This window comes from Photobacterium damselae (assembly GCF_003026815.1).
In the GTDB taxonomy this organism is placed as follows: Bacteria; Pseudomonadota; Gammaproteobacteria; order Enterobacterales; family Vibrionaceae; genus Photobacterium; species Photobacterium damselae.
In genome coordinates, this window is sequence record NZ_PYOG01000003.1 from 230,687 (window position 1) to 288,357 (window position 57,671).

Here is a 57,671-nt window from a genome sequence, read left to right on the forward strand (position 1 = left end):
TGATATGATTGCCGTCCCCCGTTATAACCGACTCCATTACCGCCAGATGCAATATGATCAATACGAAGTGGTGTGCCACTGATAGTGACGAATTCGGTAGCAGTTTTTGTTGTTGCTCCTGCTAATCCTGAAATATCACAACTGACAACAACATCACGAAATTCAATATCACCATAACCTGTTACATCATTGTCTGGATCCGGGAAATTATCGGTTTGCGTGTTATCGAAAATACCATTGGCATCTAAATAATCATCGGATGATTCTAAATTGCCATGCAAACCATTGACGCCAACAAGACCCAATAACGTTAATCCAGCTTCGGTAGTATCATTAGCCCCTTGGTTATCTGAATTTAAGTCTCTAAAATCTGGTTCATCCGTACCATCAGTATTTACAGGCGTTAAGCCACCAAGATAGGCACTGTTAATACCATTATTTGCAGTATAAGTTGCAATACTATCCGTATTAGAGGCCACATAACCTATCGTAGTTTGAGCTTCAATATTATCAGGGATACCATCGCCATCAGCGTCCAAATCGATATGATTATAAATGCCGTCATTATCAACATCATCAGATACACAAGTTGTACGTAATTTGATCGGAGAGCTGTTTGTTGGTGCGGTTGAATTTGAATAGGTTAATGTCACACTAGAAACAAAATCACTAGACGTAATAGACCATTGAGAATCAACCGCAGGAATGTGTCCGCCTGTAGCTAAAGGTTGGAAACTAACAGAGCTTGTATTATCACCAACAATGTTTTGTAATTCTGGTGAAGTCCCACCTAATCGGGCATGGGTAATAGCTGGATTATAAACCGACAAAATTGCACCAGTAACACTAACCGACCACTCATCTGAACTATCAAACCAAGAAAAGCTATCCGATTGAGATAAAATTAGCTTCACTGGATCAGCAAAAGTAATGGTATAAACCATCTGTTCACCAACCCCGCCAGCTACGGATAGTCTTATTTGGCCTGTATTTGTTCCTGCTGGTGAACCTGTACTTGTACCACTTAAGACACCATCAAACATTGTTGTTAACAGCGGCGTATTTGATTCATCTGGCGAGCCTGCTGTAATACCGGATAAATCAAGAGGTACATCAACCTCACACACTATTTCATCAGTATCTAATATACCGTCATTGTCATCATCAATATCAATTGCATCATCAACTCCATCACCATCGGTATCAGCAAGAATTCCGGAATAATCAACATATAGATCTAGCGGTATAAATTTTTCATCCGGCTCACCATAGACCAGTTCAAGATCCCAATCACCATTGAGTTCTAAGCTACCAGTCTTATCATCAGAGGCATATACCGTTATCCCGGCTAATTGTGCAAATATAGCCAGCAATTTTTTACCATCTTCCGTTTTACCTAAATCACAAGCTAGAAGATTCAATGTACTATCGACACCTAACACTTTGCCTAACTGCTGTATCTCAGTCTGGTAAGAATAGATATTATTTAACGTGATGGTGTCTCGACCAAAACGAATTTCACCAGAACGGCCATGGGAAAAATAATCAACTGAATCGAATTTTGAATGTGTATTTAGATAAATAATAAAATCAGAAATACTTGAGATAGAGTAATGGACATTTAATTCATTATGAAAAAATTCATCAGACATTAATTGCTGATCAACCACAATAACTCTTTCAGAGATGACTCTTTCTGTGAACAAGTCCGCGAATAAAATAAAACCCAAAATAATTAGTAGCGCACTTGTATGTATTCTCATATCACTTATCCATCTACCCATTCTAGGAGCATAAAAGTGATATAGCACAAATAGTGCCACTACTAATTTTCTTTAATAATCAAAAAGTAAAGGTATATTGTTACTATTTTAACTTATCTTAAGTAGCATTTTTTTGCAAAATACAATGTAAAATAACACCTACTTTATAACTACCAAATAAACAACGGTTCCCTGCTCTCCGGCTAATAAACTCCCCGTCATATCCCAACGCACTTCCCCCTCATAACCTACTGCATTGGTGCCATTTGCAGTCACAGGAATACAGGTCAGTGAAGCGGGTACAGAGCCTGAGGTGCAATCAATCGCTTGAGAAAGCTCGGTATAACTTGGCGTACTATCAAAAATACTCACTTCGGTTAAATCACCACTACCTACATTGGTAAAGGTAATCGTGTATTCCAACACATCACCCGGACGGCCTTGGTTACTCATCCCAACCGCAGTGCCCTGTGTAATATTACGCACCGTTTTCTCTAATTTTAGTTCACCAGCGCCACTAAACGTCGCTCGAACCGTATCTTTATCAAGTACTTGACGAGTCACTCCATGACCAGTGGCGGCACTGTCAGCAAACGTCATGTCTGCAGCAATATCATAGTGATATAAAGCATTAAGTGGCGCATCTGCTGGCACAAATACCTTACTAAGTAGACATACAGCGGTATTGCCACTTACTGCAACTGGATTGACAATTTGAGCATCCGTCCCATCTATTACCCCATTACAATCATTATCTTGGTAGAGCACCGCATTCCAACCATCATTAGCAGGTTCAACTTCTGTATTAATGATTGAGAAATTCACACTCCCTGCTGTCGCGGCGGTAAATTTATGAGGGAATAGTACCGATTTACCCGGCTCTGCTTCACTGAAATTATCTGGCTCCATACGGGGCTCTTGCACTTTACCAAAATCTAATCCAGAGATGTCATCCCCCGCATTAGCATTCACGCTCATTTGACTGTCGGTCACACTACTACTGGTAACTTGCGTAATGCCCGTCACATCGGCTTCACTGATATCGATCCAATCCGCCTGCTTGACTACGTCTAACAGCAGATCTTTACCTGAGAAATCCACCCCTATCACAAACTGGTAAGAGCCATCACCGGAGGTAAGGTCTGTGGCTATAACATCACCGGATGTAAAGCCTGTCACTCCAGTATCATTAAAGGTTACCGTTACCGTAAAGTTACCCAAACCTACTTCTGAGCCCTCTTGTAACCCATCATGCGCAGCTGTTGCCCCACCAACGCCATTATCTTCAAACACGACGCCACTGAGTACAATTCGGTTCAGCAGTTCAAACCAGTGATCTTCCACTTCACCATCATTTGCAGCGCCATCAAAGGTATTACAGCTGTTAGCACTAGAGCACAGACGCACTCGCATCACAGTATTACCATTAAACCCTTCGGCACTGGCGGCATCTAATATGACCGAGATACTGTTGTTGCCCGTTGTGACCGCTTGATCGTTAATTAACTGCTCATTGCTATCGGCAAAATCACCATCATTGTTTAAATCAACCCAGATATTGACAAAGCCATCACCGACAACTTGAATTGGTAGCGTGGTGCTGGTCTCAACAATAATTTGAGCTGGAATATTCAGGTCTTCATCATCTTGACCATGGGTGTCATCACCTGATGCATCAACACTGAGCCATTGAGTAAACTCAGGATCCCAACGAGAGCCTAGGGCCAGATCTGCGATACCATCTAACGCCGCATCCAAATAAGCGTGACTGGCTTGGCCATAACTGGCTGCAGCATCGCCATAATCTGTCGAATCATAACAACCTGCTCCATCGTTACCTTGTAAACTGCCCTGATCTGAAGCCGTCACATACTCAACCTCTTGTGTCATCACATTGATACGATAGACCACCGCTCGCTCATTAAGATCGATGGTTCCATCTTGGTTAGTATCATGATTACCACCATTAGTTAAAGCGTAGAGACTCACCGCGTTATCCATCACTAACGCACCGGCTTGCAATTTACCATTAGTGTCTAACGTCGGCTCTGCACCAAAGTACGTCAACGCTTGTGCTGTAACAGCCCCCGTCGATAGATTCACGGTATAAAGATTATCGCCATTGAGATCGACCAAATAACCCAATCCCGACTGACTACTGATGGCTAAATCTGCGCCCACTTCAATAGAGCCACCACCATAAGATCCCCCCATGGTTGCAATATCTAAGGGTACGGTCGTGAAAGTTTGAGTATTGAGATCAATTTTAACTAGAGAATCCCAAGAAGTACGCCATACAATTAAATGGTTACCATCAGCGGTAACATCCCCCGCAGTTGGGGAGCTTAAAACGGTTGACGTTGAGCTGTATCCGGTATGACGCAATGAATCTCCGGCTGCAAAATCAAAACTTTCCCCATCTTGCAGACGACGAATAGTGGTGGCAGATTCCGCTCGGATCTCCCCTAAATCGATGAAACTGGTCCCCGTTTTATCAGTCACAAACAGATGATGAATACGATCGGCTTGTGACATATCGGTAAAAGTACCATAAATCAACCCACTGATACGGTTAAAGCCTAATGCATTAATATTGGCGATATTACTTTGATTCGTAATGCTAATTGGGTTTACGATATCGGTGAAAGTAATCGGATCAACGGTTACATCTAATGAGTTATAGCTATAGTCTGTTGCCGCTATAGGTAAACGGGTTTGTACAATCAAATCACACTGATTATTACCGACAAGATCTGAGATAAGCACTCGATAATCTTCCACTTCTCCATCATTGGCCAAACCAATTGGGCTATCACACCCCACATCACTGCACAGACGAACCCGCAAGTAACTGTAACCTACGACGGCACCAGCTGGGATCGGGACACTGTAACTGTTGTTACCAATAGCGGCAGAAGTATCGGCTACCACCTGCTCGCCCGCATCATCCCAATCACCGTCGAGGTTAAAGTCTAACCACGCATAGAGACGTTGTCCGGTACTTGCTCTGCCACTGTCTTCAACCACGTTGACTGTAATATCAAAGTTTTCCCCTTTGGTCGCAGACTGTACAAGTGTCACACCATCTTCATCATCAAAATTGTTATTATCATCCGCAATGGCACCAATATCTTGTAAGTTGCCTAAATCGGCATCCCACAAATTACCCATTCGCAAATCGATAAAGCCATTATCATCAGTATCGGCCTGAACGTGTTGAGCTCCATCATTTTCATATGTGGTGGTGTAGTTATTAATACCAGTTCCAACAGTAGTATCAGGCGCATCACCGAGATCGGAACCTAAGACGTTCGGCGCTTTAGTAAAACACCCTTTTTGGAGGTTATAACCATCACCCGTACTACCTGTAAATCCGAATCGAACCATGTTATTACCAATATCATTACGAATATCACGAGTAAACTGACCAACCATGACTCCATCCATATAATAGGTAAACTGGTTAGTTGTAGGATCCCATTCAAATTGGGCGATATGATAACGCCCATCTTCTAACTCCCCTCCGGCAACAGAAGTGGCAGGAATCAAGGTATTGGCAACATCAGGCGTATACACATCACCGTTAAGATAAACTGCCGTATGATCTATATATTGCCCACCAACAGCATCATCAGTTGCACCAATATAAGTGTTATCAAAGGTATCGAATTCGAATACAACCGATGGTGCGACAGGTGTTGCGCCAAAAATATCACCAACACCAAGTCCTCCACCAAAGGCTCCAAAAGCATTGAGATCTCTTGGATCAGAAGACAGTACAAATGTCATTCCATCCGCACCACTTTCAATACCGTTTGGACATCCTGTATTACAGCTTCTATCTCCCAGATATACTGCAAGTTCGGCATACATAGGTCGATTGAGATCGATATAACCGTAACTCCATAAATAACCTTGTTGATTGGTTGTATTTGGCGTCACAATATATTCACCATTTGCTGCTAAGTACGCATCACCCCCTTCAAAAACAACAGGAGCATCACAAACATTGGGTTGAATAATATTGGATATCGCAGGAGTTACTGTGTCGGTATCATCTTCACCATTACCAAAACCATTGTTTGGCGTGGAATCAATATCATTGATACCCGTCTCTATAATTTCCGCATTAATAGCAGGAGCAGAGAGATCTTGTGGTGCTAAACGGATCACCGCATAATCATTAAAGCCAAATCCTATTACACCTAAATCAAGCTCTCCTGTAACAGGATCATAAGTGGTAATTTCAGTAACCCCGTCACCGGCATACGCCTTAACAAAGCTGTACCCAGTTGGAATAGGTAACGTCACTTTAGTATCGCTTGCGGTGGTTGCTCCTTTATTCTCAACACTGACCACCACATTAAACGGAATGCCTAACGTAACATTAACGCCAGGATCCATAGCAAGCATTAACTCTAAATCACCTACTGGTTTAAGAGAAATAAGGTGATCTTCTACCTCACCATCCCCCGCGCTACCTGTTGGTTGAGCACACACTTCACCGCTAGAACAGATACGTAAACGGACAAACGTATCAACAAGTTGAACATCGGCTGGAACTGTAAAATCTAGCTGTTCATTTCCAGAAGCAGTCACATTCACCGTTTGTCTTTCATCGGCATCAAAGGTACCGCTAGCATCAAAGTCAATCCAAGCATAAAGATTATCATTGCTTGAAGTTATTACAGGTACAGTGAGTGATAATGTATCTCCTGCGACTAAGATGCCACTGATCGTCGGTTGTGAAAATCCATCTTCATCATCAGGAGTAAGACCGTTAGTATCATCACCATCAGCAGTAGCGGTTGGTTGACCATCATTTTCATTATCTGGCGTATTGCCCCCTAAATATGGCAAGCCAACATCTGTTTGGTGACGAGGTCCATCTGCTGTTAATTCAGTCGCATAACCATCAACAGTTGGTGCATCGGCCCAATCTAAGGGTACTGGTGCATAACGACAACGGGCACCATCATTACCTGAAGCAGAAGCATTGGTTTGAGAGAACAGTGTCGCGGTATAGCTGCCAGCGGGTTTTGAGCCATCTAACACATCTATACGATAGATTCGGCCTGGGGATGGATTTTCAGAGATGTAAAAATAACCTTGGTCATCAAAATAAGCTGCACCAAATGGGCCAATAGGAAGTCCAACAAGAGCCCCTAAAGACGCCCTTGTACCCGTAGTTGGATCAAAACGGTATAGAGTATTATCAGCGGTAGATATTGCATATATTTGTCCATCGATTGGGTTAAAAGCAATATCAGCGTAATTCAAACTTGTTGTAGGTAATATTCCAATTTGAGTTAAATAGGTTTCACTGTTTGGATTTGTATCATAGAGATAAAAATTACCACTGTAGTGAGTATACAAAATACCATTGTCATCAATATCACCATTATTAGAACCACTCGGTAACGTTGAATTGGTTATCGGAAGAGAAAAAGTGGTATAACTACCATCTAAAAGGGTTAAGGTACTGGTTCCTTGCACCGCAGTTAAGGTATTGGTATGCATTGAATACCCTAAAGCAGCCCCCATCGTAATTGATGGGTCTAAAAGTGTCACATCTCCAGTCGCTAAGTTCACAGCATTTAAAGCAGTTGTACCAGGCCCATTCGATTGCGTTAAATAAGCAGGAGTAGCGCACACATCAAAAGAGTTAACAACAAAATCACCAAAATCGACCGTTGATGACGATCCTCCTGTAACAACAACTTCTACGATATTAGCTGAACTTGATGCATAAGTTGCAGGATCTCCGATAGTGGCGTTAAGATAAGTACCGGTCGCAGAATCTAATGTACCCGCAGTTGGTGGACAAGTTGGAGAGATCAAATCTGTTTCATTTGCGGCTTCATAGACTTTATAAGTACCAACTGAGGGTAAATCAATAAGATATGCGCCTGTTGTAGGATCTGATGTCGTCACATAACAAGCAGTCGTTGCCGTATTATATGCAATGATTGGAACCGCAACTCCTAACCCCGTTTCCGTCCCATCACGTATACCATTAGTAATAGTGCCGCCACCACTACCATCATCATTAAAGACAAAACCAGAGATAAATGGATTAATCGTAATTGGATGGTCTTCTACTTCACCATTAGATACCGAATCATAAGCGCGATCATCACTGCCTAAATTATCGGCATCAGTTAAGGTGTGATTAGTAATTCTCAAACGAATATAGCTATCACCTGCAGCCCGCTGTAATCCAGTCCAACTGAGTGATGCTGTACCATTTGCAGTCGCGGATGTATCATTACAAGTGCTTGAGGTATATTCAGAAACTTCAAAATCACCATTACTGTTAGCATCAACCCATGCATGAACCGTTGCGCCTAAATCACCACTACCACTACTAAAATCATTACAAGCAACATTAAAACTCAAATCACTACCCGATAAACTCAATGTTCCCGTTATGGCATCTTCATCATCAGGTACAGCCCCTTTGGTATCATCGCCAGAGCCATCAAAGCTGGTATCGGTCCCATCACCAAAGGCATCAGATTCACTATCAGGACCCGTACTTCCTAAATAAATTGTGCCATCAATAGCGTGAGATGGGCCATTTGATGCTGCTCGTGTTTTATAATCGCCTAACGTTGTACCCACATTGGCATCTGGTGCATCACCATAGTCACAAGCTAATCCATTAGTTGCAACAACAGTGATTTCACCAAAAATATGTCGCTGAGCAGCAGGATCATTATTGTGTCCGGTATGCGCAAAATAAATACCATTATTCGGATTAAAGGTTTGATCACCCGCAACTACAGGAGAGGTTTCAATAATCGAACCATCATCATTCATCGTAATGGCTTGCATGGTGACACTATTATCACTTTGAACAAACATCTTTAAGCGATAACGTTTATAAGATGTTGTCATATAGCCGGCGGCATTACCCATAATGGTCACAGGAGATTGACTGTAACTGGCAACCGTTGAATTTGTTCCATTCCAGAGAGCATCTACACCTAAATAAACCGCATTATCACCGATCAATATTCCGTTCATATTGGTGTGATCTGTAATCCAGAATAGTGCATCGCCATCACCGGCATTTAAATTTCTTAACCGCATTTCTATCTCAATACCAATGGGATAAGTAATTTGTTGATTAGGCGCTAAAATTTCTAATTCAAATCGTTTCGATGGTTGACCGCTACCGGCTTGCGAATACAGTTCATCGCCAACGATACTGGTTCCAGAAAACCCATCGGCTGGATTATCGTTATAACCATCTAGCTGAGTTATTTGCTCACCCGTTTCTGCATTACTTGATACCGCACAATAGACTTGTGGAAGTGTTGGTTCTATTTCGACCGTTAGGATCTGATCTTCTACTTCTCCTGAACCACCATTACCAAGTGAACGAGGATCCTCATCACTTCCTGTGGCACTGTCTGTTAAGATTTGATCACTAATTCGAACGCGTAAATAATATTCATCCATTGAGGATAATGCAGGTAAGGTACTCCACAACATCGAGGTTCCAACATTGGAACTTCCAGTCGAAATAACGATTGGATCACCTGTACTTACACCACCTTCAACAAACTCATCTTTATCAAACGTACCGCTATTGTCCCAATCCACCCATGCATATAAATAGGCATCAGAGCCTGATGAATTATTCACTAACTGGTTATAAGAAAAAGTTGTACTGGTTTCATAGAGTTGAGTGATACCTAAAGAATCTTCATCATCCGTACCATCTAGATCATCGCCATCGGCATTGGTTGATTGTGCTCCATCCAATTCACCATCAGGTGCTGTCGTACCGATAAAAATCGTGGCCGAAACTACGCTATGGAATGGACCGTTATCAGCAGCGATAGTCCGATAATCACCGCCCCCCACGCCAACACCAACATCCGGAGCATCGCCATAATCAGCTAATACTGAAGTATCCCGCCAATCTACATCCCCTCCAGAGCTCACATCCCCATCAAAATCAGGGAAATTGTCAGCTTGGGTATTATCAAAGCTACCATTTACATCAGCAAAATCATCGCCATTATCGTAATTATTATCGAGACCATTTGTCCCTACCGTACCCGATAAGGTTAACCCCGCTTCGGCAGTATCATTTCCACCTTGATTATCAGAGTCGAGGTCCAGATAGTCAGGATCATCTGTTGTATCTGTATTCTCTGGGGTCAAGCCATTTGTTGCAGTATAAGCTGAGTTTAAACCACTATTTGTTGTATAGGTTGCGGCAGAATCAGAGTTGGAAGGGATGTAACCCAGTGTTGTTTGTGCTTCAATATTATCAGGAATACCATCGCCATCAGAATCGAGATCCAAATGATTCGAAATGCCATCACCGTCAGGGTCAAGAGAACATCCAGTTAAACCTAAATTAACACCAATACCCAATAAATCATGTGATGAGTTGGTCGTTGGCATATAAAAGCGAACATAATAGGTTGTATTCGGTTGAAGAACATAGCTATCACCATAAGATAACGGTATTCTGCGCCAGCTGCTTTCATTAGATGGCCCACCTGTTGTGAGGTAACTATTAGCTGTTGTATAAGTCGTACCATCACTTAATATATCAGGACTACCAAATGCAGGATCATCATCAATATAAACTGCAAAAGAGCTGACACTGATGGCGTAATACAATGAACTGGTAACATATAGAGGATCGGAACCAACAGTAAACGAACCTTGCTGATAAGCGTCAGATGATACCGCGTCAGAGATATTACTCACGGTACTAGTTGCATTAAAATTCCATGCGCCTCCCGCAGGACTGATATTACCACCCGGTCCTGATGTAACAAATTGTTCTCCTTTAGTGATTTTTGAAAGGACTGAAGCTATCGTTCTCTCTGTCTCTATATCCCAATTAATAGATACTTCAGTCGGATCTTTACAGCTTTCAAGTTCAACAATGTCTAAAATACCATCATTATCATCATCGATATCAATATCGTCAGTAACACCATCATTGTCGGTATCAATAGCAGGTGGAGGAGGCGTTGCAATGACAGAAATAATATGATCTTCTACTTCGCCACTACCTCCTACACCAAACGAGCGAGGATCTTCTGTATTTCCACTAGCCCCACCAAGGGCTAATTCAGTATCAGAAATACGAATACGCATATAATGCTGATCACCAGAACTCAATCCACTAATGCTGCTCCAATCAATTGAAGCTGATATCGCACTATCTGCAATATCGATTTGTTCATCCGTACCCGTTCCATTTGAAACAAATTCATCAACGTCAAAAGTACCGCTATCATCCCAGTCAATCCATGCGTACAAATAGGCCGTTGAACCTGTCGTGTTTGTAACATCAATAGTCTCAGAAAATGTTGTTGCGGTATCTTCTATAGTTAAATTCGATACACTATCTTCATCATTTGTTGCATCATTATTATCGCCATCAGCAGTTGTCACTCCCGTTCCGAGAGCATCTGATTCTTCATCGGTGGCATTTGTACCGATTAACAATGAAGTTGAGCTAGTATGAGATGGGCCATTATCAGCTAATAGCGTACGGTAGTTTCCTGTTCCAATGCCAGCACCAGAATCAGGAGCATCACCATAATCTGCAACCGTAGATGTTACCGCTTGAGTTGCGGAAAACTCTGAAGTTTGCCCAGCATAAAAACTGCCAGATGAATTACTATCTGATAATGAAATCGCACCAATCTGAGCCCCAGCAGAAATCCCTGATACAGTTATCGTTCCACTAAACGTGCCATTAGTTTGATTGGTTAAACGACCAAGATAAGTGGTACCTTCGCCATAAGTTAACCCCGTAATCTCATTACCAATATTGGTCATAAAACTCCAACCACCAACTGGCTCTGCTGTTGTTGATGCAGTACTAGTGTCTCCAGCGCCCGAGGTAATGACATAAAACTGTAATTCATAACTGGTCTCTTGAATTGCGGCCCCATTACACATTGTTCCTTCAACAGTTAATGTATTACCATCAATAGTTGCTGTTGTAATAATAGGAATGCTTGGCCCAGTTACCGTTGGAGATCCATGATAGGTCGCTAAATAACATCCTGTGCCGTCGCCCTGATGAGAGTTTGTTTCAATACCGTTATTTTCACCGATATCAATAGCAATACCACCATTGCCACCAAACTGGTTTTGACTGACTTTTATGGCTCGACTTGAACCAGCAGCATAATCAATACCATTAACACCAGCGGCACCATTAATAACTTTATTAAATTCAGCATTAGTGTGAGCAGTATAGCCTAATGAAATGCCAGCACTTGGAAACCATTCAGAGTTCGTTGAATTGTCATAGTTATTATCACTTTTAATATAAAAACCACGAGTGTTAGTCACCGTATTTTGTAAAATATCTAAGTATGAAGCTCCCGATGTATTATCAATACCAGCAAACCCTGCATTATCGATATAATTACCCTGAACAGTCAGCGCATTCATACCTCGCTCAAATACCATGCCTGAACCATCAACATTAATAATATAATTATCAGTGATAACAAACTTAGTTCGAGAATCTGTAGGACTGGTCAAATACCAAATAATAATTGCTGTATCCCAAGTGTTATTAAAATAGTTATTATCTATTTGACCCGATGCATCATAATCTTGCTCTGCCCCCCAATTAATGCCGTTATTGATTATTACACCACGATAAATTTGGTTATTAGCATCAGCTCCTGTAGGCAAAACACCAATTACGTTATTGGTAAAATCAAAATTTTGAATACTATCGGGAGCAAAAAAAGCAGGGCCTGCAACCGTACCATCGCTGTCATCAGCATAAATAGCTATATCACGGATCGTGACATTATGAACATTCGCAGCTAATTCAATACCAGAACATCCAGACCACGTTGAACTTTCAGCTTGAGTCTGACCATAATAACTTCGTAAACAATTATCCGCGATATGATTAATCGCAAAATCAGGTGCATCCACTTGACTAATTGAACGACTATTCCAATCAGCACCAACCGTAGTAGTTGTCCCAAGAAGAGTTGAATCTAAATCACGCAGTAATGTGGCATCAGAAAAATCATGTGCTGTACCATCTATGGTGATATTGCCTTCTGTAATAGTAGGGAAGACAAGCATGACGAAATCGAAGTCTTGGTTTTCAACTTCCCACCATGATGCCCGATTAGGAGGGACTACGGGTACAAAACGCATTGTATTTGCACCACTATAAGCATTAGCGTTCAACAAAAATTGCTGATAAGAACCAACACCATCAAATTCTGTGTTTACTACAATATTAAAGCTAAAACCAAAACTCAAGTTGCCAAGATCATAGTCAAGATACAGTCCCGTAATATGTTCACGAGTACCTGCATCTGTTGTAACATCTGCCCCTGTTGCTGTTTTACCTCCATAACAAACATCAAAATTATGAGTGGTATTCGTGGTTAAAACACTGCCACCAGCACCATCAGCACAATACGATTGAACAGCAAAAGGAGTGGGAATTGTGCTTAGAGCCTCCATACCAATGGTTTGTTCTGCAACCAAGCCACCACTACCATTACTTGCCGTTGTCGGAGCATCAGAAGCAACCCAATACACAGCATTCGCTAACCCGGTAAAAGAATATTCACCATTGGCATCAGTAACATCGGTTGCAACAACGGTATCTCCACTATCGGGTAAATTATCACCATCATCAAGATAGATAGTTACAGTAACACCAGGTAAACCTCGTTGATCTCCCAAATTATCATTAAAAGTAAAATCACCATCGATTAAACCATCACCAGTAATGTCCTCAAATACGGTACCTGATACCGAGGCTGCTAATGCACTATTACTAATAAAAACAAGTAATAAAACGATAATATTTATTATCTTATTTATATTAAACATTGGCACCTCAAAATAAAAATAGAAACATCACTATTAATATTTTAATGTTTACCTCAGATAAAATTATCCTATTTATGAGATTTAAAATAACATGAAAATAAAAACGACAATTTAAAGATTTTTATATTTCAGATAAAATTATGGCGAGTATTACCTCACCATAATTTATATATTTTTTTTATTTAATGATCACTTGATACACGACGGTTCCGCTTTCGCCAGGATTAAGTGCTCCTGTCATTTCCCAACGAACTTCGCCTTGATAACCAGCTCCATTGGTACCATGTGGTGTTTGCTCACTACAGGTTAAACTAGCTGGCAAACTACCTGACGTACAATCAATTGCTTGGTTCAACTCTGTGTATTCAGGTGTAGTATCAAATACCGTCACTTCAGTGATTGGCCCACTACCCACATTGGTAAATTCAACAGTATACTCAAGCACTTCACCTGGACGGCCTTGGTTGCTGGTCGTTACTCCCGTACCTTGAGTGATATTTTCAACTGTCTTATTGAGTTTCAACTCACCCGCACCAGCAAAGGTGGCACGAACAGTATCTGTATCTACTACCTGTCGAGTAATTCCGTGACCCGTAGCAGCACTATCATCAAACGTCATATCCGCTTGAATATCATAGTGATATAGAGCATTTAATGGCGCATCAGCTGGTACAAAGACTTTGCTGATAAGACAAATACTGCTGTCACCACTTACCGCAACTGGATTAACAATCTGGCTATCAGCACCATCTATAACACCATTACAATCATTGTCTTGGTAGAGTATGGCACTCCAACCATCATTAGCAGGCTCTGCGGAAATATTCATCACAGTAAAGTTAACGCTACCGGCAGTTTCAGAGGTGAATTTATGGCTAAAGAAAACCCCTTTACCAGGCTCAGTCTCAGTAAAGTTATCTGGCTCCATGCGAGGCTCTTTAACCTTACCAAAGTTCAAGCCAGTCAAATAATCACCAGCAGCGGCGTTAACCAACATTTGACTATCAACAACACTGCTGTTGGTTATTTGAGTAAGTGCCGAAACATCTGATTCACTAATATCAATCCAGTCTGCTTGTTTCACCACTTCCAAGATAAGATCTTCATCAGCAAGTGAAACTGGAACAACAAGCAAGTAACCACCATCACCAGATGTTATTGTTGTCGCAACTACATCACCAGTAGCATACCCACCAGCCCCCGTTCCATTATAGATAGCTCGAACCACCACATTACCAATACCTTCTTCACTGCCATCAAAGACGCCATCATGGGCTGCTGTTGCACCTCCCACTCCATTATCTTCAAAGACAAAGCCACTTAGTACAATTTGATTAATAAGTTCAAATTGATAATCTTCAACCTCACCATCCTGCGCTTCACCTGTTGGTGTATTACAGGTTGTTGCCGTACTACATAGGCGGAAGCGAGCAAAGGTATCACCGTTGTAACCTGCGGTCAGGCCTGCATCCAAATTAAAATCAAGGTTGGTTGAAGTGGCACTGATCACTTGGTCTTCAATAATCAATTCACCCACATCAGCAAAATCACCATCACCATTGAGATCAATAAATACATTCAAGAAGCCCGTTGCTTGTGGAACCGAAACGGTAACTGGTGTTGACGTTGCAACCGTAATGCTTGCTGGTAACGTCACGCCATCTTCATCATCAGAGGCTTGAATGTCATCACCTGTAGCATCGGCAGAGAACTGGCTAACAAACTCGCTATCCCAATTAGCACCTAATGTGAGGTCTTGGTCACCATCTAGGGCTGGATCTCCATCATTACCGGTATCAGAATAATTATGGAAAGCATCACCGTAAGAGACAGGAGCATCACCGTAGTCTCGTGCGTAGTAACAACCAGCGGCATCATTGCCTTGAATCGACACATCAATACCTTCGGTTACAAACATCAACTCGCCAGTAATCACATTAAGTTGATACACTGCAGTCTTATCAATCAGATCATGTGCATTATCACCATCAGTGTCGTGATCACCACCATTCGCAAAGGCATAAAGCATAATGCCATCATCCATAACGGTACCACCTGAGCCTGCTACACCAGTATTGGCAACAGGTAACAAACCATTAAAGTTAACAGGATTTGTTGTTACAGCGCCAGTTGTTGGGTTAATCTGGACAAAGTTACCTCCAGGCAAGTCAATGCCATATAACATGCCATCATTCGAGCTGAAGGAGAAGTCGCCACCAATAGTTGGAGTTGAAGATAATGTAATCGTGGTAAAGGTCTGGGTATTTAAATCAATACGAACAAGTGAGTCCCAATTACCATTCATCACATAGAGATATTGACCATCAGGAGATACATCACCTCTAACAGGAAACGCAATATTAGTGCCACTGCCTGTACGAGAGAATATTTGATTATTATTGAAGGTTGCTGATCCATTAGCAGAATGAGTCAACGTTTGTGAACCATCGGCTCTAATTGTGCCAAGAGAGACAAACTCAGTACCATCGCGATCTGTAACAAACAGCATAATATTGTCATCGGCACTACTACCATCAATAAACAATCCATAGAACAGACCATTGAGACGGTTAAAGCCAACAGCATTATAGTTTTCTGCATTTGGATAACCGTTTACCGTAATTGGACTCACAATATTATTGAGCTGAGCTGGATTTGTGGTTGGATCAAATTCGGCAAAATCATAACCACTGACATTATCGCCTTTGGTTTCGATAACAATATCACAGGTATTATCACCATTTAGGCTCGAAACAAGCACACGATAATCTTCGATTTCCCCATCAGGAGCAGGGCCAATTGGATCTGGAGCCCCATCCCCATCTGAATCAAGAGGCGTACTAGTTCCCGTATTAAACTCAGAACTTAGGCGCAGACGATAACCAACCACACTATTACTAATATTTGGTCCTGTTGTTCCTACATTATTCCAAGTTAATGTCGCTGATGTTGCACCATTTGGTACTATTACCCATGCACTTTCATCAGTATCAAATGAACCACTGTTATCAAAGTCGATCCAACCAGATAAGTATGCATCACTGCCTGTAGTGTTTACCACTGGCACAGTTTGCGTCACTGTTGAGCTTGATACATCGGCAGTAATAAGAGCACTTAATACATCTTCATCATCAGGGGCTGTACCCACATTATCATCACCAGCATAATCGGCATCGGGCTGACCATCGTTTTCATTATCCGCCGCAACTGCACCTATATATAGTCCAGTTTCTTCAGTCAAATGACGAGGACCATTATTTACCAATGTTGTTGGATAACCAGCTGTTTCTGGCGCGTCACCAAAATCTAATGGTAATGGCGCAAAGCGACAGCGAGCACCATCATTTTGACTGGTAGACGCATTCATTTGAGTGAAATTCACCGCACTATAACTACCTGATGGCAAGCTTGGATCTGAAATATCAATTCGAACTATGCGGCCTGGATTTGGATTTTGAGATGCATAGAAGAAACCTTGATCATCAAAGTATACAGCCCCCCATCCTGTTCCTGTTTCACCATTAATACCAACGTACCCTAAGTTAGTTCGAGCTCCGGTTACAGGATCAAACTTAACCAATGATCCCGTTGGCGTTAAGGTATATAGCATATTATCTATTGGGTTAATGGCCATATCAGCCATGGTTGGAGCAGAAACAGTTACTTCACCTATTTGCTGTAAATACGTACTGCTATTTGGATTAACATCAATACGATACATACTTGTACCACCACTGTTAATTAGCAGTAGAACACCGTTATCATCAATATCACCGCTGTTATAATTATCAATTGTCATTGTGCTACCTGTAATTGGCAGCACGAACGCTGAACCAGCACCATCAACCATCAAAACAGTATCTTTGTTTCGAATATTATCGCCAATCAAGGTGTTAGTAATGAAGTTATAACCTGTACCACCAAACACGCCAGTTGCACTTGGAAGGACATCATCATATAGCGGTGTCACTGTACCCATAGCAAGATTGATACTCGTAATATCAGTTGGAGAATTTCGTAACAAATACCCGTCACTACTACAGGTAGGGAATGTTGTAATAGTAAAGTCAGCAAAATTCACATCACTAACATCAGCGGTTAACGAAACAGTCTGTACATTTGGTGAACTTGAATGAACATTAGCAGGATCGCCAATCGTAGCCCCCACATAACCGCCAGAACTCGGATCTAATGTACCAATTGTTGGAGGGCATGTTGGGTTAACAAGATCAGTCTCAAGGGCTGCTTCATATACCTCATAACTGCCGCCTGGTATTGTCATTGAATATGCACCGGTTGTTGCATCTGCGGTTGCCACAAAACACTCATTAGTCGTGGCGTTATAAGCAATCACTGGAACCGCAATACCTAATCCAGCTTCACCAACATCTTTAATTCCATTTACAGTTGGAGCTGTGCTGCTGTCATCAAAGACAAAACCAGATAGTTCGAAACTACATACTGCAGGTTCTGTTGGTAGCGTTGAAGAGTTAATCACTTGCCCATCACCACCAGCATCACCACAAAGTAACGACCCTGTACAACTTGCATTACCCCCACTAACATTGGCTGAGGCGCCTGAGCTATTAAAGATTGCAGCACCACCACCACCACCAGCAGACTGTCCATGACCGCCCGATGATGTCGCACCATTACCACCAACCGTATTCACTGTTAACGACGATAATGAAGCCCCATCTTTGTTATAAACAAGCACTGAACCACCGGCACCACCACCACCCGGGCTATCCCCCCCCGCATTTGGCGAAGTATTACCATTAGCGTTAATCGTACCAGTACCTGTTACTGTATTGGCTGTGATGTAGACAATACCACCACCATCAGCACCATCTCGGCCAACTGCATTATTTTCTTGACCTGCGCCACCTCCGCCACCAAGAGTTAAGCGTGTTGGATCAGCCAGTCCAATACCCGTTCCAGGCTCACCTGGATAAAAACTGGTTGAATTAGCATAGTAACCACCTCGACCACCAGGTCCAACGTTGGCACCACCACCACCGCCAGAGTTATAGTTACCACCACCGCCGGCGTTAGCAGGAGCACCGATACCGTAGTCACCATCGCTATAACCAAGACCACCAAGACTAACTGGCGTTCCGGCAACACCTTCACCTTTACCACCATCAATATTGGTCGCTGACATTACATAATTAAGGCCAGTCGCTATACCATTACCTGTGTTGAGTGTACCGCCGCGGAAGCCCTTACCGTTAACATCGATCGTATTGCCATTGAGATCTAAGGTGCCATTAACATAAATCGAGACAATACCACCACTAGAGCCATCCCAATCTGAAGCGGTAATGGTTCCAGTTAAACGAGCATCTTCATACATAGGCACACGAACAACTTGGAAGGAACTATTACCATCAGAAGTAAAGCTATTGGTGAGATTTTCACTAAGCGTCAATGTTGGGTCAGCAAAACTAGCAACAGTGGCAAATTCGTATTGACCTGTAGTACCGTAATCAATCCAACCACTGCCATAGCCCCCCGCGACACCGCTACCATAGCTATCTGTATTGGTTGTATCGATCGAGGCATTTTGCATCTGAATGATCATCACTCGATCACCAGGATTTAAAGTCTCTGTAGTATTACCAGTCGCCGTACCTAAGGTCAGTACATTGGTACCGGCTAGAGCATTTGCCGTGGCTGGATAGTAAGTATTTACCGTTCCTGTAATATCAATTGGCGTACCCGATGTACCTTCAATGTTGCCTGTATTGAGACACTGGGCAATCACAACAGCAGGAGTAATTGGCTGAATCGGCCCTTTTAAAATAGGAATTTGATGATCTTCAACCTCTCCATTAACCGCGGTGCCGTTATAGTCACTTGCTGTTAACGTTTCAGTTGTGATTCTCAAGCGCATATAGGTTTCTGTTGCAATCGTACTGGTATTGATCAATGAGAAGCTGAGTAATGCCGAACCATCTGTTCCTGCATCAGCATCGGTACAAGACGCTTGCGCAAATTCACCGCTATCAGCAAAATCACCATCAGCATTGAAATCGACCCAAGCATATACGTTAGCACCAAGATCTGTAGTTCCATCATGATCGTTACAAATTACATCTTGAGAGAAATCGGTTGCACCCTGAGATAAGAAGCCGGGAGCGGATATACCATCCTCATCATCACTCCCTGTTGTATCGTCATCGGTTGCATCGCCATTATCATCGGTACCATCTCCGAAACCATCCGTATCACCATCACCAATAGTTGCTCCCAAGCTTAACGTCGTATTGCCTAAGCGATGACGAGCTCCATTACTGGTAAACAGTGTGTTGTAACCTAAAGCTTCAGGTGCATCGCCATAGTCATATGCCACATCCAAAATGATACGGTGATCTTCAACTTCACCATCGGTTGCTACATCATGCGGAGTTGAACAAGTTGTCGCAGTTGAACAAATTCGAACTCGTAAGTAGCTACCACCATCAAGAACATTATCAGGCGTGGTGAAATCAAGAGAAATATCGGTACCATTATCAGTACTGGTAATGCTCACTGGCGTTGCAGCTTCTGTCGCTACATCAAAGACACCATCACGATTGAAGTCCAACCAACCATATACAGTGGCATCCACATCCGTATTAACGCGAATCGTTAACGACTCAGTACTACCTGGTTCCGCCATGATAGAAGCAGGAATAGTCACGCCATCTTCATCTTCAACACCTGCTAGATCATCATCTTGCGCTAAACCATTATCATCAACCCCATCCACAAAACCATTGGCTTCAGCATCGGTTGCAACGGCACCTAAGAAAATAGTCGCACTTGGTGTGTGCATAGGTCCTACACCTTCTCCACTGGCATCGGTTCTATCTGTACCATAAGTATCAGGCGCATCACCAAGGTCAAAGGTTCCCATCACAATAAGGTGATCTTCAACCTCACCATTGTTAGCAACACCTCCAATTGAAGCGGCAGTGATCGCATCTGTTGTGATACGAATACGGGCATAAGTTACCCCTGCAGTTAAACCACTTAACCCAGTCCAGTTGAAGACAAACTGCCCTTCACTGGTAGCATCAGGAACTGTCGTCACTTGTGCTTCACTGGTTTCAAATGTGCCGCTCTTATCAAAGTCAATCCACACAATTAAGTTCGCAATTGAACCCGTTGTATTTGATGCTTCCACCGTTAGGCTGTAATCGGTCGCATTAATATTAATTGGCGAAATAACGTTGACACCATCTTCATCATCAGGCGAGGCATTCTCATCATCACCATTAGCTGTCGCACTTGGTAAGCCATCAGGTTCACCATCACTGGCTTGATCACCCACAAATAGAGTCGCATCGCCATAGTGGAACGGACCACCACTGCCCGCTAGGGTCAAATAGGTATCTGGAGCATCGGCAAAATCGACATTATCGGAAACCGTAATGGCATAGCCTTCAACCTCACCATTGGCCGCTTCACCAATTGGCGAACTACAGTCAGTGACTGAATTACAGATTCTAAAGCGAACATAAATAGTATCGCCATTAGTAATACTTGAAGTAATTGGCCACGTGAGAACTTTAACGGTATCCGTTTCGCCATCAGGTACCGTAACAGTTTGCATTTCAGAGGCTTCTAAATCGCCATTTTGATTCCAATCAGCCCAAGCATACAAATTACCGTCAGAGCCTGTAGTATTGGTTGTGGTGACACGCATTGAGTATTGAGTTGCTGTACTAGATAGCGGTAATACTTCAACACCATCATCCGTATCGCCATTAGCAGCAACGGTCGCATAGGCATCGGTTTCACCATCCGGTGCCGTTCCCATATAGATAGTGGCACCCAGTTGGTGACGAGGACCATCAAACTGGAAAGCTGTAATGTAGTTGCCTGTACCAATTCCTGTACCAGTATCTGGTAAATCACCAAAATCTAATTCTACATTTGAACAACTGCCGTTTACATTCGCATCATCAGCTAACCAATTGTTACGAGCTAAGAAAGCGGTTTGATCTTCATAGTAGTCATAAACGAAATCCATCAGATCTTGGTAAGGCGTTAAGTTGCCTGATACATAGTTTGGTGTGAAATAAAATTGACGCTCACCGGAACCAACCCAAGGGCCGGTATGAGAACGAGGATACTCATACCCTCCTGTAGTTGTTGGCTCATATGGAATTAACCAGGCCATAGCATCCACGTTGTTACAAGAACCCGTTACCGTTGGTAGAGTATAAATTACGCTTCGATGATCAATACCAGTAATGGTTGATAAGGTTCCTGTGGTTGAAACTGTCGCTTGAGTTGACAGTGCACCTGGACCATCAGATGGATGGAAACGCGGTAAGGTTGTTGGGCCACTGTAGCCGGCAAAACCTGTAGCAGAAGTACCAGGGAAGCCAACCTGCTGCCCCATATAAGCATTAATGCGAGTGGTAGTGGCATCGACAAAGGTGTCACCCTCAACAAGAGAAAGTAATACACCACCTTGATTACGATAATCCAGTAAGGCATCAATTTCAGCAGTCGTATCTGGACTTGTACCACCTGCTAAATCTGATTGATAAAGAATAAACTGGTAATCACGTAACGTGAAATCGGTCGTAATATTATCGGTTGGAACCAAAATATCGTAAGTTACATAACCAGCACCATAATTATTCTCCATCAAGGCAACCGTGTTATTGGCTACATTAGGCAGAGTATATTCAATGGCTCCTGAGTCTTGTTGGATTAACATATGGAAGGTGACTTTATGATAATGGTCTTCTATCTCACCATCTGTTGCTCCACCTTGTGAGCGCTCATCCACAGTAGTAGCGCCATTATCGGTTAGCGTATCAGTAGTTAGACGCATACGCACATAAGTATCACCAACATTACCACCTTCACCGTTAGATAAGTTGGTCCACTCTACCGCAATCGGTAAATCGGAAACCCCATCCGGTACGGCCACACTGGTATACTCATCGACTTGGAATTCACCATCTAAGTCATGATCCACCCAAGCATGTAACGTCGCCGCACTACCAGAAGTATTGGTTACCGTTGTGGTGTATGACCAATTGATCATTGATGGTGATAAGACTGGGAATGCAGGTGTTGCTTCATCTGCCGTACCATTATTATCATCACCGTCTGCAGCTGTATTTGGCTGTCCATCAACATCTGCATCTGGTGCTACGGCTCCAATATAGAGATCTGTTGATGGAACATGATTTGCACCATTATTTGTACTTAGCGTGAAGTAATTATCTGGTGCATCACCCCAATCTTGACTGGTTAATACAGCGATTCTAAAGTCTTCCACTTCACCTGTAGTTGCCACACCGCCTGGATTTGCTCCAGTTAAGCCATCAGTTGTCGGCATCAAACGAGCACGACCGAAATAATATCCTGCCGTTGGAGTTAAACCACTCCAAGATGGGTTATAAACAGTATTCACCCCATTAGATGTTGCAGTAATAATTTGTGCTTCAGATGTATCAAATGTGCCGTTACGATCCCAATCAATCCAAACAATCAGATCTGCATCGGCTCCTGTGTTATTGAGCACATCAGCATCTAAGGTGTAACTGGTTGCACCTAATGCCAGTATAGGAAGAGTAATTCCATCTTCATCTGCAGTCGCTGTAATATCATCCAATTGTGCATCTAAACTACCATCAGCATCTTCGCCGTCGGTGGTTGCGGTACCTAGACGCAATGTTGTACTGATTGGATGAATTGGACCACCGTCAGCAAAACGAACTAAATAGGAATCTGGTGCATCACCACCATCGTATCTCACACTATCACTGAGTAAATAATGATCTTCGACTTCACCATTAGATACACCACCAAATGAACGCGGATCTTCATTCGTTCCAGTTACCGTATCAGCTAACAGTTCAGAGGTGATACGAACACGCATATATCGATTCTGACCCGCGGATAGTCCTGTGGTTGCAAGCCAATCTAACTCAATTGGACTATTCGTTAGCCCCGTAGGAACAATAACCGCGCCTCCTGTTGCTGTACCATTACCAACGAACTCGTCGCGATCAAATCGACCATTACCATCGAAATCGACCCAAGCATAAATGTAAGCATCACTACCCGTATTGTTAGTTACCATGGCATTGGCACTGTAACTACCTTGGGTTGTTGTTAATGGCGGTAAAACTAAACCATCTTCATCATCGGTTGCAGTGATATCGTCACCCGTTGCTTGCAATACAATAGTTGGGGATTGAGCATCATTATCAGCATCAGGCAATGTGCCTATAAAGAGATCGGTATCAATACCATGGAATGGGCCAGAATCGGACTGTGTTGTACGATAATTATTCGCTCCCACATTAGCCGCCTCATCTGGCGCATCACCATAATCAAACTCACCAACAAAGACCATATAGTCTTCTACTTCACCATCGAGCGCTTGCCCTGCCCAATCATTTGCCGTGAGGTCGGTGAGATAACTTAAACGGATACGCAATGCCATAGAGCCGTTAGTAAGACCAGATAAACCGTTCCAAGTTAATACTGCAGTCTTATTTCCATTAAAGTATGGAATGTTATCAACACTAAATGGCGTATCACCTGTACCGTCATAGTTAATTGCAGATACCACTTCTGAAGCGCTAAATTGCCCATCTTGATTGGTATCCAACCATGCAACTAAAGTGGCTGGATTACTTGCCAGCTCAGAATTACGTAGAGTCAAGGTCACACTGTAAGAGGTTGCCGTTGTTGCAATATTAGCAAGAGGTTGTGGTAGACCATTTTCATCATCGCTACCGTTTAAGTCATCGCCTGAAGCATCACTGCTTGGTTGACCATCTGTATCGGCATCTATAGTTGCCGTTCCTAAATAGACGGTAGCACTATTACTACGACCATGGAATGGACCATCACTACTGCTCAAGGTTTGATAGGTATCAGGTGCATCACCCATGTCTTGATCGCCAATATAAATTCGATGATCTTCGACTTCACCATCACTGGCACCAAATAGAGAACGAGTGTCTTCGGCAGCACCAGTATTGAGATTAACCAATTCATCGGTCGTCAAACGGAAACGGGTTAACGTAAAGCCTGCTGCAATACCGGTAAAGCTATCCCAAGTTAAGTCAACAGACCCATTCGTGCCTGTCGGTACTACCAGCTCAGCAACCTCATCACTACCAAACTGGCCATTACGATCCCAATCAATCCAACCGTATAAAGTAGCATCTTGCCCCGTATTGTTGGTTACATCTACCGCAACCGTATAACTAGTTGGTACGGGTGAATTATCAAGCGCTCGAAGCGTTACTCCATCTTCATCATCGCTACCGGTAGTATCGTCACCATCAGAAGTTGTTATTGCGCTACTTAGATTGGCATTGGCTTCACTGTCTGGCACACCTGCACCAATATATAAATTGTTGTTAATCACATGATATGGACCATCATCTTCAATACGAGAACGGTAATCACCAGCCCCCGTAGCAGTACCTGCGGCACCATCTTCGGCGTCACCAAAATCTAAATCACCGATATAGATCACATGATCTTCTACTTCCCCATTGTCTGCCGGGCCACCCCAGTCATTTGCCGTTAACGTTGAGTTGGTTAAACGCAAACGCATATAAGTGCTGCCTGCGGTTAAGCCACTGATACCTGTCCACGTCAATTCTGTTGTGGGTGTCGTTTGCGCACTGGTATTGGTTGATGTTGCAATCGCAGTTAGCTCAGCAAACTCACCAGCATCAGCAAAATCACCATCTTGGTTAAAATCAATCCAACCATATAAATTAGCGTCACTACCCGTTAGGTTATAGAGCGGAATACCTACTGTATAAGAGGTATCAGCAACGGCTAAGATTGGGAATGGCGTTAAATCATCAGCATTTTCATCATCAACACCATCTGCATCATCGCCTGTTGCCCCATCTGTTGGTTGCCCATCATCATCATGAGCATTGTCGTGGGTAGCATCACGAATATAGAGATTAGCATTATTGTGAATATGGTAAGGACCGCCACTGGTATATAAGGTGTCATAAGAGTCAGGCGCATCACCTGCATCATAGGTTTCAACACGAATATAGTAATCTTCAACTTCACCATCACTGGCCCCACCAAACGAGCGGGGATCTTCATTTGCCGTGCCTACTTGGGTATCTGCCAATAAATCTGAAGTGAAACGAATACGAATATAAACATCCGTTCCTGTTGCAATGCCAGGGAAAGAGTTCCAGCCTAGATTGGTTGTAGTATTAGTATTGCCTGTATTGATTTCACGAGGCTCTCCAGTATTACCACCAAAAAATTCATCGCGATCAAAACGGCCATTACGGTCAAAGTCGATCCATGCATACAAATATCCAGTACGGCCACTATTATTGCTAACAGTTACCGGGATATTGTAAGTGGTATTGGTATTATTGAGTGGCGGAATAAAGGCGCCATCTTCATCGTTACTGCCTGTAATATTATCGCCTTGAGCAAATGCCGTTGTTGGGTCATTGGCATCATTTTCACTATCAAGCAGTGTGCCCATCAAAATCGTATTATCAATACCATGATACGCACCATTATCACTCAGGGTTGTACGATAGTTATTGGCAGCAACACCAACACCAGTATCTCTTGCATCACCAAAGTCAAACTGCCCAACGAAAACCACGTAATCTTCTACTTCACCACCTTGAGCAATTCCGCCCCAATCGTTGGCGGTTAAGCTAGTATTGGCAACTCGGATACGAAGTCCCATAGAGCCTTGAGTTAAACCAGAGATTCCATTCCATGTTAGCGTTACTTTATTGGTGAGATTATTACTACCTGTAGGTAAATTATCGGAAGTAAAAGTTGAATTACTAAATGGTACGCCTGTCGCAACTACATTCAGCTCATCTACCACTTCATCAGCACTGAATGTGCCATCTTGGTTGGTGTCTAACCAAGCTACTAATGTCGCATCAGATCCCGATAAATTATAAACTGCTAAATCAACACTATAGCTGGTAATACTGGTTGCAACGGTCAACAATGGCTCAACTAGGCCAGTTTCATCATCAACACCAGTATTATCATCACCAAGTGCTGCGGCATCTGGAATAGCTTCATCATCGTCATCAATATTATTCGCCCCCATGTAGAGGTTACTCACATAGTAATGAGCCGGGCCACCACTTGTTGGTAAAGTGAGATAACTATCTGGTAAGTCACCAAAATCGGTATTTTCAGCCGTAACAAAGAAGTCTTCTACTTCACCGTCTTGCGCCGCACCTAATGAACGCTCATCAATGGTTGTTGTTGCATCCCCATCCGTTAATAACTCAGTAGTTAAACGTAAACGTACACCGTAAGTTCTTGCATCAACCAATGCAGTATCTGTAGTGAAAGTAACGGTATAAGTTTCAGTACCCGTACTGGCTGGAATAGTAATCACCCCATTATTCACCGCCTGAGTCAGTCCACCGCTATTAATTGATGCTTGAGCGATTTCATCACTTTCAAAGCTGCCATCACGATCCCAATCAATCCATGCATAGAGATACGCAGTAGCAGTTGAATCATTGGTTACTGTAATCTGAGTATCATAAGTATCTCCCGCATCCAGATCGGGTAGAGGGATATCTTCTAATGCATTTTCATCATTAATGTCCGTGGTGTTATCACCAGTAGCATCACTGCTTTGTGGTGTAGCCCCATCAATATCTGGCGCTACGGTTCCCAAATACAGATTTGGTTCAGCCGCAACATTATGATATGGCCCACCAAAGGTTAAATTGGTTTGATAATTGTTAGCTGCTGTGCCTGACGAAGTATCAGGTAAATCACCTAAGTCTTGACCACCAACTTGGATCATAAAATCTTCGACTTCACCATTGGATGCTCCGCCACCCACATCAGTTACGGTTAATGGATCTGTTGTTAAACGGAAACGAATAAAGGTATTGCCAACCGAAAGATTCTGCATCTGATTGGAGTCAAAGGAATAGGTATAAGCTCCATTTTGGCCGCTAGGTATCACATCCACTCGACCTTCAATCTCATCAAAGACGCCATTACGGTTACTGTCGATCCAACCAGCAAGATACGCATCACTACCCGTAGTATTACGCACTGTGAGTTCTAAACTGTGACTTGAACCGTTAACAGGAATGGAGGTTAATGGCTGACTGGTGCCATTTTCGTCATCGCTACCATTGTTGTCATCACCTAATGCATCACTGGACGCGAGGACAATACTATCGCCATCAATGGTTGAGGTACCTAAATAGAGATTGGTATTGTTGGTAATAATATGGTGAGGTCCACCAAGCAGAGGATCAACCAAATAACTGGCTGGCGCATCACCTAAGTCTTGTAAGCCAAAGAAGATACTGTGATCTTCAACCTCACCACCTGCTTCACCACCAAGAGAGGAGATATCACTGATTTGTCCAACTAAACGATTCGTTAAACGTAAACGAACAAATGAAGTCGTGTTGTTAGTTACGGCAGGTACGGATGCCCACTCTAATTCAACTGGTGTATTACTAGAACCTGTTGGAACTACGGCAATTTGCCCTTCACTATCTTCAAATTGACCATTACGGTTAAAATCAATCCATGCCACTAATGTTGCTACGCTGCCTGTTGTATTGGTTACTGGCACTGTAATCTTGTAGGAACTCATACCATTAAATAGTGGCGGTAAGGTTACTGGGCCTTCATCATCTGTGGCATCTAAGTCATCAGCAGTAGCGGTCGCATCTTGTAATGATCCATCATCAATATCTGGGGCCGTAGATCCAATATATAATCCACTCACAAATAAGTGGTATGGACCAAAATAGTTATACAGGGTTTGATAATTATTAGCCGCTGTACCCGATGAGGTATCGGGTGCATCACCAAAGTCTGGATCACCAACATAGATATAGTGATCTTCGACTTCACCATTTAGAGCAATACCGCCCCAGTCATTAGCCGTTAACGTATCAGAGGTTAAACGTAAACGCAGCGCCATATTACCTGTTGTTTGACCACTGAACCCACTCCACGTTAATTCTGTAGTTGGAGTAGTTTGTGCTGAAGTATTAGTACCGTTAACAATGCCTTCTAGTAAAGCGAATTCACCAGCATCATTAAAATCACCATCTTGGTTTAGATCCAACCAACCGTAAAGATTAGCGTTAACACCAGTACCATTATAAAGCGGTACACCAAGGGTATAAGAAGTGTCGGTTAAGGTTAGAATTGGCAACGGTACAAGAGCATCGGCATTTTCATCATCAACGCCATCATTATCATCACCATTTGCTACCGCACTCGGCTGACCATCGACATCGTGTGCATTATCATGGGTTGCATCTCGAATATACAGATTCACGTTGGTATGATAATGAGCAGGACCGCCATTAGCATAACTGGTTTGATACGATTCAGGTAAGTCACCGCCATCATAGGTATCAACACGAAGATAGTAATCTTCTACTTCACCATCACTTACACCGCCATATGAACGTGGATCTTCTGCGGTTCCCGTTGCTGAATCGGTCAACAAATCTGTCGTTAAACGAATACGAACGTAAACATCGGTGTTATTTGCGATACCAGGGAAGCTGTCCCAAATAATGTCAGTCGCAGCTTCTGTCGCCCCAGTTGCAATCGTCACAGGAGTTCCTGAGGCACCACCTGCGAATTCATCACGGTCAAATCGTCCATTGCGATCTAAATCGATCCACGCATAAAGATAGGCATCACTTCCCGTATTATTGGTAACCGTTGTTGGTACTGTATAGGTCGTCACTGAGTTATGCAGAGGTCCAACAAAAGCACCATCTTCATCATCGCCACCGAGATCTTCATCATCACCAAGAGCTAATACAGCAGGACTGTTCGCATCATTTTCAGTATCTGGAGCGGATACACCAAGATACAGATTTGGACTTAAACCATGATACGCACCAGCATCATTAAACGTCGTTCGATAGTTATTAACCGATACACCATTTCCAGTATCAGGCGCATCACCAAAGTCAAAATCACCAATAAAGACTTGGTGATCCTCTACTTCACCATTGCGCGCTATCCCACCCCAGTCGCTAGCAGTCAATGTATCGTTAGTAATACGAATACGAACAAAGGTACGACCTTGAGTTAATCCTGATATTCCAGACCATGTTAACGCCGTCGTTGGTGCGGTTTGTGATAAGGTATTAGTACCATTAACAATATTTTCAAGAGCGGCAAACTCACCGGCATCAGCAAAATCACCATCTTGGTTAAGGTCGATCCAACCATATAAGTTAGCATCGCTGCCTGTTGCGTTATAAAGTGGCACTCCTAAGGTATAAGTCGTATCTGAAACACCCAATAGTGGAATCTTAGTTAAAGAATCGGCATCTTCATCATCAGTACCGTCTAAATCATCGCCATCAGCATTTGTTGTTGGCTGCCCATCAGTATCATGGTTATTATCATGAGTGGCGCTGCGAATATACAAGTTAGCTATAGCATGGAAGTGTGAAGGGCCATTACTGGTATAAAGAGTGTCATAACTATCAGGCGCATCACCACCATCGTAAGTGTCCACTCGTAAATAGTAATCTTCCACTTCACCATCGGTTGCAACACCATATGAACGAGGATCTTCGACTGTACCGGTAACAGAATCGGTTAACAGATCCGTGGTTAAGCGAATGCGAACGTAAACATCGGTATTAACGGCAATGCCAGGGAAACTGTCCCATGTGACGTTAAAGGTTCCATCCGTTGTTCCTGTTGGAATCGTAATCGGTGTACCTGCTCCGCCACCTGCAAATTCATCACGATCAAAACCAGTTGTTCGGTCAAAATCAATCCAAGCATAGATGTAAGCATCACTACCAGTATTATTGGTAACGGTAACAGGGAGCGTATAAGAGGTTGCACTAGAGTGAAGCGGAATCAATAACACACCATCTTCATCATCGGTACCAGCAAGATCATCACCATCACTAGTTACAGCAGGTGTATTAGCATCCTGCTCAGCATCGACACCTGCACCTAAGTAGAGTTGAGGGTTAACACCGTGGCGTGCACCATCATCATTCAATAAAGTTCGTTGATTATTTGCAGCGACACCTATACCAGTATCGGGTGCATCACCAAAATCAAAACTACCAACTAAAACAAAATGATCTTCTACTTCACCATCAGGTGCAGCCCCACCCCAATCAGTATTAGCAAGACCTGCTGTGGTATAACGTAAACGAAGCGCTGCTTGGCCGTCTGTTTGTCCTGAAATTCCAGTAAATGTTAAAGTTATTGGCGAGGTTGTAGTTGTCCCAGTTGGAACCGTAACCACAGCATATTCTGTCGCTTCAAATTGATTATTTTGGTTCCAATCTAGCCAACCATAAAGATAAGCATCCCCTCCCGTATTATTACGAACAGGAACAAATACAGAGTAACTGGTTGCGTCTAAAGGAAGAATTGGCGTTGGGGTTGAGAATGCATTTTCATCGGCACTGCCTGTTGTATCATCACCATCAGCGCCAGAAGTTGGCTGACCATCGCCTTCGGTATCAATTGTCGCGCTACCAATATGGATATTTGTCGCATTACTCAAACCGTGATAAGGACCGCCACTTGTTCCTAACGTATCAAAGGTATCGGGTAAATCACCAAAATCTTGATCTGCCACCTGCAATGCATAATCTTCTACTTCACCCCCATCAACAAAACCATAAGAGCGCGGGTCTTCAACAGCACCAGCAACTGCATCGGTAAGTTGTACTGGAGATAAACGAGTACGTAGATAAACTGTTGTGTTATTGGTTAGCGGGGTAATGGTCCCCCAAATGAGAGCAGAAGTAATCGCCGTTGAGCCATCTGGGATAATAATTTCTCCCCCAGCGCCAGCACCATTTGAGATAAATTCATCTCGATCAAACTCACCATCACGATTCACATCGAGCCAAGCATAAAGATATGCATCCGCTCCTGAATTATTAGTAACCGTCGCTTGGGTTGTATAAGAAGTTGCTCCACTGGTTAATGGCAGAACTAACAAACCATCTTCATCATTGACACCATCTACATTATCACCAGATGCCGTTGTATTCTGCAGTCCATCAACTTCAGTATCGGTCGCATTTGTTCCTAAGAAGAGATCGCTATCTGTCGAGTGTCTTGGGCCATCATCAGCAAGGGTTGTACGGTAGTTTCCTGTTCCTATACCTACCCCTGTATCTGGGGCATCACCAAAATCGATACTAACAATCAGTTCACCATAATCTTCAACCTCACCATCAATACTGGCACCATTAGGAGTGTTACAATCTCCCGTAGAACAGAGACGGAATCGAGCAAATGTCGTTCCAAGTACAGCATCACTTGGAGGTGTTACTGTGTAGGTGTTAGTACCGATAGCAACTGAAGTTTCACTGACAACTTGCTCGTTAACATCATCAAAATCACCATCTTGGTTCCAATCAATCCAACCGTATAAATGGAAACTGCTGGTGGCAAAATCAGGATCTTTACCAATGGTAATATCAATATCTCTTGGTCGATTTAAAACATAAGTACCATTAGCAGTCACCCCATCTTCGTCAGCCAGATTAACAAGATTATCCCCATCAGCCATCGTTGTTGGTTGACCATCAATATCAGTATCAACCAGCAAACCTAAGAACAGATCGGGATTATTATCGGTATCATTATCGATCACCACATGGTTAGCACCACCATTAGCCCGATAGGTTTGATAATCACCTTGTCCGGTACCAACCGTGGTGTCAGGAGCATCACCCCAGTCTTTATTATCAATATCAACCGATACGTTAGCGCTAAATTCGGAGGTATCTTGCAGTTCGCCTAACCCACCCGTTGTTGTACGCTGAGCAATAACAGTAATTTCATCACCTACGTTTATGCCCGTTACCGCAAGAGAGCTATCAAATGTGGCCCCAGAGAGTGCTGTTATAGAACCTAAATAGGTCAAGCCTTCACCCGCATCTAACGAATCACTGCCAGTATCTCCGGTTCCTGCACTGGCTTTATATATTTCAAAAGTAAAGTCACCTGTAGCACACATATCACCGATAAGGCGTAAGTTTGATCCTTCTAAGAATGCATAGTTAACTTGAGGTCGAGCTAAATCATTATTAGCGCCTGTACCGGTATCGTTGTTACATAAATCGGTATTTAACGAAACGCCACTGCCTGTTGTGGCATTGTGCAAATCAATGGCGTTATCCGCATTGGCATCAAAGCTATTTTTGGTAATTAGGTAGCCTTCAATATTGGTATTACCATCGACCGAAACCCCTGAATCACCGTTATTGTGTAGGACATTACATTCAACGATGGATAACTGACCACTCTGGAAGTGAATTGCATCGCCATCAGCATTTTGAATATCATTGCTGGTAAAGGTTTGGAATAAATCGACATTAGAGGTATTACCTTGATAAATACCATCGCCTGTCGCATCCCGCATAAGATTACCAAGCACATTTAGATTTGATGGAATACCGTAACGAATATATACATTATGATAAGGCGTCGCAGTTGTTGATGTGCTTCCTAATAACTGGTTATGAATGACTTGCCAATTAACCGTACTTGATTGATTTGTTAAATTATTGAGAGATATATTGTGATGCGCGGTTTTAATGGCGTTATTACGAATAATACCGTTATCACCCGTTAACGCACCATTGCCTGAATTAGCAATCGCAATACCCGCACAACCAGATGAAGTGCCACAGGTTTCCTGACCAATAACATCATCATTACCCGCAGGATCAATACCAATTAAGTTTTGTTCAATTAAAGTATCCGTAATGCCCGCAGAATAAATATTAATACCAAGAGATCCTCCAGTTAAAGAGAGATTTCTTACGGTGGTATTATCAGCATTAATAATCAGCAATTCAGAGGCGTAAGGGCTTGATACTGTTGGCATATCTATTTGTAATTCTGGTTTAGCAAGAGCAACAATAGTCTCAACCGTACAACCATCAGCACTGCCAACTGTTTGCGATTCACTGTAATTACCCGGGTTTGAATCAACAACGGTTACCCCATCAGTATTGCTGTATGCCGTACCATCAATGGTTGTATTCGCACCATTTGTACCTGTAATGGTCGTTAAAGAAGAGGTTGGAGAAATGACCCACCAATCAGCACCAGGATCCGTATCATTAGCTGGCACACTAGGGACAAAACGCATCTCATTAGCACCGCTAAGCGTATTAGCATTGGTAATAAACTGCTGAAGTGAACCTTGTGCCGAAGTATTAGTGTTAGTTACAACATTATAAGAAAAACCAAAATCGACATTAGTTTGATTTTCAGAATCAAAAGAGAGTTCGACTTTGGTGATATGTTCTCGGGTGGTTGAATTTGTCGTTGCATCAGCTCTATCACCATCAATACCACCATAACAGGCGCCCGATGCAGTTAAAGGCGTATCTCCTGTTGCACCATCACCATTACTGTCACAAAAAGCACTGTAGTAGGTATCGCTGGCGGCATAAGTCTGCTCAGAAACTGCTGATCCCGTTGATGGCGGAGCAGTGGCAACAAAATAGGTATCAATGGGTAGTTCAGTAAAAGAGTATGCGCCAGAAGCTGTTGTCATTTGCTGCAAATAGGTATCGCCTGCACTTGGTACCCCATCGCCATCATCATCTCGATAAAGCCTTACGACCACTTCGTTTGGTGTAACACCGTCGCCCGAAATATCGCTATCACCATTTTCATCTAAATAAACCGTACCACTGATATCAAAGCAACCAATACAGAAACGATAATCTTCCACTTCACCGCTATCAACGGTGGTGGAAATATTTGAAGTGGTCAGTGCGGTATTAGCTATCCTAAACCGCGAAAAGAAATACCCGGTGTTACTTCGATCGGCAGGATCAACCGTAAAAGTCACACTACAAGTAAAATTAGAGCCTGAAGTATTGGTACAGTCTGAATTGGAAGAACCCGCAGCTGGAACACTTATCGTAATCCCTTCATCGGCTTGGAAAGAGTTATCTTGATCCCAGTCAATCCAACCAACGAACGAGCGGCTTGCTCCAGTATTATTAAACACACTGGCTGTTACCGTAACCTCTCCTGTTGCTGGATCAATTTCAGTTTGAGGGAAACCAGTAATACCGTCATCAAAGGTATCGTTATTAGCTAACGTGCTGTTTCTGTTATTCGTTTCAAAACTAACATTAGAGCCAAAACGTAAGTTTGTTCCCGTTAAATCAACATTGTGTCGAGCAACGCCATAGCTGCTTGGTGCATCGGTCGCTTCAAAGCTACAGGCATACCCCGATGTATTAACACGAATACCACCATCATCACCTGCACCACCAGAGCTTCCCCCTGTCGCCGGTGTCTGGGTACCTTCAATCTGAATACTAGTTATTGATGTCATCCATGAAGGTAGAAGAATCTGAGTGCCGTGAGGATAAGCATCAAAAGAGTTAACACCAACATTACCACCACCACTTTGAAAACTGGCGCCATTTTGAGTGCTAATATTGGCTGTATTTTGGCTATCATTTGGCGTAACTAATTGTGCAACTGTTGTTCCATTCACCTTCAATCTTATTGTGATAGACTCAGTATAATCGCCTCGGCCAGTCCACTGATTACCATTGTTCCAGCCCCAATTGGCACTAATAACTATCCGCCCACCAGAGCCCGTACCACCGACAAGGTTGGTATTGTAGACACCAATATTTCTGGTTCCCCACCCATTACCACCATCACCATCACCATCAAAATAATATTGCCCACCCGACGTGGTTGGAGAAGCATAACTTTGCGAACACTGCTGAGCCTCTGTATTTTGAGAGAACAAAAGTGATGAAAATAACAAAGCCGTGGAAAAAACAGCTTTATAGCATGAAGATACTGGTACAAACTTTCCCATTATCTCACCTCGGTGGCATTAGTTTGATTCGATGAACTCAAAATTGTTATGCAAGAATTTGTCCATTCCTAAGCAAACAAAAAAAGTCATAGATTTTATTGATCAGCACAAAGTTATGAGATCACCCCTAAAGTCTATTTGAATCGAGAGAAAGAGAATTATTAAAGATGAGACTATGAGGCTAACTTAGGGTAAGAATATGATTTAAATTGCTAATAAATAATTGGTAATTGATGTATTATTTACTGGTAATTATTTAATTAGGAATGAATTATGACTACGCCTCTAGATGACGCTAAAATTGCGGAAATCCAAGCATTTGATGCAGAAAAACGATACAAGTACTTGGTAAAAGAGGTTGTTGCCAACCGTGAAATCTGGATTCTAATTGATGAACATGGTTGTGTTATGCTCAACACAGAAGATGAAGATTGTGTTCCTGTATGGCCAAATAAAGAATTTGCAGAAGCATGGGCAACAGGCGATTGGGCTGAATGTAAGGCCGAATCTATCTCTCTAAATAAATGGCACAGCCGTTGGACTCATGGTCTTGAAGATGATGAATTAGCTGTTGTTATCTTCCCAAATCAAGATGAAGATGGTCTTGTTGTTTTCCCTGATGAACTGGATTTTGAGCTAAAACAACAAGTAAAAAAACAGCGCTAAATATTTAAAACGCCATCAATATAAAGATGGCGTTTTCATTAAGGGTCTAAACGATTCTGATTCATCGCATAGTGCAACTTTGCTTTTAAGCCCGCCTTTCTTTTTTCTATACGTCGAGCTTTAAAAAACAAATCCAATATCTTCTCTACCATAAAGACCTCGCTAGCTACTTACTTGTACAAACAATAAGCCTTCAATGCCCTTATGTTCATGCAAGATCTATGACAATTTTTTATTGGGCAATATTACAGAGATGCTCGAGATAACGTCGCTTTGAAATCATCGTAACCAAACTGATTTAACTGGATAATTTCACCATCAACTCTTCGACAGTAGATTGATGGCATTTTCAAGCCATTAAACCAATTTAGTTTCACCATGGTATAGCCACCTGAATCCATCACATGCAAGCGGTCACCAATTTGCAATGGCTGATCAAATTTTGCAACGCAGAATACGTCACCAGCTAAACATGAGCAGCTACCAATAATGTATTCATAATCTCCATCCAGTGACGCTTCACGAATAGTTCCTGATTCATTATAAATCAAGGTATCTAGACGATGAGCTTCTGTAGCACTATCAACGATGGCGGTTTTCATGCCATTTTCAACAATATCAACCACGGTAACCACAAGATCCGTTGTTTTAGTAATAACCGCTTCACCGGGTTCTAAATATATTTGAACCCCATGTTTGTCACTAAACCATTTTAGCAAGCTGGCTAACTCTTCAAGCGGATAACCATCAGAAGTAAACGAGACTCCACCACCTAAGCTCACCCAGTTCAAATTATCTAAATAAGGACCAAATTGCTGGGAAATAGTCTCTAAAATCCGTTTGTAAGCAGGAAAATTGCTGTTTTCACAATTCATATGAAACATTCCGCCTTCAACACCAACAAGAGCTTGGGATGAGAGCTTATCTACGCTAACACCAAGACGAGAATATTGACGAGCAGGGTTAGCTAGATCTTGATTTGCATAGCTGATACCAGGATTAAAACGTACCCCAATTGATATCCCATCAGCAGCATATTTTCGTAAATTTTCAAGCTGAGACAATGAGTTAAAAATCAATTTATTTACAAATGGATTAATAGCCTCAATATCTTGTTGTGAATATCCCACACTGTAACCATGTGTTTCGCCACCAAAGGTTTCCGCACCCAAACGGACCTCTAGCGGACCACTACTGGTTGTACCGTCCAGATAAGGTTTCATGGTGTCAAACACGCCCCAAGTAGAAAAGCACTTTAGAGCCAATACCATTTTGGCTCCAGATAGTGCTTTTAATTGGGCAATACGTTCTAAATTTTTTAACAGTGCCGCTTCATCAATCATAAAGTAAGGCGTTGCTAATTGTTTCATCTCTACTTTCTCTCAAATTAAAAAGCAGATCCCAAAGAGATCTGCTTTATCGATAAAAGATCAATAACGATTAGTTATCGCCTAGCCAATTAATAGTCTGATCTTGCGCAGGATCCAGTTCAACCACATCCCAAGATAAACCAATTGATGGCATTAACTCTAGATATGGATCTGGGTCTAATTGCTCAACATTAAACAGGCCTTTTTGATTCCATTGACCTTTAAAGTAGAGTAGAGCGGCAGTAATTGCAGGAACACCTGTTGTGTAAGAGATCGCTTGAGACTCCACCTCTTCATAACATGCTTTATGATTACAAATATTATAAATAAAGACTTTGCGCTCTTTACCGTCTTTTTGACCTGCAACCATAGTACCGATACACGTATTACCCGTGTAATCTTTAGCCAATGATGTTGGCTCCGGCAAAATAGCCTTTAATACTTTTAGAGGTGAGATAGTAACACCATCCACAGTGGTTACTGGATCTGGCGAAAGTAGGCCAATATCACGCATCACATTGAAATATTTTAGATAGTTATCACCAAACCCCATCCAAAATTCGATACGCTTTTTAACTGGAATATATTCAGCCATTGAACGTACTTCATCGTGAGCCATTGAGTACACTTTCTGATCGCCGACTACAGGGAAATCAAATTCCATCATACGTGTATGGCAAGGAACACGTTTCCACTCACCTTGTTCCCAGTAGAAAGAGTCGCCTTGGATCTCTAGCATGTTAGTTTCAGGATCAAAGTTAGTTGCAAACTTACGACCGTGATTACCGGCATTGACGTCCATTACATCGATGGTATCAATCTCATCAAACATATGTTTCCAAGCATAAGCAGCAAATACGCTTACAACACCGGGATCAAAACCACAACCAAGTAATCCAGTAATACCAGCTTGTTCAAAACGCTCGCGGAAAGCCCATTGTGGATCATAAGCTTCTGGTACCTGCTGACCTTCAGAGCATAAGTCGGTTGCAACCGAAGTATCTAAATAAGCCGTTTTTGTTTGTACACACGCTTCCATGATAGTGACATTCACCCAAGGAGGACCGGCGTTAACAACAAGATCTGGTTTTACTTGGTTAATCAAAGCGATTAACGCCTCAACACTGTCAGCATCAACGGCTGCAGAAGTTAAGCGTTTAGTTGTATCTTTTAAATTGTTCTTACGTAAGATGCTTTCAATAATAGTGTCACATTTCGCTACGGTACGTGATGCAAGAGTGATATCACCAAAGACATCATTATATTGCGCCAATTTATGGGCAACAACCCAACCAACACCACCAGCACCAATCTGTAATACAGCCATTATTTTTTCCTTAAAATCTCTCTTAGAGCGGCATAATTATCGCTCTAGATTAAAATTAATCCGCAGTGCATAGCCAAAACTTCAAGCAGAACACTACGACTTATTTGTTCTCGAAATCACACCGACAATTCGGTTAATTCGCAACGAAGCAATCGACTTTCAGCAACGATTTGGGCAAATAACTTAGTAAAGTCATCTTGCGTTAATAACGGGTTTAAGATGGTAATTTTTAATGTTACCTCCCCATCAATAACGGTTTCACCCAATACAGCAACCCCTTTTACCAACAGTTGATGGCGTAAAGTTCGATGTAATTGATCGCGTTGACCTTGATCCATATCTGGTAAATTCACGCGAAATAGAACCGTTGATAATTGTGGTGTAGCAACCAAATTAAGCGCAGATGTTTCAGTAATTAGCGCTGCTGCAACTTGTGCTAAATCAACGGTTTTACCGACCATATTACCAAGCCCATTTTCACCAAGAGTACGCAAAGTCATAAACAACTTTAACGCATCAAAACGTCGTGTCGTTGATAACGATTTATCGACCAAGTTAGGTAGGGTGTCAGTCTCACGGTTGAGATAGTCTGCGCGATGAAGCAAGAAACGGAAGTTAGCTTTATCTTTAACTAACAAAGCGCCACAACTGATTGGTTGATAGAACAACTTATGGAAATCGACCGTAACAGAATCTGCTTTCTCAATACCGCTCAAACGGGACTTATATGGTGATAACTGCAAAGCTGAACCGTATGCAGCATCAACATGAAGCCATAACTCAAACTTCTTCGCGATATCAGCAATCGTTTCAATTGGATCAATTGCACCATGATCGGTTGTTCCAGCCGTTGCAACTACAGCAAATGGCATAAGTCCTTGTGCTTTCAAATCAGAAAGCGTTTGCTCAAGTGCAGCTGGCTCAATAACACCATTACGATTACTGCTTACCGTTACAACTGCATTTTCACCAAGCCCCATCTGGCCTGCCGCTTTTTTCACAGTAAAGTGGCTAGTTTGGGAACAAACAATTCGTAGCTTTGTAAAATAATCTGGCAATCCCTGTTTTTGGACATGATGACCAGAGAAACGCTCAATCATCGCATCACGAGCAAGTAAGAGCCCCATCTGATTACTTTGCGTACCACCGCTAGTAAACGTTGCATCACCTTGCTCAGAGAAACCAAATACTTGAGCAACCCAATTGCACATATGTTGCTCAAGATAAGTTGCACTGGACGCTTGATCCCAAGAGTCCATAGACTGATTAAGTGCTGATAAAATCAATTCTGCAACCAATGCAGGTAGCAACGGTGGTGTATGCAAATGAGCAATACAATTTGGGTGTTGCACCATCACCGCATTTTTGGCTACCGTATTAACAGCATCTAAGGTAGATTGAGTTATATCACCATTGCCATCTTTTGGAATAACCATCTGATTAATCAGCGTTTCTAATTGCTCTGGAGCCATGCCAGAATACGGTTTGTCGGCATCAGAAAATACGGTAACCATCTGCTTTAATGCAAACGATAATTTTTCTTGATATGCGTCAGCCCCGCCCGGGCCACAGCTAATAAACTGTGATTTCCAGTCTGAGTATGTCATGTCAGCTTTGCTCTTTTATGCTGTAGCTAGAATGGCTTGATCAATCACATCGGCAACAAAATCAATTTGCGCACTGTTGATAATCATTGGTGGTAGGAAGCGAAGTACACAACCACTGCGTCCACCTTTCTCGATAATTAATCCACGCTCTAATGCTGCACGTTGAATCGCAATTGCACGTTCACCGTTTGCTAAATATTGTCCAAAACGGTTCTTTTGCTCTGGGTGAACAATTTCAATACCCAGCATCAATCCACGACCACGAACTTCACCGATGCAAGGGTGCTTTTTCTGCAGATCTAACAGATGACCAGTTAGACGATCACCCATAGCTTGAGCATTTGCAACGAGGTTATCACGCTGAATAATTTCAAGAGCCTTTGCCCCAGTTGCCATAGCTAACTGATTTCCGCGGAAAGTACCTGTGTGCTCACCAGGACGCCATGAATCGATGGATTTATCGAACGCCAATACAGACAGAGGTAAACCACCACCAACGGCTTTTGACATCACAAGAATATCGGGATGAATACCTGAATATTCGTAGGCAAAATGAGAACCCGATTTACCAATGCCACATTGGATCTCATCAAAAATTAACAGGATATCTAATTCTTTTGTTATACGACGTAGCTCTTGTAACCAAAATGCTGGAGCGGGAATAACACCGCCTTCGCCTTGAATTGGCTCCACAATGATTGCAGCTGGCTTTTGAATACCACTTTCAACATCATTAAGAACATGTTCGATATAACGAATACTTTGCCACGCACCAGCATCACCACCTAAACCAAAGGGACAACGGTAACCGTATGGGAAAGGAAGAAAATGTACGTCAGCCATTAGACCAGTACGGCGCTCTTTCGCACCTAAATTACCCGTCATAGCCATCGCACCATTTGTCATACCATGGTATCCGCCATGAAAAGCGAAAATAGTATTACGACCTGTCGTTTGCTTCGCCAGTTTAATCGCCGCCTCTACACCATCTGCTCCAGATGGACCACAAAATTGAATTTTTGCGTTATCAGCAAATGACTTTGGTAAAAAACCTAGCAGCGTTTGAACAAATTTGTCTTTTGTTGGGGTAGTAAGATCTAAGGTTTGATAAGGAACACCCGATGCTAGAGCATCTGTGATCGCTTTATTGATCTCTGGATGGTTATATCCCAAAGCCAACGTGCCAGCACCCGCTAGACAGTCAAGATATTGTTGACCACGAGTATCAGTTACAATAACGCCATCCGCACGCTCAATCGCAATAGGAATACGACGCGGATAAGATCGGACTTCAGACTCTTGTTGTGATTGACGGGACAGAACGGCGTCCGGCCCTAAATCACGTAAAACAGTTGATGACGGGACGCCGAAAATCTGGCTTTCAGAATCAAGGATTTTTTCGTTGTTCATAGACGATTCCTTACATAAATCCAAGTGTAAGAACCGCGCATTCTTTTTTAAGGAAAGCGCACAATAAGGCAAAACAAACTCTGTTTTACCCCCAGTGGGAGGGAAGTTGACCCCGCAATGCTGGTCATCAGCCCCCGTGCCCGAACCAGTCGGTGCCGCTTACCGATCTCCACGTTACTAATATCAAAAAGAGTAAACTTAATAACGCTTCTTCGATATTTAAATACTAAAATCAATAAAGGTAATTATTATTGAATCTAATTAAATTTAGTTCCGTTAATGTGTTCAGAACCTAACGGGGTCGAAAACATACAGTAAAAAATTTTAATGTAAATATATTTTTTATTTTTTTTGAATTTTATATTCACGTTAAATCATAATAAAACCAGCAATACCCAAAAAGTATGCTTTATATATTTACAAGTAATTTAGCTCTTACTTATAAAAAACCAAGATATTAATTAACAGAATAAACAACCACGCAAAAAATAGAGTGTAGACTCTATCTATTAGGCTGAATGCTTAATTTTACATTCTCGCTAATAAAATCAATGCACTTACCAATATAAAACATCGTACACTTAATATAACAACTACTTTTGAAAATTAACTTAAATCAAATTTTGAAATTAAATCAAAAAATATCGTTGACAGCACGATGATAACAATATCCAATATATAGCAACTGAAGATGCCGCGATCATTTCGATCAGAGCGAATCAGAAGAGGAGCGTTAACCAGGTAGTCAATGTGCGGAGCCCTAAACTCCAATGTACCTTGACCAGGGGGTTAACGCTGAGACAAAACGCGTTTTGGGACGCGATTGTCGGCCTAGAAAGTTGATTCTTTCGGGCCGTCACCTGTGCGGCACAGGTGGAGAGCTTCTGGTAGAGACCGTTGGTCCTCGCCCTCAACTCAAACCCCTCCCCGCCCCAGGTGAAACCATGTTTTCTCTTACCAAGGGGGTGTACCGAAAATGAAGAAGGTAACTGTCGCTAAATTTGGCGGCACCAGTGTGGCAGATTTTGCCGCAATGATGAATTCAGCAACCATAGTTCGCAACAATCCAGATACTCGATTAGTTGTTATAAGTGCTTGTTCTGGCGTAACAAATATTCTTGTTGAGCTAGCTAACGGTGTGGCAGATGTTGATCGCCGCAGCGCTCTTATTAAACAATTAACTCACATTCATTTTGCTATTTTTGAGCAATTGTCGCCATGTACAGAAACTGCAATAAAAGTTTCTGAACTGATTGATAACATTGCATTTTTATCAGAATCCGCGGCTCAGCATACCCATGATCAACTTAGTGATCAGATGGTGGCGTGTGGAGAGTTACTATCCACTTTCGTCTTCACTCATCTGATGAAAGATCTTGGCATGCCTGCCGTGCGTTTTGACGTTCGTGATGTGATGTGTACAAATAGCCATTTTGGTCAAGCAGAACCAAACCTGGAAGCGATTCAAACATTATCGGCTCAATATCTATTACCGCTACTAAAAGATCATGTTGTTGTTACTCAAGGATTTATTGGGGCAGATAACCATAACTATACGACAACATTAGGTCGTGGTGGCAGTGATTATAGTGCGGCCCTACTTGCAGAAGCTATTGATGCGGAAACGCTTGAGATCTGGACAGATGTTCCAGGGATTTACAGCACCGATCCTCGTGTAGCGCCGAATGCGATGCCAATTGCTGAAATCAGTTTTAAAGAAGCCTCTGAAATGGCGAATTTTGGTGCAAAAATTCTTCATCCAGCGACATTAATTCCTGCAATGCGCAAGCAAGTTCCTGTTTTTGTTGGATCATCTAAAGAACCTCATCGCGGTGGAACATGGATTCGTCAAGCAGCCAATACCGAACCAATTTTTCGAGCGATTGCCCTACGCAGTAATCAAGCTCTTGTCACTCTAAATAATATACATTCTGTACATAACAGCGGATTTTTAGCTCAAGTATTTGCTATTTTAGCAAAACATAATGTCTCTGTTGATCTCATGACAACCTCTGATGGTTGCCTATCTTTAACCTTAAACCAAGCCACAACCCGTGGTGGTCTACCTCAATTACCTTTTGAAGTTGAACAAGAATTATCACTACTTTGCCAGGTAAAAATAGAAAATAATCTAAGCTTGATTGCGCTTATAGGAAATAAAATGGATGAAAAACATGGAACATGTTCTCAGATATTCTCTTCCCTTGAGCCATATAACTTACAAATGATCTGCTATGGTGCTAGTGAACATAGTTTATGTTTTCTTGCCGACGAAAATAGTTCGAGTGAAATCGTTCAAACGCTCCATAGGCGTATTTTTGAATAGTAAAAAATAGTCATCAAAATAAGTTTAAATAATATTCTCTAATTAATTTTAGGGAAGGGATTTCTATTATCTCAAGATAATTGATTTTTAATATCGTTATATTTATCGAGGATGAGTTATATCTAAAATAACTCTCATCGTATGGAAGAGAACACCATGAAATTAAAAGTAGGTTTTATTGGTTGGCGCGGAATGGTCGGCTCCGTATTAATACAGCGAATGTTGGAAGAACAAGATTTTGCAAATATTGAGACCGTATTCTTCTCTACCTCACAGGTCGGCCAACAGATTCCATCTTGGATAAAAACGATCACAAAGACAGAATCTAACTTAGCTGATGCCTATGATTTAGAGCAACTAAGACAATTAGATATCATAGTGACATGCCAAGGTGGTGACTATACTAATAAAACTTACCAGCCCTTACGCCAATTAGGATGGAACGGCTATTGGATCGATGCGGCATCTTCATTGCGTATGGCCGATGACAGCATCATTGTACTTGATCCAATTAACCAAGATCAGATCCATAATGGCATTCAGCAAGGTATAAAAACCTATGTTGGGGGTAACTGTACAGTCAGTTTGATGCTTATGGCAATTGGCGGTTTATATCAAGCAGGTCTTGTTGAATGGATGACATCGCAAACCTACCAGGCGGCTTCTGGTGCAGGGGCACAAAACATGCGAGAGCTTATTGAACAAATGGGATCAATTTATTCCTCCGTCAATACTGAGCTTCAAGCTGCGACTTCTATTTTAGACATTGATCGTATGGTAGCAACAAGACTACGTGAGGCAGAGTTTCCTACTGCAGCATTTGGGGCACCGTTAGCAGGTTCTCTGATCCCTTGGATAGACTGTGCTCTTGAAAATGGCCAGACAAAAGAAGAATGGAAAGGTGGCGTTGAAACCAATAAAATTCTCGGTACTGCCGCTAAACCTATCGCTATAGATGGAACTTGTGTTCGAATTGGTGCAATGCGTTGTCACAGTCAAGCGTTAACGATTAAGCTTACTCGTCCTGTACCGTTAGATGAAATTGAACAGATTATCGCAAGTCATAATCCTTGGGTAAAAGTGATCCCTAATACCAAAGAGGCAACGTTATCCGAACTTACCCCAGCCAAAGTAACAGGGACACTATCAATTCCTGTTGGTCGAATTCGTAAACTCGCAATGGGCGAAGATTACTTAAATGTATTTACCGTTGGCGATCAACTGCTATGGGGGGCCGCAGAGCCACTACGTCGTATGCTCAATATCATTGTCGACCAACACAATGCAAAATAACCACTTAACATTGGTTTATTAAGCAAAAACAAAGCCCTGAGGTTCATACAAATCTCAGGGCTCTAGATGGAGTACAGGCTCAATACCATCAATCAGTAATTGAGTTTCTTACCACAATGACCACACTCAGTTGGTGGCTTCATAAAGAATGGCTTTCGGCTTGGACTACCACATGCATCACAAAAACGCGTAGAGCGAATGGTCATATAAGTTAGCGGCACCATTAACACCAATAAGCTGATTAACATTGGTAGTGGGGGTTGCATAATGATCAAAAAGATCCCAAGTACCACATTGCCAAAGATATTATATATCGGCCAAAGCTTTTTCTTTCGCGTAACATCGCCTTTACGTTGAAACAGCAATGCACTACCTACCGATAAGCTAAGCCAGATCACCACTAAGATGATCAATAAATTCTGTTGCATCTACTCTCTCCTCTATTCTGCCTTCATTATTACCAATATCGCTATTAATTTATACTATTCTGACTCGTTTATTTTGTTTATAAAACAACCACTTTTGCAACAAGAAGTAAAATCCATGAGCTATGTCACGCGATATAAAAAACGGGTCTGAAAACTGTGGAGTCAAACATTGCAGCTTTTATTACACATGCTATCTTTGCCTGCGTTGGAGTCACTGGCTAATTTTTTAGTGGCTCATTAGGGAGAAAAAATGACTGTAAAAACCATTGCTCGCACCTGTTTTGTTTTAGTCGCAGTATTTGGCAGGATGCCAATTGCAAGTGCAGCACCCGTGATGCAAGTAGATGATGCACCACTAAAACTTTCAGCTCTTGAGCGTAATGCCCAGCCTGAATTACAACAATCTATTCGGGGCTTATTTTCAATACCCTCATGGCGTCAACATCAAATTCAGCAGCCTTTTGCTCAGTTTGATGAGCTGTACCAACATGCAGAAGTAGCTCAACATGAAATGATTTCACTGTTATCAAAAACACAAAAAATAACAGAGACACAAATTATTTTACCGGGTTTAAAAGGTAAGCTAAGAGCGCAAGAAAAAATTGAATCTGAGTTGGGAGGACAGGCCGATAAACTAACCGATATCGTTCGTGCTTCTATCGTTGCAGATAGTATCCCTGATTTAGTCAAAGCTTATGATGAAATCACTCAACACTCGACTCTTCTTGAAGTAAATAACCGCTTTGCAACTCCAGCAAAATCAGGCTATCGCGATCTAAAACTGCTTGTTCGCCTTCCTGAATCCAAGCACATCGCCGAGATCCAGCTTCATCTATCGGCTATAGCAGAAGTCAAAAGTGGGCCTGAGCATAAAATATATGAAGAAGTACAAGGCATCGAGCGTTTAGCCCAACAACAAAACCGAGCATTAAACGATATTGAGCAAGCCACTATTGATCGTCTTCGTGCTACATCGCAAAGATTATACCAAGAGAGCTGGCAGCACTATTTATCTCCGCAAAAAAATGCTGTAAACGCCTAACTACTATCTTATATTTGGCCGTGCGCTACAATTGCTATCGGCCATACATCCCCCATAGGCATTCCACACAAGAACATAGATAATCAGAATACTTTGACTCACATCACATCTTTATACACTACCCATCACTAAAATTGATATGAGTTGAGAGATTCATATTCCGTTCAGCTTTATCAGGTACGATGAAATCCTGTAAGCGATAAAGAGATCATTAAGCGCCGCAAGTTTCAAACTTAAGACATACGCACCTTTAGTTATCATTTTTGTGTGTCGAGATATTCCCCTTACCTAAAGTAAAAGGTAGTCGAAGTATCAAGGAGTTTAATAATGGATATGAAATCGATTCTACGCACGGGTGTGATCCTACTGTTTATGTTAGGCAGAACATCGGTTGCAAATGCTGATTCTTCAGCAAATAACTATGTAGAACCAGATTTTGATTTACAGCAGAAGTACTCATTAAAAAGCCAAAAGTTCTTCCAAAAGAGTCTTAGCGGTCTTTATAACGTACCTAGTTGGCAAGCCGACAGCATTCAGCAACCTTATAGCGATTTTGCAACCTTGTATCAAAATGCAGAATTAGCACAGCATGAATTGAGCGTTATGATGCATGAAATTGCTCTTGCATCCAATGCCCACCCTATTATTCCAACCGTAAAATCTGAGCAACGAGCCAAAGTCAAAATTGCTCAAGAATTGAATGGACAAGTTGATCGAATTACCGATTTATCACGTGCCACACTGATTGCCGATGATATTCCCTCTTTAATGCAAGCATTTGAGTTATTGAATAAAGAAGCACGCATTGTTGCAGTGAAAAATCGTTTCAAAAATCCAGCACCTTCAGGCTACCGTGACTTAAAAGTACTGGTAGAACTACCAAAGACACAATTGATTGCGGAAGTTCAATTACACTTAGATGAAATCGCAACAATTAAAAATGGCGAAGAACATAAAATCTACGAGCAAATCCAGAAAATTGAACGTACCGCTCAAGCAGAAGCTCGTCCATTCAACGATATTGAGCAGACGAAAATTAAAAAATTACGTAGTATTTCTCAGCAAATGTACCAAGATGCTTGGCAACAATACCTACAACCAACAACAAACGTTGGATAATCACGAAAACCAACGGTTAAACTTATAACAACTTGAATATTTTAGATTAAAAAGAGACCTGTCGATAATTTATTTTAAAAAATGTGTTTACAGCCACACAAGAAATCTCTATTATTCGCTTCATCCGCGGAGGGATGGCTGAGTGGTTGAAAGCACCGGTCTTGAAAACCGGCATACGTTTGTAGCGTATCTAGGGTTCAAATCCCTATCCCTCCGCCACTTATTCTTTGAGTTGGGTTTTACCGAGCTTAAGTAATGAATTGGAGCGGTAGTTCAGTTGGTTAGAATACCGGCCTGTCACGCCGGGGGTCGCGGGTTCGAGTCCCGTCCGCTCCGCCACTACAACGAAACCTTGTCAGAAATGGCAAGGTTTTTTTGTGTTTGTTACAGATTAAACAATCTCATTTAACCGCTATATACGTTGTTAGGAAAAAAACAAAGACACTCGCTAACAATTTAACTGCGTTCAACAGAAAAACTTCTACATCAAACGCTACCTTAAAGCCATTTACCCTTGGCATTCTCAAGGCACCAGAAATAGAAACAAACAGACAAGCATATAAAGTAAATTCCTGGCTTCCCGGAATATCGAGATAGTTTAGAATTGAAAAAAGACCAAACGATGCAATAGCGATTAAATAACCCGATACAACAAGAAACAAAAGAACAAATGGTATTCCAAGGTCCATCTCACCATAAATAATTCTTTTTAGTTTCATAGTGATACCTAGTGTGTTGAGTGCATTGAGTCATTGTACTCTAAGCCACTAGATATCAAATGCTTGATGGTATTAGAATTACTTATAGTGGGTATTACAACTCACTTAATGCTAAAGAATCTAAAACCCCTTGACCACTATGAATGCCGCCTTCAGTGGTGCGTGTCGATTTACTACGAATTAAATATCCTGCATACCCTTTATTTTGAGTAATAGGCTTTCCCGCTAAATGAACTGTAAAAATTCCAATTTCACTAATCAGATCATCAATAATCTCTGTTTGTCCTTTGCGAACAGCAAGTGCAGGGGTTGTTCTTGGTTGAAGCTGCAATCGGCGCATTAAAGACCAAGCATGGAAATCTTCGGTTCGTAATACACTGAGTTTTGGGGCAATATCTTGGCCAAAAATGCAATGACCACCACCCTCACCTTGATTTTTAAGTACCCAATCTTGCTCTGATTGTGTTGCAAACCAACTAACTGACTGGTCGGTTACGGGAAGCATTTCCCCCAGCACAGATTTAACTTGTTCGGCTTCAGTAATTGTTAACCCAAAGCTCGATAGTTCCGAGACAGGCATTGATGATAGCAACATCTGAACCCGCTTACTGCTTGCCAACTGTTGTCCAACTGTAGCATTCATCGCAATACGGTGTTGTTCCATAAACATACGCGTATTCATTAACGCTTCACAACACACTTCTTCAACAATATTATCCGAACAATAATCCGAGAACTGATAGCCTGCACGAAGATAAACAGTATCAATAGATCCAATCCCTTCTAACAATAAGCGGTGATTGTCTCCTGTTGAAAGATTGCCATAGAGTTCACTAAACGTACGACGAATAGTACGAATTCCTCGACGTTGCAGCTCCAATTCTAATAAATGTTGATCAAATACATTATCTTCATTTGCTTGAACCACCATCAGGAAAGTAGCTGGCGTAGAATCATTAAACTCTTGTTTGATTTGAAATGTCGCTTTTGCGATCCCTTCACCTAGTTGTTCAATCGCTTTATTTTCAATTAATGTTGCAGCGCCTTCACCCTGCCAAGGAGTAAACGTTGTTGGCCACTGGTTCTGTAGGTAATGATGGAGTTCATGGGCTCGCTGACCAAAAGGCCACATACCGGCTGCAATGGCATTAAATTCAATAAGTTTAGGACCCAAAACCGCATCATCCATAAAGTCACTACGCATAATCAACATAGGAACACGTCTAACTGGCGATTCAGAGAAATGGATCTTTTGATGCATGGTAAGTAAAGCGGAAAAAAAGGTATCACCACTTACTAATGGCTTAATTGCTTGTTGAATAAACAAAGCATCTTCCGATACCGCATCAACCATCTTGCCCAATAACGGCGCAGTATCGATTAAGGTTTGATATCGTTGGGCGGAGATCTGAGTTGGTGTAGCCACAAAAGCAGCATGAGAAGCACTAAATGGACTGTCTTTTAGCATCATTGCATGAGTCATAGCCCACTCAACTGCATCATTAACGGCTTTTACTGTAAATTTATCATTATGCATATGTGCCTCTCTCAGCATTTATACAATAGAGAACATCCTACTTCTAGGGAACATTTCACCTAGAATATAGTTATTTCCATAATTATCGAAATATTAGTCTTAATACTATCATCTAGTCAATCTTTCATTTCGATAAAAGTGGAAATAACTACCAATAAAAAAGGCGAGTTCACGACTCACCTTTCTAACATACTGCTTTAGTGGTTATCAGATCCATCATCACTAGGATCAAATTCCAGAATATCTCCTGGCTGACAATCGAGAACTGCACATAACTTCTCTAGTGTTGAAAATCGAATCGCTTTTGCCTTACCGTTTTTCAAAACCGATAAGTTTGCTTCTGTAATCTCAACCTCTTTTGCCAAAGTTTTTAACCGCATCTTACGTTTAGCCATCATAACATCAAGGTTAATTCGTATTGTCATTATGGCCTCTTAAATCGTATGGTTGTTCTCATCTGCAATACGGAATCCTTCCTGCATTACCCATGAAATGATTAAGATAATCATACCAAAAATCAGCGTTAAAAAGTCTATACCAGCAAAGGTTACTGTTAATAATCGCTCACCTGGTGGATTGTTAAACGATAAAATAACCGACATCGCTGTACCGTATACCACGGAGCCACCAACCCAATAAAAAATACTGTATCCCAGCTTGCGATAACACTTCGCGTTATCTAGAGTGAAAATTTCATTTTGTTCATAATTTTTAAAGAGATGAATCAAAACACGTAGGGCATAAAGAATGACACCAGATAACAATAGGCTGGAAATCATCGCAAGAATCCGAGTCATCATTGTTAGTGGTTGTTGGGTATAACTCCCAATATCAATACTTGTTTGAACAAATCCCATCATGGTTAAAAAATCGTTCGGAGTTTGAACAGTTAACCAGTAATAACACACACCAATAGGAGTTAAAAAAAGTAGACATTGGAAGAACAGCCGCACTCGACGACTCTGTTTTTGAATATTAGTCATTGGGTATCTCTCTTGTGTTGTTTTATGAGCTGATAATAATAACACTAGAGATTATAATCAATAATATTTTATTGTTTATCGATAATTATTTTCTTCAAATCGTAACTAAAAATAGCCTATGAGATAGATTATTAAAGATTCAGGCCGTAATGACCTCATAAAAAAGATAACGTTTACATTATTAATAATATTAATAAATACAACTAGTAAGATGTGACAATTCTCTATAGTCTTGCTATGAAAATTGAACTACTTACACAAAGGGTGTTTAATACTAAAAATAATTTAAATTAGGTAAAGAGTCTTATGGCTACAATCAAGGATGTCGCAAAAGAAGCAGGAGTATCAGTAGCGACTGTCTCCCGAGTCATCAATAAATCCCCTAAAGCGAGTCAAGCATCTATTGATTCCGTTACTCAAGCCATGAAGAAGCTTGGTTATCGTCCCAATGCCGCAGCTCGTGCATTAGTTAGCCAAAGCACCAATACTATGGGTGTTGTTGTGGGGGATGTCTCCGATCCCTTCTTTGGTAGTTTAATTAAGTCGATAGATCATGTCGCTCATGAAAACGGTAAACATATTCTGATTGGTAACGGTTACCACAATGCAGGAGACGAACGCCAAGCGATTGAACTGATGATCGATAATCGCTGTGAAGCCATGGTTGTTCATGCAAAAGGCTTAACAGATAAAGAATTGATCGCCTACGCAAATGAAGTACCTGGAATGGTGTTTATCAACCGTAATATTCCAGAGTTATCTCACCGCTGTATCTCTCTTGATAATCATCGCGGAGCATACCTCGCTACGGAATTCTTAATCCGACATGGCCACACTAAAATTGCTTGCATCGCTTCATCTCACGAAATTGAAGATACAGACCAACGATTGCAAGGTTATCTAGATGCCCTCAAAGATAATCATATCGAATTGTCAAAACGCTATATTGAATGTGGTGAGCCAAACAGCGACGGTGGTGAACATGCGATGACAAATTTACTCACCAAGTCGTTAGATATCACCGCTATTGTGGCTTATAACGATTATATGGCTGCAGGTGCGATGGCAGTACTGGATCAAAATGGAATCGATGTACCGGAAAAAGCATCGATTATTGGCTTTGATGATGGCTTGATTGCACGCTTTGTCAGCCCAAGCTTAACGACTATTCGCTACCCTATCGAGATGATGGCAGATCGAGCTGCTCAGCTTGCCTTAGCGCTATCTCGTGGCGAGCAGCCTGAAGATGAAACCATTGTATTTAGCCCAACATTGGTTCGTAGAAATTCGGTAGATAAGCACTAAAATCAAGCAAGTAATACCATTCAAAATAATAAACAGCCGAGAGGAACGGGAAGTAGCAGGCTGTTTATTATTCGATAAAAGAAAAAATAAATAGTGTTAACATTTTTTTTACCATATAATGCACGCTATTCAGATTTTTAATTACCCATTATAGATAGATTTTAATGTTGTCATCAGTTGAAATAGCCAACTCATTTCACATCTCAAATCACTACCCTTGTCTCTAATCTAAATATACGAGATTAAGTCCTATCTTGATCTGAATCCGTAACCGTGACTTCAGAAAAACTCTCTCATAAAACCATGTTTGAGCTTCTTTCACTTAACGCTATTGCTCTAAAAGGAAATACTGCTGCATGAATGCACTTACAGATACTAAGAAAAAAACAGTAACACCGTCCAAGTCAAAAAAGAAATCAGAAACAAAAACAAACAGTAACGAAGAAAAGAAAATTAGTGCTCGTATTCGAATTGAACAAATAAGAGAGCAGCAAGAATGGGATAAAGAATGGGGAATTTGATAAGTAGCTACTGTCTCCCGAGTCATCAATAAATCCCCTAAAGCGAATCAAGCATCTATTGATTCCGTTACTTAAGCCATGAAGAAGCTTGGTTATCGTCCCAATGCCGCAGCTCGTACATTAGTAAGCCAAAGCACCAATACTATGGGTGTTGTTGTGGGGATGTCTCCGATCCCTTCTTTGGTAGCTTAATTAAGTCGATAGATCATGTCGCTCATGAAAACGGTAAACATATTCTGATTGGTAACGGTTACCACAATGCAGAAGATAGAAGAGCCGCTCTTGGAAGAGCTCCATAAGATTGGTAACCTCTACGAAGCGGCTTAATATAACTAAAACTATTCTGCAGGCAAAAAATGCGTTGCACATAATTTATTGCCGTCAGGATCTCGTAGGTATGCTAAATATAAACGACGACTGCCACTACCTCGAACTCCAGGTGGTTCTTCACATGGTGTACCACCAGCTTCAATACCTACGGCATGCCATGCGTTCACTAATTCAGGGCTTGATACGCTAAGGCCTATCGTCATGCCATTACCAATAGATGCAGGCTCACCATTAATGGGATGAGTAAGAGCTAAAATACCTGTTTCTGTTATATATAAACAGCGTCCCTTTTCATCGATAACACCTTCGTTATAACCTAATGTTCTTAAAATCGCATCATAAAAACGTTTAGAGCGCTCAATATCATTTGAACCTAGCATTACATGACTGAACATTATTGACTCCTTTTATTTGTTTAGGGTATTAATTTGCTCGATTCTGTAATGCTTGTCTATATATTAATTGAAGTTATTTAGACATAAATTACATATAAATAAACTGACGATAAAGGCCATCCAGTTTTGTTCTGATCGATTCTGAATTTTCTCCTTCAGGTAAACTTAGTAGCAACTTCTCAGTATCAGTTATTTGCTGACATAATTGAGCTAAGTTAGTACAAAACTCTGGATTGGCTGAACTTGAAGAAGTAACAAGTTCTTGACGAATAGATGTTATTGGATTGATTTGATGAAGATGATTATATTGAATTTGTCTAGAACGGCGGTCAAGTGATTCATCGATTGCTTGCTGCATTGCTGGAGTTACCTTGTTACCATACAAAATCGCCATTCCATTCTTATTTCTGGCTGCTCGACCAATAATCTGAATAAGAGCTGCCTTTGACCGCAAAAAACCGGCATGATCAGCATCTAATATCGCGACTAACGATGCTTCAGGGATATCAAGCCCTTCTCTTAATAGATTTATACCAATTAAAATATCTAACTCTCCTGCTCGTAACTGCTCAATAATTCGTACACGATCCTCTGTTTTAACGTCTGAATGTAAATAGCTAACTTTAAAAGATTGTTCTTGCATATATTCATAAAGGGATTCAGCGCTTTTCTTAGTTAGAGTATTCACTAATGTACGTTCGCCCTTCTCTATGCGAATCTTTATTTCATCAAGTAAATTACTAATTTGATTAGAGGAACTTCGCACTTCAATCGTAGGATCTAACAGTCCTGTGGGTCGAATTATTTGTTCTACAACAGGTGTTTTAGCTTTAGATAATTCATAATTACCCGGTGTTGCTGACACAAATAAAGTCTGAGGTTTTATTTTTTCAAATTCATTAAAATCTAGCGGACGATTATTCTTAGCAGAAGGTAGACGAAATCCATATTCAATGAGCGTCTCTTTACGGCTTTGATCCCCCTTGAACATGGCTGATATTTGCGGAATCATCACGTGTGATTCATCAATAAACAGTAAACCATCTTTTGGTAAATAATCGAGCAATGTTGTTGGTGGTAAAGTTGGATCTCTATCATTTAAATAACATGAATAATTTTCTAAACCAGAGCAATAACCTAATTGTTGCATCATCTCAATGTCATACATTGTACGTTCATAAAGCCTTGCCGCTTCAGTTATTCTATTCTCTTGATTGAGTTGTGCGACTCTTTGTTCTAAATCTTTTTGAATTAGCAAGCTCGCTTTTGTTATTTTGTCTTTTGATGCTGCATACAAAGTCTTCGGTGAAACGCGATAACGTTCTAAAGCGCCGAGAGTTTTTCCTGAAAAAGGATCTAACCAATATAACTGCTCTATTTCATCATCAAGCATTTCAACTCGAATAGCGACTTTCTCTGATTCTGCAGGGAAAATATCTACAATATCACCATGGCTTCGAAACGTTGCTCTTTCAAGTCTCTTTTCAGTTCGTTGGTATTGAAGGGATGTTAGTTGCTCAATAAATTGAGAACGGTTAATTTTCCGCCCTATATATAAAGGAATTTGAGCTGCTCGATATAATTCAGGCTCTCCCAATCCATAAATTGCAGACACTGAAGCAACAACGATAACATCCCGTTGTTCAATTAAAGCTTTCGTTGTTGAGAGACGCAACCGTTCTAATTGTTCATTAATTGCCGAATCTTTACGAATAAAACGATCACTAGCAGGAATATAAACCTCAGGCTGATAAAAATCATAATAAGATACGAAATATTCAACATGGTTTTCAGGGAAAAAGCGCTTCATCTCACTATAGAGCTGCGCTGCTAATGTTTTATTATGAGCTAAAATTAAAGTGGGCCGCTTGAGACGATGAATGACATTTGCCATTGTAAATGTCTTTCCAGATCCTGTTATACCTTGAAGCACTTGATGACTAGCTCCAGATTCGACCCCATCAACCAACTTTGCTATTGCCTCAACTTGATCCCCTGACGGTGAATAATCAGAATGCAGTATAAAAGAATTGTAGCTCATAATCTCATCTCTATTTTCTCAATCTCATAAAAGAATACTAGTCAAAAGTTAGATAAGAGTTAGCATATCTGTGAAATTCACCAAAGTGTGAAATAGAACGCAAAGTTTAGAAAAATTAATCTTCATGCATAATATTGCCACAAAATCACACTTCCATTTACGTGTATTAATTGTCCAGTAAATGGCGCACATTCCTACTTATACTGAGCAATAAATCACTTTACAGTCGCAGTTATAACACTAATAACACTCTGTATTCTGTGAAGGTTTTGTATGTATAAAAATAAAATAACACCTCTATCTCTGGCAATTGCTATTGGACTTGGTCTTGTTGGTTGTAACTCTGATAGCGATAACAACTCCATCGGTAAAGTCTCTCCTCCTGTACCGACGGAATTAATTCAATATGTTAATCCATTTATCGGAACAGGAGCAGATGGGCATACTTTCCCTGGCGCAGTGTACCCAGCGGGGATGGTCCAACTCTCTCCAGATACAGAAATGGATGGCTGGGGATCTGCTGCAGGTTATTTTGATCATGGTAAGCAAGAAGATATTCCTGTGTACGGTTTCTCTCATACTCATCTAAGTGGTACTGGTATTACTGACTTAGGTGATATTTTAGTTCTGCCATTCACCGATAAAAGTAATGCAACGTACAATACATTTGATAAACAAAATGAAGTTGCAGAAGCAGGTTATTACGCCGTTGAACTAAATCGAGGAGAGATTAAAGCGGAACTTACAACCTCTCCTCGAGTGGGTTATCACAAATATACCTTTGCTGCTGATCAAACACCTTTTATTAAATTTGATCTTGACCATACATTAAACAAGAGTTGGGGAAATCGAACCACGATTGGCAATATTGAATTTATTGACCCTTACACTATTCGTGGTATGCGCAGTTCAGATGGCTGGGCAAATAATCAACACATCTATTTCTATGCCAAATTCAATCAACCTATTGTGAAAGCAACAGCCATGATTGACGGTGTAGAAACTGAAATAAAACTTCAAGATGATGCATTTGAAGCGGTCAAATCTATTGCCTATCTTGAATTTGCAAAAACAGAACAACCTATTGAAATTAAAGTCGGTATTTCTCCAACCAGTACCGAAGGGGCTCAAAATAACTTAACCACTGAAGTACCTGAATGGAGTTTTGCAAACACCAAAAATAAAGCTCAACAAGCTTGGCATGATGAATTAGCAAAAGTAGAAGTAAAAGGTGGTACCGAAGATCAAAAAGAGATTTTCTATACCGCTATGTACCACGCTCAAATTGCACCAATGATCTTCCAAGATGTTGATGGTACCTATCGTGCAATGCGAACCCAAGAACTAAAAGAAGCAGGTGATACACCAAACTACTCCATTTATTCAATGTGGGATACTTTCCGCGCATTTCATCCACTTCAAACCATTATTAATCCAGAAAAGGCACAGCAATATGCTAACGATCTGATTCGTAAATACCAAGATGGTGGCATTTTACCAAAATGGGAACTGCACGGGCACTATACTGGCACGATGATCGGTTTCCCTGCAGTTTCTATCATTGCCGATGCGATGGTAAAGGGATTAGATATTGACCCTCAAGATGCGAAAGAAGCTTCTGAGTTCACTGTGCGCTATCACGAAAAAGAGATGTTCCCTGATTGGACTGAAGACCAAAATATCGGTGCAGCGAATGTCGTTCAAGTTAAAGTGTATGAAGAAAATGGTTTTGTGCATCATGGTTACTGGAACTCAG

At 41.5% G+C, this 57,671-nt stretch carries 20 protein-coding genes, 2 tRNA genes, 2 pseudogenes and 1 riboswitch (2 of these 25 running past the window's edge); of the genes and pseudogenes, 11 read left to right on the top strand and 13 right to left on the bottom strand.

Annotated elements, in window-relative coordinates:
• The 3 genes from CTN07_RS05345 to CTN07_RS05355 form a co-directional block, all read right to left on the bottom strand.
• A protein-coding gene (locus tag CTN07_RS05345; RefSeq protein ID WP_170107342.1) for a DUF4347 domain-containing protein crosses the window boundary here: on the bottom strand, positions 1-1,670 show its 5' portion. Its footprint begins 1,153 nt before the window's first position; only the first 1,670 of its 2,823 coding nucleotides appear in the window; it begins with the start codon at positions 1,668-1,670; the stop codon falls past the left edge of the window.
• A 252-nt stretch (positions 1,671-1,922) separates the two neighbouring features.
• On the bottom strand, positions 1,923-13,631 hold the full coding sequence (locus CTN07_RS05350; protein WP_005304340.1) for a GEVED domain-containing protein: 11,709 nt from the start codon (positions 13,629-13,631) through the stop codon (positions 1,923-1,925).
• Positions 13,632-13,809: 178 nt separating this feature from the next.
• Positions 13,810-35,496 carry a GEVED domain-containing protein gene (locus CTN07_RS05355; RefSeq protein WP_005304337.1) on the bottom strand — a complete coding sequence of 7,229 codons (21,687 nt, stop codon included), beginning with the start codon at positions 35,494-35,496 and terminating at the stop codon, positions 13,810-13,812.
• A 273-nt stretch (positions 35,497-35,769) separates the two neighbouring features.
• On the opposite strand from CTN07_RS05355, the gene CTN07_RS05360 reads away from it, so the two are divergent.
• Positions 35,770-36,162, top strand: coding sequence for a DUF2750 domain-containing protein (locus tag CTN07_RS05360; RefSeq protein ID WP_005304334.1), 393 nt, complete (start codon positions 35,770-35,772; stop codon positions 36,160-36,162).
• A 245-nt stretch (positions 36,163-36,407) separates the two neighbouring features.
• Here CTN07_RS05360 and nspC read toward each other — a convergent pair whose 3' ends face one another.
• From nspC to CTN07_RS05375, 3 genes and pseudogenes are all read right to left on the bottom strand, one after another.
• Positions 36,408-37,532: a carboxynorspermidine decarboxylase gene (gene nspC / locus CTN07_RS05365; RefSeq protein ID WP_005304331.1), complete on the bottom strand. Its 1,125-nt coding sequence runs from the start codon at positions 37,530-37,532 to the stop codon at positions 36,408-36,410.
• Between the two features lie 70 nt (positions 37,533-37,602).
• A complete protein-coding gene (locus tag CTN07_RS05370; RefSeq protein WP_005304328.1) occupies positions 37,603-38,859 on the bottom strand; it encodes a carboxynorspermidine synthase in 1,257 nt (418 codons plus the stop codon).
• A gap of 116 nt (positions 38,860-38,975) precedes the next feature.
• Positions 38,976-41,876 (bottom strand): annotated as a pseudogene (locus tag CTN07_RS05375) (pyridoxal phosphate-dependent class III aminotransferase).
• 715 nt (positions 41,877-42,591) lie between these two features.
• A riboswitch (Lysine riboswitch) is annotated at positions 42,592-42,768 on the top strand.
• Between the two features lie 84 nt (positions 42,769-42,852).
• Between CTN07_RS05375 and lysC the strand changes: the two are divergent.
• Together lysC and asd are read left to right on the top strand one after the other, a co-directional pair.
• A complete protein-coding gene (gene lysC, locus CTN07_RS05385; RefSeq protein ID WP_005304327.1) occupies positions 42,853-44,202 on the top strand; it encodes a lysine-sensitive aspartokinase 3 in 1,350 nt (449 codons plus the stop codon).
• Positions 44,203-44,358: 156 nt separating this feature from the next.
• Positions 44,359-45,495 carry an aspartate-semialdehyde dehydrogenase gene (gene asd / locus CTN07_RS05390; RefSeq protein ID WP_005304324.1) on the top strand — a complete coding sequence of 379 codons (1,137 nt, stop codon included), beginning with the start codon at positions 44,359-44,361 and terminating at the stop codon, positions 45,493-45,495.
• Positions 45,496-45,587: 92 nt separating this feature from the next.
• Here asd and CTN07_RS05395 read toward each other — a convergent pair whose 3' ends face one another.
• Entirely contained in the window at positions 45,588-45,923 is a 336-nt protein-coding gene (locus CTN07_RS05395) for a hypothetical protein (protein ID WP_036765451.1), read from the bottom strand.
• 250 nt (positions 45,924-46,173) lie between these two features.
• Between CTN07_RS05395 and CTN07_RS05400 the strand changes: the two genes are divergently transcribed.
• The 4 genes from CTN07_RS05400 (at position 46,174) to CTN07_RS05415 (ending at position 48,423) form a co-directional block, all read left to right on the top strand.
• Entirely contained in the window at positions 46,174-46,965 is a 792-nt protein-coding gene (locus tag CTN07_RS05400) for a nucleotidyltransferase family protein (protein ID WP_005304321.1), read from the top strand.
• A gap of 327 nt (positions 46,966-47,292) precedes the next feature.
• Positions 47,293-48,084, top strand: coding sequence for a nucleotidyltransferase family protein (locus tag CTN07_RS05405; RefSeq protein WP_005304318.1), 792 nt, complete (start codon positions 47,293-47,295; stop codon positions 48,082-48,084).
• Between the two features lie 128 nt (positions 48,085-48,212).
• A tRNA-Ser gene (locus CTN07_RS05410) sits at positions 48,213-48,303 on the top strand.
• Between the two features lie 43 nt (positions 48,304-48,346).
• Positions 48,347-48,423 (top strand) — tRNA-Asp (locus tag CTN07_RS05415).
• 62 nt (positions 48,424-48,485) lie between these two features.
• Here the strand turns inward: CTN07_RS05415 and CTN07_RS05420 are convergent.
• The 4 genes from CTN07_RS05420 to CTN07_RS05435 all read right to left on the bottom strand — a co-directional run bounded on the left by CTN07_RS05420 (position 48,486) and on the right by CTN07_RS05435 (position 51,323).
• Positions 48,486-48,803: a hypothetical protein gene (locus tag CTN07_RS05420; RefSeq protein WP_036765449.1), complete on the bottom strand. Its 318-nt coding sequence runs from the start codon at positions 48,801-48,803 to the stop codon at positions 48,486-48,488.
• A 94-nt stretch (positions 48,804-48,897) separates the two neighbouring features.
• A complete protein-coding gene (locus CTN07_RS05425) occupies positions 48,898-50,340 on the bottom strand; it encodes a glutathione synthase (RefSeq protein ID WP_005304316.1) in 1,443 nt (480 codons plus the stop codon).
• A 197-nt stretch (positions 50,341-50,537) separates the two neighbouring features.
• Positions 50,538-50,765: a helix-turn-helix domain-containing protein gene (locus CTN07_RS05430; RefSeq protein ID WP_036765447.1), complete on the bottom strand. Its 228-nt coding sequence runs from the start codon at positions 50,763-50,765 to the stop codon at positions 50,538-50,540.
• Positions 50,766-50,774: 9 nt separating this feature from the next.
• Complete coding sequence (locus CTN07_RS05435) at positions 50,775-51,323, bottom strand: DUF2975 domain-containing protein (protein ID WP_005304312.1); 549 nt, start codon at positions 51,321-51,323, stop codon at positions 50,775-50,777.
• 306 nt (positions 51,324-51,629) lie between these two features.
• On the opposite strand from CTN07_RS05435, the gene CTN07_RS05440 reads away from it, so the two are divergent.
• From CTN07_RS05440 to CTN07_RS05445, 3 genes and pseudogenes are all read left to right on the top strand, one after another.
• Positions 51,630-52,628, top strand: a complete 999-nt coding sequence (locus tag CTN07_RS05440) for a substrate-binding domain-containing protein (RefSeq protein ID WP_005304310.1) — start codon at positions 51,630-51,632, stop codon at positions 52,626-52,628.
• A 356-nt stretch (positions 52,629-52,984) separates the two neighbouring features.
• Positions 52,985-53,149, top strand: coding sequence for a hypothetical protein (locus CTN07_RS23375; RefSeq protein ID WP_153274602.1), 165 nt, complete (start codon positions 52,985-52,987; stop codon positions 53,147-53,149).
• Between the two features lie 3 nt (positions 53,150-53,152).
• A pseudogene (locus CTN07_RS05445) lies at positions 53,153-53,433 on the top strand (LacI family DNA-binding transcriptional regulator); the annotation flags it as partial.
• A 54-nt stretch (positions 53,434-53,487) separates the two neighbouring features.
• On the opposite strand, the gene CTN07_RS05450 reads toward CTN07_RS05445, so the two are convergent.
• Together CTN07_RS05450 and uvrB are read right to left on the bottom strand one after the other, a co-directional pair.
• On the bottom strand, positions 53,488-53,874 hold the full coding sequence (locus CTN07_RS05450) for a VOC family protein (RefSeq protein ID WP_036765445.1): 387 nt from the start codon (positions 53,872-53,874) through the stop codon (positions 53,488-53,490).
• 88 nt (positions 53,875-53,962) lie between these two features.
• Positions 53,963-55,915, bottom strand: a complete 1,953-nt coding sequence (gene uvrB / locus CTN07_RS05455) for an excinuclease ABC subunit UvrB (RefSeq protein WP_005304305.1) — start codon at positions 55,913-55,915, stop codon at positions 53,963-53,965.
• Between the two features lie 273 nt (positions 55,916-56,188).
• On the opposite strand from uvrB, the gene CTN07_RS05460 reads away from it, so the two are divergent.
• Positions 56,189-57,671, top strand: partial view of a GH92 family glycosyl hydrolase gene (locus CTN07_RS05460; RefSeq protein ID WP_005304303.1) — the 5' portion only. 980 nt of this gene lie beyond the right edge of the window; 1,483 of the gene's 2,463 nt are visible here — the first part of the coding sequence; it begins with the start codon at positions 56,189-56,191; the stop codon falls past the right edge of the window.

Coding starts and splice junctions, on each gene's coding strand:
- CTN07_RS23375 (WP_153274602.1), top strand. CDS start 52,985: ATGAATGCACTTACAGATACTAAGAAAAAAACAGTAACACCGTCCAAG.
- CTN07_RS05370 (WP_005304328.1), bottom strand. CDS start 38,859: ATGGCTGTATTACAGATTGGTGCTGGTGGTGTTGGTTGGGTTGTTGCC.
- CTN07_RS05435 (WP_005304312.1), bottom strand. CDS start 51,323: ATGACTAATATTCAAAAACAGAGTCGTCGAGTGCGGCTGTTCTTCCAA.
- nspC (WP_005304331.1), bottom strand. CDS start 37,532: ATGAAACAATTAGCAACGCCTTACTTTATGATTGATGAAGCGGCACTG.
- CTN07_RS05395 (WP_036765451.1), bottom strand. CDS start 45,923: ATGCAACAGAATTTATTGATCATCTTAGTGGTGATCTGGCTTAGCTTA.
- uvrB (WP_005304305.1), bottom strand. CDS start 55,915: ATGAGCTACAATTCTTTTATACTGCATTCTGATTATTCACCGTCAGGG.
- CTN07_RS05430 (WP_036765447.1), bottom strand. CDS start 50,765: ATGACAATACGAATTAACCTTGATGTTATGATGGCTAAACGTAAGATG.
- CTN07_RS05360 (WP_005304334.1), top strand. CDS start 35,770: ATGACTACGCCTCTAGATGACGCTAAAATTGCGGAAATCCAAGCATTT.
- CTN07_RS05400 (WP_005304321.1), top strand. CDS start 46,174: ATGACTGTAAAAACCATTGCTCGCACCTGTTTTGTTTTAGTCGCAGTA.
- CTN07_RS05350 (WP_005304340.1), bottom strand. CDS start 13,631: ATGTTTAATATAAATAAGATAATAAATATTATCGTTTTATTACTTGTT.
- asd (WP_005304324.1), top strand. CDS start 44,359: ATGAAATTAAAAGTAGGTTTTATTGGTTGGCGCGGAATGGTCGGCTCC.
- CTN07_RS05420 (WP_036765449.1), bottom strand. CDS start 48,803: ATGAAACTAAAAAGAATTATTTATGGTGAGATGGACCTTGGAATACCA.
- CTN07_RS05405 (WP_005304318.1), top strand. CDS start 47,293: ATGGATATGAAATCGATTCTACGCACGGGTGTGATCCTACTGTTTATG.
- CTN07_RS05355 (WP_005304337.1), bottom strand. CDS start 35,496: ATGGGAAAGTTTGTACCAGTATCTTCATGCTATAAAGCTGTTTTTTCC.
- lysC (WP_005304327.1), top strand. CDS start 42,853: ATGAAGAAGGTAACTGTCGCTAAATTTGGCGGCACCAGTGTGGCAGAT.
- CTN07_RS05440 (WP_005304310.1), top strand. CDS start 51,630: ATGGCTACAATCAAGGATGTCGCAAAAGAAGCAGGAGTATCAGTAGCG.
- CTN07_RS05450 (WP_036765445.1), bottom strand. CDS start 53,874: ATGTTCAGTCATGTAATGCTAGGTTCAAATGATATTGAGCGCTCTAAA.
- CTN07_RS05425 (WP_005304316.1), bottom strand. CDS start 50,340: ATGCATAATGATAAATTTACAGTAAAAGCCGTTAATGATGCAGTTGAG.